Raw genomic sequence first — 57,437 nt, 5'->3', positions numbered from 1 at the left:
CCGCGGCGATCGCGGGTGCTGAGGGCGCCGTGTCGTACACGACCGTCCAGGTCGAGGAGGGCCAGAGCCTCTGGGGCATTGTCTCGGCTCACGCGCCCGCCGGCACCGATGTCCGCGACTACCTCATGCTTGTCCAGGACGTCAACGGTCTCGATGGCACCGTGATTCACCCGGGTCAGGAGCTCGCGCTGCCCACGCTCTAGCAGGTAGGGCCTCGAAGCGTGAATGGGGCGCCCTGATAGAATTGCGGGGTGCATTGCCCATTTTGTAGGAATGAAGATTCGCGCGTCGTGGACTCGCGTACAGCCGACGACGGCATGACAATCCGCCGCCGTCGGCAGTGCCCCGCGTGCAATAAGCGATTCTCGACTACGGAATCAGCGTCGCTCGCGGTCCATAAGCGCTCTGGCGTGAGTGAACCGTTCTCGCGATCCAAGGTGATTTCCGGCGTGCGCAAAGCATGCCAGGGGAGACCAGTGACAGACGACCAACTCGCCGTCCTCGCGCAGCGCGTGGAGGAGGCGATTCGTCTCAAGGGCGTGTCGGAGATCGACGCCCACGATGTCGGCCTCGCGATTCTGCAACCGCTCAAGGAACTGGACCTCGTCGCCTACCTTCGTTTCGCGAGCGTCTATCGCGGATTCGACTGCCTCGAGGATTTTGAGTCAGCCATCGAGGAGCTACGAACCGAGGGTGAGAAGTAGGGCGCAGTACCCCTGTCGGGCGAGTTGAGCGAGCCGAAGGTTGGTCGGCGATACGCGTCATTTGCCCCGTTCCCGCCAGCCCTGGACTCCGCCGCTTTCCCCCGGAGCGGACGAAAAATCTCGCCGCATAATTCTTTGCTTGAGAGATTTTCAGAAAAGTGGTCGGAGACCCTCCAAAAACCCTGTATGATTTTCTTGGCCGATGGTCGCGGAGGGGAAGCCGCGGCCATCGGTTCTTTTATGCCCCCGCCGAAGCGGTCGCCTCGGCCCGAGTGGACAAGCCGCCGGGCCTTACGCGCGTAACCCGGCGGGAAGATCTCCCGAATAAACCACGCTGAGCGCCTGAGTTGGTCGCGTGAGCGCGACGTACACATCGTTAGCGCCGCGAGCATGGCTCGTGAGAATCTCGGCGGGGCGCACGATGACGACCGCGTCGAATTCGAGTCCCTTGGCATCCGTCGGCGTCATCACGGAAACTTCCCGGTCCACACCGACCGAGCCGCGGCCCACTGCCGAGGCACCGAAAACTGCCGAAGCTCCCGCCAGGAGGGCACCAAGATCATCGGTGAGGCAAAGGATCGCCACGCGGCCCTGCGTGAGGTCGGCAAGCGTGCGCGCCTCGTTAACTGCCTCCTCGATGACCCTGTCGGCACGTGTGTGCCGGAAACGTACGTCGTGTTCACCTTCGCGCACGCTCCTGACCTCCGTCACTCGCAAGCCGTGTGCGGCAGCGAGTGCGGAGGCGTGACGCATGATCCGCGACGGCGTGCGGTAATTGACGGTGAGCTCCTCAATGCTCGCCCGATCCTCGAGAAATGGCGAAAGCGCGTGATCCCACGAGTCGGCGCCGGAGACCGAGGAGGTCTGCGCCACGTCGCCCACGATTGTGAACGATTTCGTGGGGTTTCGACGCATGAGTGCACGCCACATCATCGGCGAGAGCTCTTGTGCCTCGTCGACCACGATGTGGCCGTAGGTCCAGGTGCGATCCGCTGCGGCTTTCTCGGCGAGGGAGCGACTGTCGCGCCGTGCGCCAACCTGAGCGGCGAGTTCAGCTGCGCTGACGATCCCCTCGGAATCAATCATGGACAGCACCTTTTCGGCATACTCGAGGTTTGAGCGTTCGGTGGTGCGAGCCTTGTCCTTCTCGCGCTGCGTGGCGGTGTCGTCTTCACCGAGGAGCTCCGCGATTTCGTCGAGGAGGGCGACGTCTTCGATCGTCCACTCGGCGTCCTTCGAGCGGTGAAGAAGCTTGATCTCCCGCGCGCTCATGTGGTCGCCCGCCGCGTGAACCAGCCGCTCGATGCTCGCGAAGAATGAACGGGCGAAGGATTGCGGGCTGTATGGCAGCCAGCACCGGTTGAGGGCGACTTTGACGTCGTGGTTCGTTCGCAGATCGTGGAGGAGATCCGCGCGGTCCTCCTCTGCCCACGGGCGTTCGAGGCGCGTGAGCTCGGCGACATAGGCCTCAACGAGGCGGTCGAGTGCGGCGCGTACGAAGGTTGTGCGTGCATGGTTGTGCGGCCTGCCCGTCGCGCGGGCCTCCGCGCGCGCTGTACGGACATCGCCCGGAGTGAGAGTGATGTGGACCCCGTCGATATTGAGGTCGATGGGGCCTTTGGGAACTTGCTGGCGCGCCTTGACGGCACGGCGCAGAACCTTTGCCATCGCGAGGGACCCTTTGACGCGGGCGACGTCTTCGCGATCGTGTGTGTCTGCCCGCACGCCCGGAACGAGTTCGCCCGGCGTGAGGGTGACGACGCCTGTTTCGCCGAGGCTGGGCAACACGCGCTCGATGTAGCGCAGGAAGCCGCGCGTGGGGGCAACGATGAGAACGCCCGAATGCTCGAGCCTCTTACGGTGCGTATAGAGCTGGTAAGCCGCGCGGTGGAGGGCGACGGCAGTCTTGCCGGTGCCGGGGCCTCCCTGCACAACGAGCGCGCCGCGTGTTTCGTGGCGGATAATGCGATCTTGTTCGGCCTGGATTGTCGCGACGATATCGCCCATGCGGCCCGTGCGTTTCGCGGAGACCGCCGCAAGGAGTGCCCCTTCTCCCTGGAGGCTCGAATGGTGCTCATCTGAGTCGAGGAGCGTGCCGTCGAGAACGTCGTCTTCGATATCGGTCACGGTGCGTCCCGAAGTGACGAGGTGCCGACGCAAGCGAACGCCCTGCGGGTGCCTCGGCGTTGCCTGGTAAAACGCGGCGGCTGCGGGGGCGCGCCAGTCGACCAGGAGTTGGGTGCCTTCAGCGGTGAACACGCCGATGCGCCCAATGTAGTGCCGGGTGGCGTCGGACCTGTCGAGCCGGCCAAAAATAGCGTTCTCTGAGACGGACCTCAGCAGCCCGATCCGATCCTCGTAGAAAGTCGCGAAGGAGTCTCGCTCGCTGCGGTTTTGGTGCGTGCTCGCCGTCTGGGCGCTGATGACGTCAGTGAGTTGCGTTTCGAGGCGTGCGATTTGTTCGTCGATGCGTGCGTAGACTCGGTCGGCGTAGCGCTGCTCGAGGGCGATTTGCTCGTCAGAGGAAGCCACGTTGGGTCCTTCCAGGATGGGTCACGATTCGCTTGCGTCCCTTCGCGGGAGGCAGAAGCGACATTCCATTATGGTCGCTTTTCATGTGCGTTCCAACCCGGGTGTGCGCTCGCGCGGTTAGCGGGAATCTGCTCGACACGCTGAAGGGAAACTGGGCGCGTGAATGCCGAGCGTGGAATGATGGTACCTGCGCGTGTTTTCGCGCAGTTTGGTACGAGAAGTAAGGGGAGTCCACGCATGGCACAGGGCTCAGTTAAATGGTTCAACGCCGAAAAGGGTTTCGGCTTCATCGAGGTTGATGGTGGCGGCGCTGACGTGTTCGTTCACCACACGAGCATTGACATGGACGGTTTCCGCACCCTCGATGAGGGCCAGCGTGTCGAGTTCGAGGTTGTCGACGGCGACAAGGGCCCGCAGGCCGCGCACGTTCGTTCGCTCGCGTAGGTTCGCCTCGCTAGGCTTTCGTTCCGCACCCGTGCAGGGTGCGGAACTTTTTTAATGTCCGACGGTGGCTGCGCTCGCATCGCCTCCGAGCTCAACAACGCTGCCGCCACTGGCGAGCTTGTCGACGGTCCTTTTGTCGAGAGTGCGCACTGTCACCGCGTCGGTTCGAATCGCTCGGCGGGCATCGTCGCTGAGCCCGCCGGGCGCGTAGACGGCGATGCAGTTAGAGCGGCGGCGCTTCTTGATGGCGCTCGGTTCCGCGATGAGCTCGATCTCGCCGAAGACTTCGCGCAGCGTGACGATCTCATCGGCGAGTTCGTGCTGGTCTCGGTCCATGGCGATGTTGGCGAGAAACATGCCGTCGTCGTTGAGTATTCGGCGCTGTTCGCGTGCTGCTTCGAGGCTACGCATGGCGAGGGGCGTGCGGGAGTTGGAGAAGACGTCGCGTATCACCACGTCGAAGCGTGCGGTGCGCAGTGTGGGAAGGACGGCGAAGGCATCGCCCTCGCGAATGGCGACGCGAGGCGAAGGGGGAAGGTCGACCCATTCGCGAACGAGGTTGATCAGCTTCGCGTCGAGTTCGATGACGGAGTTTCGAGAGGCGGGGAAATGATGGGCGAGGGCTCGGGGGAGTGAGGCGGCTCCGCCGCCGAGGTGGGCGATGTTCAGTGTCGTCTCACGGGGGTACGTCGTCGTCATGATCAGGGCGATCCACCGCATGTATTCGAAGACGAGGTGTTCGGGATCAGGATGGATGTGGGAGCTCTCCATGCCATCGATGATCACGGTGTAGGAACCGTCTGTTTCGGGTTCCAACCGCACGACTGAGTGGCTAGTGGGGATGTCCTCGAAGAAGGGGAGGTGGAGGGGGAGCCGGTTCGATCGACGGTTGCGTGCCATGACTCGAGTTTAAATGTCTCACCCCCTTCCTATCGTCGTGAGTGTCGAGAAAGGGGAAGAATCATGCCATCGACCATGACAGTGGCAGCGCCGGCGGCGCTGCGCGAAATTCGGGACCTTAACGCGGATCTGGATCGCCTGGAGACATTCGAAGCCGAGATCCACGCGAGCCTTGATGAGGCAGGCATGAGCGCCGCTGAACGATTTGAGCGCGTCCACCGCGCGGCGCTCAAGAGTGCGGGGCTCGCGATTCGCCGGGCAAACGCTCACAGGAAACGCAAGCTCCCGCTGAACGTGTGGGTAGCGCTTGAGCGCATGGGGGGAATGCACAGGGCGCGCGCACGGGAGGCGGCGCGTTTTGTCGAGCTTCGCCGTAGCGCGGAGCACTACTGGGAGCACACGAGTCGAATCTCCCAGCAGGACGTGCAGGAGCACGCCGAACAGACCCTCGCCTATGTTCACTCGGTGAAGGAGGAGCTCCTCGGGCTTGAGGCTCTTGCCGCTGCCTGACCGCGTAGGCTTAAGTATCAAGCGTTGGGAGGTGCGGCATGGACGGTGAGCCGTGGCAGCGCGCCATCGCGCATGTCGACATGGATGCCTTTTTCGCCTCCGTCGAAGTTCGCGACGACCCGCGTTTGCGGGGCCGCCCCCTTGCGGTTGGTGGCGATGGGCCCAGGGGAGTCGTCGCGACCGCTAGCTACGAGGCACGCCGATACGGTGTCCACTCGGCGATGCCCATGAGCCGCGCGCGTGCACTGTGCCCCGATCTGATTGTTTTGCCCGGTCGACACGCCCACTATCGGGACGTGTCCGCGCAGATCATGGGTGTTCTCGACCGGTTTACGCCCCTTCGGGAAGCGGTAAGCGTAGACGAGGCGTATCTCGATATCTCCGGGGTACAGCGCCTGCTAGGGGAGCCGGCAACGATCGCGAGAGACATCCGCCAGGCTGTATGGGACGAAGTCCACCTGACCTGCTCCGTGGGCGTTGGTATCTCAAAATCCGTTGCGAAGATCGCGTCCTCGCGCGCCAAGCCCCACGGCATTGACGTCGTTGAGCCTGAACGTACGGCTGAGTTCCTTGCGCCGCTTCCGCTTTCCGCCATCGGCGGCGTGGGCCCCGTCGCGCAGAAGAAGTTCACGAACCTCGGTGTCGTCACCGTCGGAGATCTCGCGGCCCTCCCTCCGAGCGTTGTGCACAGAGCCGTGGGCTCCGCCGCCCCCGCGCTGCTTGCGCTCGCGCGCGGCGAGGATTCGCGTCCCGTCGGCGCGAGCGCGAAAGATAAGAGCATCGGAAAGGAGCGTACGTTCTCGACCGATATCGCTGATCCCGTGCGGCTGCGCTCGATCGCAACGAGTATGGCTGACGAAGTCTCGTACCGATTGCGCAGGCGGGGCCTGGCCGCGAAGAGCGTCTCCATCAAGGTTCGTCGCCCCGATTGGTCGAGCCTCACGCGAACGGGTAGCTTCCCCATTCCTGTTCAGGAGAGCGAGGAGTTTCGTGAGCGCGCCCTCGTCGTGTGCGAGCGTGCCCTCGAAGGGGTGGGTGCCGTGCGCCTTCTCGGGGTGCGGGCTGAGCACCTCGTGCCTGCCTCGAGTGTGCATGCGCAGGGTGATCTCGAAGGGCGATCGGCGACGTGGAGCGATGTGGATCGGGCGATGGACCGTGCTCGTGAACGCTTCGGCGTCAGGTCGCTCGCCAGAGCGTCCGGGCTCGACAAACGTGACCTTGAGGCGAAGGACGGCACGGATGCGGGCACTGGCGAGACGCGAGGAGGGGGCTCTCGGTAGCGGTGCGTTTTCCGAATCTCAGGTTTGCTGCCTACACTGAAGGCACGACGATCCGCCGAGCAGCACCCCTCACTCTCGTGCGTGGATAGGGCCCGCTTTGTCTCGGTGTAAGGAGGCACCAATGCCACTTTCCGAAAAAGAGCAGAGGATCCTCGACGAGCTCGAAAAGCAGCTGTCGAGCGATGACCCCACGCTTGCGCACCAGTTCGGTGGGGCTGAAAAGTCGTCGTCGTTTAACCCTCGCCGCATCGCACTCGGTGGCGGCGTCATCGTCGGTGGTCTCGCGCTTCTGATTTTTGCGGTGTCGCTGCCGGCAGTGTGGCTCGGTGTTCTTGCCTTTATCGTCATGGTCGTCGGGGCATTCGTGTGTCTTTCAGCGGAAAAGCCAAAGACCATTCCCCTCGATGACCCGCGACGGATGCACCCGTCCTTCACGCAGGGAGTTGCGGGGAAGAATTCCAAGGGGGCTCAGCAGTCGAGCTTCATGAAGAAACTCGAAGATCGCTGGGACGAACGCGGTCGCGAGCGCTAGCGTTTCCCGGGCGCCGTTGCCCGGATCGTCCTGTAGGAACCGGCTTCACGAAAGGGAAGCCGGTTTATTGTGTAGGCAAGCGCCAGCGATAAAGGAAACCGGCATCGTCCTTCGATCCCGGCTCTCTACTGCATTCCTTAGGTTCTAAGTCCTAGAGCGTGCTTCCCTCGCCCTTGACTTTCCACTGCCTCCTCCACTTCCCTCCACTCTCCCCACTTTCCTCCACCCGCGTTGCCCTCCAGGATCTTGCGACCTTGGTGCGACGGTGCACTCTTTGCGCCAATTAGCTGTTCTGAACAGGCATTTTGTGTGTAGATGCGTCTCGGTCGGTGTCGCGCAATTTCCGTGCGGGCAGCGCGGTGAGTCTGGGAAAACCCTCCGATTTTGGGTGATTGAAGAGCTGTGCGGGGAATCTCCTCCACTTGCCCCCACTGCCGTGAACTGCAGTTTTATATCGATTTCGTGACAAAGTGGGGGAGGGGGTGTTGTTTGTGGTGGGAAGTGGGGTAAAGTGGGGGCGTAAGGAGAGGTCCACCCGAATCGAGCGGGGAAACGGAGGTGCCCATGTTTCTTGGCACCTTCACGCCCAAGCTCGATGACAAGGGGCGGCTCATCTTTCCGGCAAAGTTTCGTGACCAGCTCGCGGCTGGACTCGTCATGACCCGCGGCCAGGAACACTGCGTGACGGTGTACCCCATGCGTGAGTTTGAGAGTCTCCACGAGCAGTTGCGGCAGGCGCCGGTCACGAGCAAGGACGCGCGCGATTACCTCCGCGTGCTCCTCTCGGGAGCGGAAGACGTCGTGCCGGATAAGCAGGGACGCGTGACCATTCCTTCGCACCTTCGCTCGTATGCGGGGCTCGATCGCGAATGCACGGTTATTGGTGCCGGTAATCGCATCGAGATCTGGTCGAGCGAGGCGTGGGAGACATATCTGGGACAGACCGAGGAGGCCTTCGCTCAAACGGCAACCGAAATCGTTCCAGGTTTGTTCTAGACGACGTGCCGCGAGGCATCTCTTCGCTTGCGCCCCGACGCATCTTCCCCGGTGGCGGGACGCAAGCGAGGAGATGTCTGACGGTATGACGTCACCCGCGAAACGACCACGACATCGGCGCCGCAACGGCGAAAGTAAGCGAAGCGCGAAGGGAGGCACGGCATGGACGCATCCCAGCTTCACGCACCCGTCATGCGCGAGGAGTGCCTCGAACTCCTTCGACCGGCGCTTGAGCGGGAAGAATCCACTTACGTGGATTGCACACTTGGAATGGCTGGCCACGCCTGTGCGGTGCTCGACGCTTTCCCGCATGCGCATCTCGTCGGTATCGACCGTGACCGCGCCGCGCTTGGTCTCGCGCGTGAGCGGCTCACGAGCGAAGGCTTCGAGGGGCGTTTCACTCTCGTGCACACCACCTACGATCGCGTTGCCGACGCGCTCGCACACGCGGGGCGCGATAGGGCCGACGGCATCCTCATGGACCTCGGGCTCTCGAGTTTTCAGATTGATACGCGCGAACGCGGGTTTGCGTACAGCGCAGATGCCCCGCTGGATATGCGTATGAACCCCGATGGAGATGCGCTCACCGCGGCGGACATCCTCAACACGTGGTCGGAGCAGGACATTGCGAACGTCCTGTATCGCTACGGCGAAGAAAAGTTCTCCAGGCGAATCGCGCGCACGATCGTGAAGGAGCGGGCGTCGGACCCCTTCGAGCGCTCCCCTCAGCTCGTCAGTGCGATCGAAAAGTCCATTCCCGCGAAGTCCCGCCACTCAGGCGGCCACCCGGCCAAGCGCACCTTCCAGGCGTTGCGTATCGCCGTGAATGAGGAACTCGACATCCTGCACGACGCGCTCGACAACGCTCTCGCGGCCCTAGCGCCGGGAGGGAGGCTCGTGATCGAGTCGTACCACTCTCTCGAGGATCGAATGGTCAAGGAAGCCTTCACCGCGGCGAGTTCGTCGAAGGCCCCCGAAGGCTTGCCCGTCGACCTCGCTCAGTTTGCCCCCGATTTTTCGCTCGTGAAGCGTGGCGCCATGAAGGCGCCAGCGAGCGAGCAAGAAACCAACCCCCGTTCTGCAAGCGTGCGTTTGCGCGCGATTGAACGCATAACACCACCGGAGATTTCATAGCTATGGCACAGCTCGCTGCATCCCCCGCCTCACGCAGGCGTGCTGGCTTCGTCCCTGCTCATGCGCGCAAGGCGAACCTCGCGCTTGTCTCGCGCCCGCACATCCAACGCAGCTCCATTCCGTTCACGGTGCTGTGCACGCTCGTGCTGCTCGGCGCCGTGGTCGCGACCCTATTGCTCAACATTTCGATGACGAACATGAGCTACGAGGTCGCGAAGCTCCAGCGCGAATCGCGTGAACTGAGCGAGCAGACGCAGATGCTCGAGGAGAAGTCGGATCTTCTCGGAACACCACAGGAGCTTGAGCGCCAGGCACGTGAGCTCGGGATGGTGCCTGCAGGGAAGGTCGCCTACATCGATCTCGCGAACGGCAGCATTATCGGTGAGCCTGCGGCCGCGACGCAGGGAGCGGCCGCGCTCGTTCCGCACGTCGCAAAAGCGCCGAAGAATCTTTACGATTACGGCATGGGTAACGAGAGGGCGCGCTAGACGTGCCGAATTCCCGTCCGCCGCGAGATTCTCGCAGCCGCCCGCCGCGCACCGTGCGTGACGGGCGTTCTCACGCTTCCCGTCAATCGGCCGGCGCCGCGCGTGCCCGCAACGGGTATGAGCCGTATCGCCGCCACCGCGTGATCGTGGCGCTCATGTTGATTGCGGCCCTCGCGATCAGCGTGCGCCTGGTGTGGATTCAGGGCATCAACTCGGCGGAGCTCGCGGCTGAGGCCCGGGCGAAGCGCTTGCACACCGAGCCAGTTCCGGCTCTACGCGGCGATATTCTCGACGCGAACGGGCAGGTGCTCGCGACGAGCACCGAGCGCTACACGATCATTGTGGACCAGCGTCAGATGCCCGAGTACCGAGCAAAGTCGCAGACGGCGACGGTCAAGGGCGTCAAGGCCGTCGCGATGGAGCTTTCACCTCTTTTGCAGATGAGCGTGGAGGAGCTCGAAGAGAAGCTCACGGGTAAATCGGGCTACACCGTCCTTGCGAAAGACGTGAGCCCTGAGGTTGAGGCTGCCGTCAAGCAACTCAAGATCGGTGGTGTCACCTCGGAACGAGTCGCCGAGCGCCTGTACCCGGCAGGCCAGGTCGCCGGTAATATCGTGGGCTTCACGGGCTCCGACGGCACGGCCCTTGCGGGCGCTGAGCTGTCATTCGACAAGATTCTGCGAGGGACCGACGGTGAACGCCAGTACGAGCGTGGTGCGGGCGGCCAACTCATTCCCTCGGCTAAGGTCCATGAAAAAGAAGCGATCGACGGTGAAAGCATCGAGCTCACGATCGATCGAGACCTTCAGTACCGCGCCCAGGAAATCCTTGCGCAGCGTGTCAAGGATTTTGGGGGCAGCGGCGGTTCGGCCGTGGTCATCGATCCTAAGACCGGCCACATTCTCGCGCTCGCGGACTACCCCACGTACGATCCGAACAACCCGGGCGCGTCCGACGCAAAGTACCGCGGAAACCAGTCCGTTTCCAACGTCTTCGAGCCCGGCTCCACAGGCAAACTTTTCACCGTGGCTACGGTGATAAACGAGGGCAAGGCAAAGGTCGACGACCACTTCACGATCCCGTACCGCAAAGAATTTGGCGGAGAGAGCATCAAGGACTCGCATGAGCACCCCGTAGCGCACTACACGCTCGCCGGAGTCCTGAAGCACAGCTCCAACGTCGGCACGGTCGAAATCGCTGAGCGGGTCCCGAATGAAAAGCGGGAAGAGTACTTGCGGGGGTTTGGGTTCGGCGCGAAAACCGCAGTGAACCTCCCCGGTGAATCCGCAGGCATCCTCCACGCGGCGAAGGACTGGCGCGGGCGTACGCAGTACGCGACGGCCTTTGGCCAGGGATACGCCGTCACCGCGCTCCAGATCACCTCGGCGGTGGGGACGTTTGGGAACGACGGTGTGCACATTCAGCCGCGCATCGTCAAGGGACGCGTCGCCAAAGACGGATCCTTCACCCCGGAACCCGAGGGACAGCACACTCGCGTGGTCTCGAGTGAGACCGCTGCGACCATGAGGGCTCTTATGGATAACGATGTCGATGACGATGGCAAGGCTGCCGGTAGCGTCGCGGGCTACGCGGTCGGTGGAAAATCCGGAACGGCGCAAGTGCCCGGGGGAACGTACACCTCGTCGTTTATCTCAATGGCCCCGATGGACGACCCGCAACTCGTCGTTGGCGTGTTCGTCTACGGGATTAAGGGGTTCAAGTCGGGCTCGGTCGTGGCGGGCCCAGCGGTTTCCGAACTCCTTGGCTACGCTCTTCAACGCCGCGGCATCGCCCCCTCCGGCGAGCCTGGAACTCAACTTCAGAACGAATGGAAGTGAAACTCGTGAGTGATCGCACCGATCTCATGCTGGGAGATCTCGCCCGGCAGCTCGAAGGGGCGCCTGGAGCGGGCGTACTCGAGCTGCGCGGTAGGAGTGTGCCGATCTCATCCGTGACGATCGATTCCCGCAAGGCGGGAACCGGCGCTCTCTTCGTCGCCGTTCAGGGTGAAAACGCGCACGGAGCGAGCTACGCCGAGGCGGCGCTCGGCCAGGGCTGCGCCGCAATTCTTACGGACGACGCGGGCGCTGCGATCGTGAACGACGCGCATCCGGGGGGCGACTACTCGGTGCTCGTGTGCGAGGATCCCCGCGCGCTCGCGGGCTTCGCCGCAAATCTCGTGTATGGCGAGCCCTCGCATGCCATCCCCTTGATCGGTGTGACCGGAACGAACGGCAAGACTTCGGTCACGACGATGTGTGCGCGCACGCTCCAAGAGCTTGGTGAAAGTGCCGGAATCGTCGGCACGAACGGGACGTTTCTCGCGTGGGCAGGCGGGCGCGAGGAGCAAATTCCGACGGAGCGCACGACCCCCGAGGCGACTGACGTCCACGCGCTTATGCGCCACATGGTCGATGAGGGTATGACGTGTGCCGCGCTCGAAGTATCGAGCCACGCGATGGTGCTCCACAGGGTCGCCGCCGTCCTGTTCGAGGTTGCGGTGTTTACGAACCTCAGTCAGGACCACCTCGACTTTCACAAGGACATGGAGGAGTACTTCGAGGCGAAGGCGTCACTGTTTACGCCCGCGCATGCGAAGCGGGGGATCGTGTGTGTCGACGACGAGTGGGGCCGTCGTCTCGCGGCCCATGCGAGCGTTCCGGTGACGACGTACTCCGCGAAAGGGCACGAAGCCGACTTCACGGTGGGGGAGATCCGCCGCGGAGAGTACGGAACGGTGTTCACCGTGCAGCCGTCGGAAGGCGAACCTTTTACGCTCGAAAGCGCGCTTCCGGGCACCCACTACGTGGCCAATACCCTCGCGGTCGCGCTCGTTCTTCGGGCGCTCGGCTTCGAGGGGGAGGCGGTGCGCCGGGCGCTTGCGGTGGCGGGCACGGTCCCGGGGCGCATGGAGAGGGTCGCCGAGTCCGACGCTTGTCCGCGCGTCGTCGTGGACTATTCGCACACTCCGGACGCGCTTGAGCAGGCTCTCGAGACGCTCCATACCCTCGAGGGCGTCGGAAAAATCGTGACGGTTTTCGGTGCGGGCGGGCACAGGGATTCACTCAAACGGCCGATCATGGGAGAGATCGCTGCGCGACTTTCTGATCGCGTGTTCGTTACGGACGACAATCCGCGCGATGAGGATCCGGCGTCGATTAGGCGCGATGTGCTCGCGGGCATTCCGTCGACGTGCCGTGCCGAAGTCGAGAACGTGGGAGATCGTGCCGAAGCGATCGCGCGAGCGATCGGCGAAGCGGACGCGCGTGACGTCGTGCTTATCGCGGGCAAAGGCGCGGAAAGCGGACAGGTACTCGCCGATCGCACGATTGAGTTTGACGACCGGATCCACGCACGCACGGCGCTTGCGGCGTGGCAGCGTGCACATAAGACGGACCTGACGACGGAGGTGCGCGATGCGTAAGACGACGGTTGGCGCAATCGCGCGCCTCGTGGGCGGCCGACTCGTTGGTGGCGCTCACGGCAGCGAATGCGTCCACGGAAAGGCGAGCGTTGACTCGCGTGCCATCGGTGAAGGAGACCTGTTTGTCGCCTTCGAGGGTGAGCACGTCGATGGTCACGACTATGTGGGCGCGGCCGCGAGGGCCGGTGCTGCTGCGGCTCTCGTGACGAAGCCTGTCCCCGGTCTCGAACTTCCCGCTATTCAGGTCGCGGATCCTCTCGAGGCGCTCGAAACCCTCGCACGACACGAATTGGCCGAAGCACGTGCGAGTGCGAGGCCGCCGATCGTGATCGCGCTGACAGGCTCGAACGGTAAAACGAGTACGAAAGATCTGCTTCACGCAATCCTCGCGCCAATAGGGGACACAATCGCACCCATTGGAAGCCGCAATAACGAGCTTGGCCTTCCTCTCACCGTCCTCGAGCTCAGCGAAACGTCGCGCTTCCTCGTGCTCGAGATGGGGGCGCGCGGCATCGGCCACATCGCCCATCTCACGCGCATCGCGCGCCCCGATATTTCCCTTGTCCTCAACGTCGGTTCGGCCCACGTGGGCGAGTTCGGAGGCCTCGATAACATCGCCCTCGCGAAGGGGGAGCTGGTCGAGGTTCTCGAGGAAACCGGAACCGCCGTGCTCAATGCCGATGATGCGCGAGTAAAGGCAATGCAGTCGCGCACGCGCGCTAGGGTCGTGCACTTTTCCCTTACTGACGACTCCGCGGAGGCCTACGCGAGCGAGGTTGGCCTTGATGGCGCCGCTAGGGCGAGCTTCATACTCCATATGGGCAGTAAGGAGGCGCCCGTCTCTCTCACGCTCACGGGCGAGCATCACGTGAAAAATGCGCTTGCGGCCGCGGCCGCAGCCGCGGCCGCTGGAGTGAGCTTTGAGGACATCGTTGCAGGGCTTCGCTCCGCCGAGCAGCGCTCCCCGGGGCGCATGCAGGTGAGCGAGTTGCCGGGCGACGTGACACTCATCAATGACGCCTACAACGCGAACCCCGATTCGATGCGCGCTGGCCTGAGCGCTCTTGCGGTTCTTGGTCGTGAACGCCACACCGTTGCGGTCCTTGGCGAAATGCTCGAACTCGGTCCCGAGAGCGAGAAGGCACACCGGGATATGGGTGTTTTCGCAGTAGAGCAGGGGATCGACGTCATTGTCACGATTGGATGCGGGGCGCATGCGATCCACGAAGGTGTGACCGAAACCAGTGGTGAGAACGAGCGCGCGGTGTATGTCGAACGCCTCGAGGATGCGCCCGCTGTGCTAGAAACGGTGAAGAGGCCCGGAAGTACCCTCTTGCTCAAATCATCGAATGGTGCGGGTCTCGCGAAACTTGGTGAGTCCCTCGTGCGCACGTGGGCAGCTGAGCCCACGAAAGCGGAAGACGCAGGAGAAAAGGCATGATCGGAATCTTGATCGCGGGGGCCGTAGCCGCGGTCCTGTCGTTCTCCCTGACCCCGCTTTATATTCGCTTCCTCGTGAAGAAGCAATACGGGCAGTTTGTGCGCGATGACGGCCCCACGACCCACGCGACCAAGCGTGGAACGCCCACGATGGGCGGCGTCATGATCATCCTCGCGACCCTCATCGGCTACGGGATGGGGCACCTGAGCATTCTCCGCGTGCCGTCAGTGTCGGGCCTGCTTGCACTCTTGCTCATGGTCGGGCTAGGCGTGCTCGGCTTCATGGATGATTACGCCAAGATCGCCAAGAAGCAGTCGCTCGGTCTTTCCCCACGCGCAAAACTTGTGGGACAGGGACTGATCGGTACTGCCTTCGCCGTTCTTGCTCTCCAGTTCCCCGATCGTTGGGGGTACACGCCCGCCTCGACGCACATCTCATTCGTGCGCGACATCCCGTGGCTGAATCTCGCCTTTGCCGGCACAGCCGTCGGCATCGTCCTGTTCGCGATCTGGTCCAACTTCCTTGTTGCCGCGTGGTCGAACGGGGTCAACCTCACGGATGGCCTCGACGGTCTAGCCTCTGGGGCCACGATTATCTTTGCGGGTGCCTACGTGCTTATTTCATTTTGGCAGTGGCGCCAGCAGTGCGGCATCGAAGAAGTTCGCTCGTGCTATGCCGCGAGGGATCCGCTCGACCTTGCGATTGTCGCTGCCGCGGTGCTCGGGGCGTGCGTAGGCTTCCTGTGGTGGAACACCTCGCCCGCACGCATTTTTATGGGCGACACGGGTTCGTTGGCGCTCGGCGGCGTGCTTGCGGCCCTCACAATCCTGTCGCGCACGCAGCTCGTCGGTGGAATCATCGGCGGCCTCTTCGTCATCATCTCGCTGTCCGTGATCATTCAGGTCACGAGCTTCAAGCTGACGCGCAAGCGCGTTTTCCGAATGGCGCCTCTCCAGCACCACTTCGAGCTCAAAGGCTGGAATGAGGTGACGATCGTCGTGCGCTTCTGGATCATCGCGGGGGTGTTCGCGGCGTTCGGCCTCGGCCTTTTCTACCTTGACGCTTTGCGCTTTATCTAACCCCCGTCCGTTCTCGACCAATTGCCAGGTGGCATCGCGTGACTGCATCTGAAACATCTAAGCGACTTCCCGAGCGCCCCTTCCCGGGTCTCGACGTGTCGGGCGCCCGCATTCTTGTGACGGGTTTTGGAGTCTCGGGCTACGCGATCGTGGACCAGACCCTTCAGCGAGGAGCGCACGTCACTGCCGTGGACGCGTCGCGATCAGAATCGAACCTCGAGCGTGCCAAGGTGCTCGAGACCCTCGGAGCCCGGATCTTGCTCGGCGAGGAGCACACTCGCGCGCTTCCCACGAACGCCGACGGTTCCCCCTTCGACGTCGTTGTCACGTCTCCCGGGTGGCGGCCCGATCACCCGCTTCTCGTTGCCGCGCAGAACGAAGGCATCGAAATCTGGTCGGAGATTGAGCTCGCGCGCCGCATGCAAAAGGCCGATGGCCCGGCGTGGCTCGCGGTCACGGGGACGAACGGGAAAACCACGGTCGTCACGATGCTTGAGTCGATTCTGCAGCATGCCGGTGTTCGGGCGGTCGCAGCGGGCAATGTTGGGCTCCCGCTGATCGAAGCGGCCCTCGATCCCGTGGGTTTCGAGGCGATTGCGTTGGAGCTGTCGAGTTTCCAGCTTCACTGGACGGACAACCTCGGCGCTCATTCGAGCGCAATCCTGAACATCGGTGCCGATCATCTTGATTGGCACGGAGGGATGGACGCCTACGCGCAGGCAAAAGCGAAGGTTTATGCCGGGACGCAGCACGCGTGCCTGTACAACAAAGCCGACGAACGCACGCTCCGTGCACTCGAGGATGCCGATGTGGTCGAAGGCTGCCGCGCGATTGGCGTTGGGCTTTCCTCGCCGGGGCCGAGCGAACTTGGCCTTGTTGAGGATCTCCTCGTGGATCGCGCTTTTTGCGAGAACCGGCACTCTCAGGCAGCGGAGATCGCGAACCTCGATACCGTTGCGCACCTCGGTCCCCACGGCGCCCCGCCGCACGTTGCACTCAACGCCCTTTTTGCCGCCGGCCTCGCGCGCTCGTTCGGCGTCGAACCGATCCACGTGCGCGAAGGTCTCGCGGCGTATCGCGCCGGGGAACATCGAAGCGAAATCGTCCACGTTGAGGGCGGCGTCGCCTTCATCGACGATTCGAAGGCGACGAACCCCGATTCTGCAGCGGCGGCGCTCAGCGCCGCGCAGTCAGTGGTGTGGATCGCCGGCGGCGATGCCAAGGGGGCGGACCTCCACAGCCTCGTCGCTGCGCAGGCCGAACGGCTCAAGTCGGTTGTGCTCATTGGCCGCGATCCGGCGCCCTTCACCGCGGCGCTTGATGACAACGCCCCGGATGTCCCTCGCGTCTGGATCGACCCCGAAAAGTACGGGGACACGCGTGCGCTTATGCAGGCGGCCGTGACCGAAGCAGCGTCGCACGCGAGCGACGGTGACGTTGTGCTTTTGGCGCCGGCTGCTGCGAGTATCGATCAGTTCACGAATTACGCCGAGCGGGGGAACCTGTTCGCGGAAGCTGCTCGGGGGCTCGGGGGCACGCCGTGAGCGAGCGCGCACGGCAGCGGGGCGCACGCACGCCGCAACGCCCGAGCGAGCAAAACCCGCTCGGTGACGTTGGCGGCGAAGTGAAATCAACGCTCGGCCGCTGGCTCCAGTCGCCCGCGCTTGACTTCTACGCGATCGCCGTGATCGGTGGCATTCTCATCACGGTTGGTCTCGTGATGGTGCTTTCCAGTTCTTCGGTGACCAACATCGCGAAAGGACACTCCCCGTACGCGTCGTTCATGACCCAGGGAGCCTTTGCTGTCATCGGCCTCGTATTACTGATTGCCGCGACGCTCACACCGGTGAGGTGGTACAAGAACATCGGCGTTGCGACGCTGCTGCTCGCTCTCGGCCTGTTCCTCCAGGCGCTCGTGTTCACGCCTCTCGGGCTCGGCAAGGGCGGCAATAGGAACTGGATCCACATCGGCCCGATCCGTGGCCAGCCCTCGGAATTTCTCAAGCTTGCACTCGCGGTGTGGCTCGGAGCGTTCTTGTCGAAGAACCGCGACCGGCTGCGCGAACTTCCCGTGCTCGCAACGGCAATCGCGGGAACGAGCGCGGCGCTCGGGCTCATTATTCTCGGCCGAGACCTCGGCACGATGATGATGGTGGGCATTCTCGCCGCGGGAGCCTTCTGGGTTGCCGGTGTGCCAAAACGCTGGTTTCTCATCGCTGGTGGCGGCGCCGCCGCGCTCGTCATAGGACTCGTCCTCGCGAGCCCTAACCGCATGGCGCGCGCTCTCAACTGGTTGCACGGAGAGTGCGCTGGCGATTCGTGCTACCAGGCCGACAACGGCCTCATGGCGCTCGCGACAGGCGGTTGGTGGGGCGTCGGTATCGGGCAGTCCCGCCAAAAATGGGGGCGTGTGCCCGAGGCCGACAATGACTTCATTTTTTCGATCATCGGCGAGGAGCTCGGGCTCTTCGGCACGCTCTTGATCGTGGTGCTCTTTACGCTGCTCGCTCTCGTGCTGTACCACATGATGGTCCGCCTGCGCGATCCCTTCGTACAGATCACGATCGCGGGCATCACGTCGTGGATTCTCGCGCAGGCGTTCGTGAACATGGCCGTTGTGACGGGCCTACTGCCGGTTCTTGGCGTGCCGCTACCTTTTGTGTCGGCTGGCGGATCGGCGCTCATTGCCTCGATGCTCGCGCTCGGCGTGCTACTCGCCTTTGCGAAATCGGAACCCGGTGCGGCCGAGGCACTTCGGGCGCACGCGAACTACTCGAAGAAATCGGCGACGGTGGTCGCGAAGCCGGCGTCGGAAACACGTGCCACGAAGGGATCGCGCTCATGACACCTCAACCCAGCACCCAGGCAGATGCCGAGGCAACCGTTCTCGTCGCGGGCGCCGGAAGCGCGGGACACGTCTCGCCCATGCTCGCGGTTGCTAGAGCGCTCACGGAGCGCTATGAGGGAGTGCGAGTGGTCGCCCTCGGCACGAAGGTCGGCCTCGAAGCAGATCTCGTTCCGGCGGCGGGCTTCGAGCTTCTCACGATTGAGAAGGTGCCATTCCCTCGCCGTCCAAACGCCGCAGCCTTGCGATTTCCGCGCGAGTTCGGTCGCGGACTGGGCGATGTTCGGCGGTTCATTCGCACCGAGCACGTTGATGCGATCGCGGGGTTTGGTGGCTACGTGTGCCCGCCCGCCTACCTTGCGGGAAGGCACGCCAAGCTTCCGCTAGTGGTCCATGAAGCCAATAAGCGGCCCGGAATGGCCAACAGGCTTGGGGTACGACTCGGGGCGCGCGCCATGACCGCTTTCGATATGAGCGGGTCGTCGGGGCCGTTCTCACAGGCAGAGTGGGTAGGAATGCCCATGCGACCGGAGATTGCGCATCTCGATCGCGAGGCAAAGCGGGCCGAGGCGCGTGAGTCGTTCGGCCTTGACCCCGACAAGCCGACCCTTCTCGTGACGGGCGGCTCGCTCGGCGCGCAGCGCCTCAACGAAACCTTGATCGCGGCTATGGGCCCGCTCGAGGGCCTCGGCGTGCAGATTCTCCACGTCACCGGCAAGGGCAAGCGGATCCCGGCTCGGGGAAAACACTACGTGCAGGTCGAGTACGTGGACGGCATGGAAGGCGCCTACGCAGCCGCCGATTTCGCGCTCACACGCTCAGGAGCAGGAACCGTGTGTGAACTCGCCGCCGTGGGGCTACCTGCGCTGTTCGTGCCGCTCCCCATCGGCAATGGCGAACAGGCCCTCAACGGGGCCGACATGGTCGCGGCCGGCGGCGCGCGCATGATCAAGGATGCGCTCCTCACGCCCGAGCTTCTCGTCGAGACCGTCGGTGAATGCCTGCTCGATACCGAAGTGCGCGGGCGGATGGAGAAAGCAGCTCTCTCCCTCGGCAAGCGGGACGCTGCTGAAAAAGTCGCCGACCGCATCGCTGCGACGATTCCGGCGCTCGCGACTCAGCGCCCCAAAGGAGGTGCCCGATGACCACGTCGAGCGATTTTCTCTCTCACCTTCGCCCGTTCTCCCCGGGGGAGGTGCGCACTATGCTGAGGCCCGGCGCAGTCGTGACTGCTGCCGCGTGGCCCGAAGAGAACGTCAGGAAGATCCACGTGATCCGCATCGGCGGGGCGGGTATGAGCGCCGTCGCACGCCTCGCGCTCGAAGCGGGCCTCGAAGTCACGGGCTCCGAATCCCAAGAGGGTCGGTTCCTGCCGCCCCTGCGCGAACTCGGTGCACGTATCACCGTCGGTTTCGACGCTGACTCCGTAGAAGAGGACACCGATCTCGTGATCGTGTCGACTGCCGTACGTGCCGATAACCCCGAAGTGCGCCGCGCGCACGAGCTGTCTATCCCCGTGATTCACAGGGCGGCAGGGCTCGCGGGTCTCCTCGGCACGCATGCGATCATCGCTGTCGCGGGCACTCACGGCAAGACTACGACGAGTGCGATGGCGACACTGGCCCTGCGCGCGGCGGGTGCCGAGCCCGCCTGGGCGGTTGGTGCGGCGGTCGCGCAGCTTGGTGCGAACGCGAGCCAGGGCGCGGGTGAATATGCGGTCGTGGAGGCGGATGAGTCCGACGGCTCCTTTGTCGCCTTCGCTCCCTCGGTTCTCGTGCTCACGAACTTCGAGGCCGACCATCTCGACTTCCACGGCACCGAACAGAACCTCCGCGCGGTGCTCTCGGCATTCGCCGCGAGGCTCTCAGAGACGAACGGCACGCTCGTTGCGTGCGCGGACGACCCCGGCGCGCACGCCTTTGCCCTGGACGCGCGCGACGCAGGCCTTCGCGTCGTGCTGTATGGCGAACACCCCGAAGCGACGTGGCGGATTGTCGCCGATCACTCGAATGCTTCCGGCGCTCACGTCCAGGTCGTCGCACCGAATGGGCAGAACGTCGACCTCGCCTTGCGCGTTCCAGGCCGACATAACGTCCTCAACGCCCTCGGCGTGCTCGCCGCTCTCGACGTCCTGGGCATTGAGCGCGAGAGCGCCCTTGGCGGACTCGCCGAATTCGAGGGGGCGGATCGACGCTTCCAGGTTGCGGGCCAAGTGAATGATGTCGCCGTGATCGATGATTATGCGCACCACCCGCGCGAGGTCGCGGCTGCGCTTGCGGCGGGCCGCGAGCGTGCAGAGGGCGGGCGGCTCGTTGCCGTCTTTCAGCCGCATCTGTTCTCGCGCACGAAAGCGTTTACGCGCGAGTTTGCCGAGGCGCTGAGCCTCGCGGATGAGGCCGTTCTCCTGCCGATCTACCCGGCACGCGAGGATTTCGACCCGAGTATTCGAAGCGAGGACATCGCCGCTCTCGTGGACGGCGGTGCCCGCGTTTTGGAGGCGGGCGATGTGCCCAACTACCTCGCTGAGCACGCGCATGACGCGCGCGTGGTCCTCATGATGGGGGCCGGAGACATCGTGGATGTGAGCCCGCGCGTGCTCGAGGCGCTCAAGGCGAGGGGCGCATGAGCCCAGCAAAACGCCCGCCACGCCCCGTGCGCCCCACGCGCACGACGGAACACTCAGCCCGTCAAGGCGCGAAGGCCGCGCCGAACGCGAGCGCCGAAGCTGCCCGCGAATCCGCCCAATCTCGAGTCGTGGCAAAGCCTCGCTCGGGTGCACACCCTCGTCCGCCCGTGAATCCCGAACGCGTGGGGGATAAGAAGGCAAAGACCAGCCAAATCCCAAAGCCCTGGCGTGCGCTCGGCAACCGTCGGAAGAAAAAAAAGACTCCCGTTGGTGCCCACGCGCCTTCCCGAACGAGACCCTCGGAAGGGCCGATCGTTGATGCGAGGGAGAGGTTCACGAGTCGCGTGCGGAGGAAGCCGTGGCAGCAGGGCCGGCACTGGCTTACTCTCACCGTCGGCACGATTGCGGCGCTTGTCGTCCTCGCGTTGCTCGCCCTGGCCTTTCTCCCGCAGCTCAAGGTGTCCGAGGTGCGCGTGGCTGGCGCAACGTACGTCGATGCGAGCGCCCTGGAACAGATTGGGAGCGCCCGTGAGGGGCAGGCTCTCGCCTTTGCCGACCTTGACTCTCTTGAAAAGGACCTCGCGGCTGTTCCAGGGGTCAAGGAGGCGAAGGCATCGCGTCACTGGCCGAGCACGATCCGCGTCGTCGTCACGGAACGGACCGCGATCGCCAACCTCGATTCGGGCGGCCACAGCGTGCTCGTAGACGGCTCGGGCACCGCGCTTCCCTCGAGCGCGGCGAACCCGGCGGATCTGCCGCACCTTGTTGTCGATCCGGCATCGGCGAATACGAAGGCGACGGAAGCTGCCCTCCTCGAGATCGTGCGGGTACTCCCGCCGAATTTGCGTGCCGCCCTCACGAAGGCCACGGCGAGCGCGCCGTCTAACGTGACACTCGAAGTTTCCACGAAAGCGGGCCCTCGCACGGTCGTGTGGGGAGGCCCCGAGGATTCCGAGCTCAAAGCGAAAGTGCTCGAGGCGCTTCTCAGCCAGCCTGGCGCGGTGATTGACGTCTCTTCGCCGGAAGCTCCGACGATTCGCTAAAAGATGCGCGTACACCCAAATACGCGCGCGTCGTTCCCACGTTCCGTGGAGGCTGTGACGAGAAAATGACATTCGTGTAAGACACGCGCCCGACAATGTTGCCCTAGACGCCTGTCAGGCAATAGCGTCGAGTACGAGACAAATGTGCCACTCCCCATGTCTCTTCTGTCCTGTCCGCGCCGGGCGCGGGAGGCGCACTAGGCAGTGTGATGGGGTGGAGCTGGAGCAACGAAAGCAAGGACATCCACGTGGACGGATCGCAGAACTACCTCGCAGTCATTAAGGTCGTCGGTGTCGGCGGCGGCGGCGTCAACGCCGTGAACCGGATGATCGAGTCCGGCCTCAAGGGCGTCGAGTTCATTGCCATTAACACCGATGCCCAGGCGCTGCTCATGTCGGATGCCGACGTCAAGCTCGATGTCGGCAAGGAACTGACCCGCGGCCTCGGCGCCGGTGCTGACCCGGAGGTCGGGCGCAAGGCTGCCGAAGATCACAACGACGAAATCGCCGAGGCGCTCGAAGGAGCCGACATGGTGTTCGTGACCGCTGGTGAAGGTGGCGGCACCGGAACGGGCGGCGCGCCCGTCGTCGCGAAGATTGCCCGCTCGCTCGGTGCTCTCACGATCGGCGTGGTGACGCGTCCGTTTACGTTCGAGGGCCGCCGCCGCTCGACCCAGGCCGATTCGGGCATCGATGCTCTCCAGGCCGAGGTCGACACGCTCATCACCATCCCGAACGACAAGCTGCTCCAACTTGCCGATGTCAAGGTGTCGATGATCGACGCGTTCAAGCTCGCCGATCAGGTTCTCCTTCAGGGCGTGCAGGGCATCACCGACCTCATTACCACCCCGGGCCTCATCAACCTCGACTTCGCTGACGTCAAGAGCGTGATGAAGGACGCCGGCACTGCGCTCATGGGCATCGGCACCGCGAGCGGTGACGACCGCGCCCTCCAGGCCGCTGAACTCGCGGTCTCGAGCCCCCTGCTCGAGGCGTCGATCGACGGCGCCTACGGCGTGCTCCTGTCGGTTCAGGGTGGCAGCGATCTCGGCCTCGTCGAAGTGTCGGATGCCGCGCGCCTCATCCAGGAAGCTGCTCACCCGAGCGCGAACATCATCTTCGGTACCGCCATCGATGATGCCCTCGGCGACGAAGTGCGCGTGACCGTGATCGCCGCGGGCTTCGACCCGAAGCCCGAGCGCGCAGAGGATGCCGCGCAGCAGAAGCAGCAGGGTGTGCCGAATAGCGCCCCGCAGGCTGCCCCCGCCCAGCCCGAGCAGCAAAGCTCGAGCCGCGACTGGGTTTCGGCTCCCGCGCAGGGCCAGGGCTACATCCCGGCTCGCTCGCCGCAGGTCAACACCGAACAGGCTCAGGGGGCGCAGCAGGATCCAGCTGAGGCGGAAGGCGCAGTCCAGGTTGAGCGGCCGCAGGTGCCCAACGTTCCCTCGATCCAGCAGGATTCGAACCCGGACGACGATCTCGATATTCCCCAGTTCCTTCGCTGAACCATGAGCAGCGAATCATGTGCGCGGGCCTTCGACTTGTCGGGGGCCCGCGCCCTTTTCACGGGCGTTGCTGAAGGCAACCTTGCGCTGCACGTAGGCGACGACCCGAATCGGGTGCGTGCGCGTCGGGAGGTTCTCGAGCGCGAACTCGGGGTACCTCTCGTTTTCGTCGAACAAGTACATTCCGCGGACGTCGCTATCGTGCGCAGCGAGCGGGACGTCCGTGCCATGCGGGAGCACGCGCACGTCGCGGATGCTCTTGTGACTGACCGTCCCGACGTCGCCCTTGCGATCATGGTCGCCGATTGCGTTCCGGTGCTGCTCGCCGATGAACAGCGTGGCGTGATCGCGGCAGCGCATGCGGGGCGCCGCGGCCTTCTCGGCGGAGTCCTCGGTGCGAGTGTTGAGGCGATGATGGGCCTCGATGCATGCCCCGCGAATATCCGCGCACTTATCGGCCCGTCGGTGTGCGGGCGATGCTACGAAGTTCCCGAGCCGATGTTCCGGGAATCGGTCGAGATTCAGCCTGCGCTAGCCTCGCGCACGTCGTGGAATACCCCGGCGCTCGACCTGCCAGCCGGTGCTGTCGCCGCGCTGCGAGACGCGGGTCTTGCACCCGAGGGGATCGAGGTTCTCGAGCGGTGCACGCTCGAAAGCGAAGAACTCTTTTCCTACCGCCGTGATCCACGAACCGGGCGCTTTGCGGGCGTCATTACGCGGAGCCCCCGGGCCGTGTGAGAATCGCGCCTAAGCGCAACGTGCGACACGCGTGTAAATTCCGCGGCACCAGGGTTTCCTGCGGTAGTTTCAAGAAAGACCCCGCACTCCCGTGCTTCCCCAGGGGCGAACAACCGGCTTCTTTATAGGGAGAACTTCGATGGGCGCATTGCGCAACTTGATGGTGAGCGTTGGGCTCGCCGAAGAACAGGACACCTACTACGACGACACCCAGAGCTACGCGGCCGAGGACACGCACGCTGCGCGCGTCCCGGAGCGCACCGCGGAGCCCAAGGTCCAGGAGGCAAACGTGACCCCGCTTCGTCCGCACCAGACCGGCGTCTCGCTTGCGCCGGCCGCACCGGAGACCATGCAGCGCATCACCACGATTCACCCCCGCTCCTACAACGACGCCAAGAGCATCGGTGAATCGTTCCGCGATGGCGTTCCCGTTATCCTCAATCTCTCTGACATGAGTGAAGCTGACGCGAAGCGCATGGTTGACTTCTCGGCGGGCCTTGTGTTTGGTCTTCGCGGCACGATTGAGCGCGTGACCACCAAGGTGTTCCTGCTGTCGCCGGAGTTCATCGAAGTTGAGGGTGAGTCCCGCACCGACGAGGGCACGTTCTACAACCAGAGCTGAACATGGCGATCCTCGCCTCTGTCGTCTACCTCGCGGCGTATCTATTCTCGATCCTTCTGCTCGTGCGGATTGGTCTCGAGATGATCCAGTCGTACGCGCGATCGTTTAAGCCGCGCGGCTTTGTGCTCGTGGTATGCGAGTTGATCTATACGGTGACGGACCCTCCGGTGAAGGCCCTGAGGTCCGTGATTCCGCCACTGAGGCTCGGCGATGTAGCGCTCGATGTGAGCGTCCTCGTGATCTTCTTTGCGTGCTCGATCATCTCGATGCTCGTCGCTCCCTTCGTGTTGTGAGCGTAGCTGCGGGAAACGATCCGTGTTTTCAGGGTGCGCCCGCACTCTCGGGTAGAGTTAAATAGTCATCATCTGTTCAAACGACAAGAGGTGGAACCCATGGCTCTTATGCCAAAGGATCTCGAAGACAAGCGCTTTACTCCCGTGCGCTTTACCGAGGGCTACGACATGGACGAGGTCGACAAGTACCTCGACGACGACGTCATTCCCCGCCTTCGTGAACTCATCGAGGAAAACGACCGCCTGAAGCGCGAGCTCGAGGAAGCACAGAGCCGCGTTGCCGAACTCGAGGCCCGCGTCAACCAGGAAGGCGACGGTGCCGTCGCGCCGGCAGCCGTCGGAACCGAAAGCGCCGATGAGCCGACCGAGGCTCCCGCGACCGAGCCGGAGACCGAAACCGCTGTCGCTGCCGTTGCTCCCGCTGCGGCCGCAGGCGCGACTCGCGTTGGCGAAACCGATTCCGCCTCCGAGCTCATCTCGCTCGCGCAGCGCCTCCACGACGAGCACGTTGCGAACGGTCAGGCCGAGCGCGATCGCCTCATCAGCGAGGGTACCGCCGAGCACGAGCGCATCATCAACGAGGCCAACGAGACCTCGCGCACCACGCTCGAGCGCCTCGAGGGCACCAAGAGCGAACTCGAGAAGGAAATCGAATCGCTGCGCACCTTCGAGCGTGACTACCGCACTCGCCTGCGTAACTACCTCGAGAACCAGCTTCGCGATCTCGACACTGGCGAAAGCCAGGAGAAGGCCGCCAACTACGGCCTATGAGCGGCAACACGATGAAGGGAAGCGCCGGAACCGCACGTGCGGCCGGCGCTTCCGCCCGTTCCACCCTGATCGTGGCGTTCGCGATCGCCGCGATCGTCTTTGTGCTCGACCAGCTGTCGAAGCTATGGGCCGAAAACACCCTCGAGCACAACCTCGCGCAGCCCCTCGTCGGGGACATCCTCAAACTCCGCCTCATCTATAACTCGGGCGCTGCTTTCGGGTTCGGTGGTTCGATCACCCCGATCATCACCGGTGTTCAGATTGGGATCGCGCTCGCCGTTGTCATCGTTCTCGTCCGCACCGTGCGCTCGCGCGCGTGGGCGATATCGCTCTCGCTTCTTCTCGGGGGCGCTCTCGGAAACATCGTCGATCGCCTTTTTCGGGACCCGGGGCCGCTCACCGGTCACGTTGTCGATTTCCTCGAGCTCCCGCACTGGCCGATCTTTAACGTCGCGGACATCGCCGTCACGAGTGGAGCCGTTCTGCTCGTGCTCCTCACCCTTGTCAACGTCCCGTTGGATGCGGGGGAGAAGATCGAGGCGAGCGAGTGAGTGGCGAGCGACTCTTCTTCGTCCCCGGTGGGCTCGAAGGGGAGCGCGTCGACGTCGCACTCTCCCGCCTCCTGGGGCTCTCGCGCACGAAGGTCGCGGACCTCGTGCAGTCGGGCAACGTCCTCATCGACGGTGAGGTCCCCGCTCGCTCGGAACGCGTGAGCGAGGGCCAGGAGCTCGCGGTGACGCTTCCCGAGGTGCGCGACATCGCGGATGTTGCCCCCGAAAAAGTGGACGGTATGGACATCGTCTTCGAGGATGCCGACATCGTTGTAGTCAATAAGCCCGTGGGCGTTGCCGCGCATCCGAGCGTCGGGTGGGAAGGCCCGACCGTTCTCGGCGGCCTGCTTGGCGCGGGCGTGGCTATCACGACCAGCGGCGCGCAGGAGCGTCGCGGTATCGTCTCCCGCCTCGACGTAGGCACGAGCGGCCTCATGGTTGTCGCGAAGAGCGAAGTCGCCTACTCGGTCTTGAAGAACGCGTTTCGCAACCGGCTCGTCGACAAGCGTTACCACGCTCTCGCCCAGGGACACTTCGACAATATGAAGGGCACAATCGACGCGCCTATCGGGCGCAGCCAGAAGCACGACTACAAGTTCGCCGTTATGGCAAGCGGAAAACCGTCGGTCACGCACTACGACGTGATTGAGATGTTTCCGGGCGCCTCCCTCCTCGACATCAAACTCGAAACTGGCAGGACCCACCAAATCCGCGTGCATATGAGTGCTGCCGGGCATCCCCTTGCGGGGGACCCGCAGTATGGTTCCGATCCGAAACTGGCCGAGAAGCTTGGTCTCGTGCGGCAGTGGCTGCACGCGCGAGCGCTCGCGTTTGAGCACCCCACGAGGCATGCGCGCGTGGCGTTCGAGGCCCCGTACCCGGCGGATCTTGAGCACGCGCTCGAGGTGTTGCGCTCGAGCTAGGAGCAGGATCGCACGCGCGGGTTTCTGAGGCCGCCTATTCGCGTTCGGCCGACTACCATCGTGGGCATGGCTTCAGAGGATTTCGTTCACCTTCACGTCCACACCGATTACTCGATGCTCGATGGGGCCTCGAAGATCAGCAAGCTCGTGAACGCCGCCGCTGAAGCCGGCCAGAACGCAATCGCGATCACCGACCACGGATACGTGTTTGGGGCCTACGAGTTTTACAAGAACGCTGTAGCCGCGGGCGTGAAGCCCATCATCGGCGTTGAGGCGTACGTGACGCCCGGCACGAGCCGTCACGATCGATCGCGCGTGCAGTGGGGAACGAAAGCGCAGCAGGATGCTGGCGATGACGTTTCGGCGCGCGGTGCCTACACCCACCTCACACTCCTGAGCCGCACGACCGCGGGCATGCACAATCTGTTCCGGCTCGCGAGCTTCGCTTCGCTCGATGGTCAGATGGGCAAGTGGCCCCGCATGGACCGCGAGATTCTCTCGAAGTATTCCGATGGTCTGATCGCCTCGACGGGCTGCCCTTCCGGTGAGATTCAGACTCGCATTCGCCTCGGGCAGTGGGACGAAGCCGTCAAGGCCGCTGGCGAATACCAGGACATGTTCGGTAAGGAGAACTACTTCGTCGAACTCATGGACCACGGTCTTGAGCTTGAGCGGCGCGTCACAAAAGACCTCATCGAGCTGTCGAAGAAGATTGGCGCGCCCCTCCTTGCCACCAACGACCTGCATTACGTGTACGAAGATGACGCGAAAATCCAAGACGCCCTTTTGTGCATTAACTCTGGCTCGACGTTCGATACGCCGGGGCGCTTCAAGTTTGATGGCTCGGGCTATTACCTCAAGAGCGCCCGTGAGATGCGCGAGCTTTTCCGGGAGCTGCCCGAGGCATGCGATAACACTCTCCGGGTCGCCGAAATGTGCGACGTGGAGTTCACGACGACCGCGGAGGGCGCGAACTACATGCCGCGTTTCCCGGTTCCCGAGGGAGAGGACGAACACTCCTGGTTCGTGAAGGAAGTCCAAAAGGGCTTGCACGAGCGTTACCCGAGCGGGATCCCCGACGAAGTGCAGGAACGCGCCGACTACGAGGTTGGCATCATCACGCGCATGGGCTTTCCGGGGTACTTCCTCGTCGTCTCCGACTTCATCCGCTGGGCGAAGGAACGCGGTATCCGCGTGGGGCCGGGCCGTGGTTCCGGTGCGGGCTCGATGGTGGCGTACGCGATGCGAATTACCGATCTCGACCCCCTTCCTCACGGGCTTCTCTTCGAGCGCTTCCTCAACCCGGATCGCGTGTCCATGCCCGACTTCGACGTGGACTTCGACGATCGCCGTCGCGGCGAGGTGCTCGAGTATGTGACCGAACGCTACGGCGATGACAAGGTCGCGCAGGTCATCACGTACGGCGTGATGAAAACGAAGAACTCGATCAAGGACTCGGCGCGTGTGCTCGGCGAGCCGTATGCGCTCGGCGACCAGATGACGAAGGCGCTTCCGCCCGCGGTGATGGGCAAGGACATCACGCTCAAGGGGATTTTCGACGAAAACGATAAGCGCTACGCGGAGGCTGAGGATTTCCGCCGTCAGTATCGGGAAAATCCGTCGTGGCAGCGCGTTATGGATATCGCGCAGGGCGTCGAGGGCCTCACGCGCGGCTGGGGTGTGCACGCGTGCGCGGTGATCATGTCGAGCGAGACCCTCACCGACATCATCCCGATGATGCGTCGCCCTTCCGATGGGCAGATCATCACGCAGTTCGACTATCCGACGTGTGAAACCCTCGGCCTGCTCAAGATGGACTTCCTTGGGCTGCGTAACCTCACGGTGATTTCCGACGCGATTGAGAACATCGAGTCGAACGGCAAAGAGGTCCCCGACCTCGACCACCTTGGCTTCGAAGATCCGGCGACGTTCGATCTGCTTCAACGCGGCGATACTCTCGGCGTGTTCCAGCTCGATGGTGCGGGCATGCGCTCCCTGCTTCGCCAGATGAAACCCGATAAGTTCGGCGACATTAGCGCCGTGTCGGCCCTGTATCGTCCGGGCCCGATGGGCATGAACTCGCACACGAACTACGCGCTCAGGAAGAACGGGCTCCAGGAGATCACGCCGATCCACCCGGAGCTCGAGGAGCCGCTTCACGACATTCTCGCCGAGACCTACGGCGTGATCGTGTACCAGGAGCAGGTCATGCAGACCGCGCAGCAAGTCGCGGGCTTCACGCTTGGTCAAGCTGACATTCTTCGTCGAGCCATGGGCAAGAAGAAGAAGGCAGAACTCGATAAGCAGTACGTGGGCTTTCGCCAGGGCATGCTCGACCATGGCTATAGCGATTCCGCCGTACAGGCCCTGTGGGATGTGCTGCTTCCCTTCGCGGACTACGCGTTCAACAAGTCGCACTCGGCGGCGTACGGCGTCGTGTCGTACTGGACCGCCTACCTCAAGGCGAACTATCCCACCGAATACATGGCCGCGCTTCTCACGTCGACCCAGAACAACCGCGACCGGCTCGGCCTCTACCTCGGCGATTGCCGCCACCGGCACATCACCGTGCTTCCACCGGACGTGAACTCCTCGCTCATGAACTTCGCGGCCGTCGGTTCTGATATCCGCTTCGGGCTGTCGGCGATTCAGAATGTCGGCGCGCACGTCGTCGAAGAGATCATCAAGACGCGTGAAGAAAAGGGCGAGTTCACGTCATTCACGGACTTCCTCGACAAGGTTCCGCTTTCGGTATGCAACAAGCGCACGATCGATTCGCTCATCAAGGGCGGCGCGTTTGACTCGCTCGGTCACAACCGCCGTTCGCTCGTCCTCGTGCACGAGGACGCGGTTGACGGGATCGTGGACGTCAAACGCAAGGAAGCTCAGGGGCAGGATGACCTTTTCGGCGGCGGCATGTTCGGCGACGACTATGCGTCGGGTAGCGCCGCGACGATTCAGATTCCGGAGCTTCCCGAGTGGGATCGCAAGCAGAAGCTCGCGTTCGAGCGCGAGATGCTTGGCCTATACGTGAGTGACCATCCCCTTCAGGGCCTTGAGCACGTCATTGCGCAGGCGAGCTCGCATTCGATCACAGCCCTCGCGGAAGCCGAGGATACGGACTCGCTTGGGATGGTCACGATCGCGGGTCTCATCACGAATATTCAGCGCAAGATCACGAAGAAGGGCGATACGTGGGCGATCGTCACCGTCGAGGATCTCGAGGGTGCAATCGACTGTCTCATGTTTCCGCAGTCGTATCAGCAGGTTGCGACGGAGCTCGCGGGCGATCTCGTCGTCTCGATGAAGGGGCGCGTCGACAACTCGAAGGGGTCACCCGAGATGCGCGTGCAGGAGATGCGGGTGCTTGACACGTCCGGGGCGATGTCCGATGGTCCCCTGATGATCACCGTCCCCGATTCGCGCATGACGAGCGAGGTCGCCCAGCAGCTGCGCGGGATTCTCGAGGACAACCCGGGCGGGAGCGAGGTGCGCCTGCGCCTTACCGAGCCCGGCCGATCGACGCTTATGCGCGTGGATCGGCGACTGTCGGTGGCGCCTTCGCCTGCCCTTTTTGCCTCCCTCAAGACCTTGCTGGGCGCGCAGTGCCTGAACTAGGGGCGCTCGGGGTGCGGCCGCGGTTTTAGTGCGTGGAGCTGTGTCCGACGTCTGCCTGCTTCCGTCGCGTCACAAGCCCCGCGATCACCCGCCAGCCCAGGAGGAACAGCGCATTGACGGCGAAGGAGACGAGAACGAACGGCAGCGCGGTGCCCGCGCCCGTGAGGGTGCGCAGAAGCATCGCGGTCACGACCGTGATGGCAACGATGAACACGCCGTGGGGCCACAGCCGCCACGGTTCGACACGCCACGCGCGCAGCACGAGGTGGGCGAGCACGAGTCCCGCGAGGAACGGCCACGCGACACGCGCAAGGTTCACGAGTGTGAGCGCGCCGTTGTGGCTCAGCGTTCCGAGTACGGAAAAGAGGACAACGAGGAAAGCGTCGGCCGCGAGGGCCCTGTAGTAATTTCTCACCCCGCCACCCTAGCCCCTTCCCGGGGCGTAAAATTACGTGAGGGTCCGTGAAGGTGACGGACCCGCCCACCGACGTCGACGAAAGGCCCGCACGATGACCGCGACCCCCAGCAACGGCGAGAACGGCGAGAGCGATCGCGATAAGGCGAAAATCGATGCCGAGTTCGAGGCGATGATGCGGGGGATCGACATCGACGATTCCATCCTAGGCTCAGGGGACGAACCGCCAACCGGATACGCGGTTCCCGGCAGTCTGCGCAAGCCAACGGGACCCAACACGCCGGGAAGCGCTGGCTCGCTCACGGGCCCCACTCCAGCGACGCCCGGCGGAAGCGGCGATGACGTGGAGGTCCCCGACGATCTCTCGACCCTCCATGATTCCGCGCCGGCCGAAGACCCGGCAGCCCCCACCCCGATCGCCATTGTCGCAACCCCACTCGCGTCGGCGAAGGCGCTCGCGGGCGTGGTGCGTCTTGCGCTCGCCGCTGAAGACGATCGCACACCGTTTCCCGAGGGAGCCGTCACTGCGCAGGCGGAAACGGGCGCGATCCTCACGGGCCATGTGGATGAGGAAGAGGCACACACGCTTGCCCGCCTCGTGTCCCTCGGGCTTCAGCGCCAGGGCGTCGTGATGTTTTGGCGCCGCGGTGATCGAATGATGGCGTTCCGCTACCGCGCGGGTCGCAACGAAGGGGAGACCTCACCGGCACTCGTGCTCGGCGCGCTTGCGGGGGAGGTCGAGGATCTTCTCCTCGGCGTCGATGCGCTCGAGGATCTCGAGGAGACGTACGATCCCTCGAGCATCAGCCGCCTCGAAGCGGTGAAGTGGATCGCGGGCGGTCGACGCAAGTGATTCTCGCCTACGTCATGCTTGCCTTCGGAGGGATTCTCCTCGGCGGCGCCTACTCGTTCACGAAGCAAAAGAAGCCGATCCTCGCTGTCATCGCGCTCGCAGTTACGGGCCTCGCGTGCGTTCTCGTCGCCTTTTGGCGTATCCGGATGGGCTAGGACTGGAGCATGTCTCAGCTCGCCCTTCTGCCCGCTATTGACATCGCGGGTGGGGCCCTCGCACGCGCACCACGCGGACACGACGCTCTGCACCCAGCCGAGGCTGCCCGACTCTTCGCGCGCAGCGGCGCCGCGTGGATCCACCTTGCTGACCTCGACCGGGCTTTTGGGAGAGGGAACAATGAGGCGCTGCTCGCCGAGATCGTGCGCGGCGCACGAGACCTCGGGGTTCGCACCCAGTGTTCGGGCGGTATCGACTCTCGCGATGCCCTCACCACGGCGCTCGCAACCGGGTGTGCGCGCGTCAATCTCTCCGCTTCCGCGCTCGCGGACCGTGGCTTTGTGCGAGAGGCGATTCATGCGCGCGCAGAGCGTATCGCCGTGTGCGTCGACGTGCGCGGAACCCTCGTTCACCCTCGCGGAAGCGAGGACCCCATCGGGGAGCTCACGGACATCCTCGCGTTTCTCAACGACGCGGGCTGCGCTCGCCTCATCGTCACGGAGATCGATCGCGACGGCGCTCTCTCAGGCCCGCCCCTTGCCCTCCTCGAGAGCGTCTCGAGGGCGACCGACGCCGAACTCATCGCATCGGGAGGAATCGCGGACCTGAAAGACATCGAGGACCTTGCGCGGCTTGCCGGCCACACCCGAGTGGCAGGGACCATCGTGGGCCGCGCCCTCCTCGAAGGGCGTTTCGGTCTCGCGTGCGTGCAGAGAGTCGAAAACGAGGGTGCCGAGCAACCGTCGGAAAGGAAAAAATGAGCCTTCGGAGACAAGATCCCAAGGTCGCGCGCACGCTACCCCCGCATTTCGCAACGAAGGATCAGCGCGCGGACACCGCGGGAACACCGTGGCACGGGCGCGACCTCACGCCTTCACACTTCCCTGGTGATATGGGGGAGCGAAACGAGGGCGTCGCCAAGGCGCTCGACGCGTGCGATGCGGGGGAGGACCCCACACGCGAAAAACTCGTTGAAGCCCTAGCCGGCACGCGTGTGCTTATTCCAATCCAAGCGATTGCAACCGAGACCGCGACAACGGCGAGCGGGCTGCACGCCGATAACGCCTCCGACATGGCCATGCTCAAGCTTCAACTGAGCGATGGGCAGATGGCGCTTCCCGTGTTCACAAGCGCCGCGGCTCTCTCCGCGTGGAGCCCCGAGGCTCGCCCCGTGCCGATGGTGCTCGAACAGGCAGCTCAGTCGGCCGTCGCGGAAGGGTGCACGTGCCTCGCCCTCGACCTCGGACGCGACGGCGCACCGCTCGTTCTTCGCCGATCGGCGCTCTGGGCAATCGCGCAGGGCAGGCGTTGGTGCGCGCCGTACAAAGACTCGACGGTGCTCGACGAAGTTGAGGCGCTCGTGGCTGCTATCGACGGAGTTGAGGGTGCCGAAGTGCTGGCAGGGCAGGAGCGCGAAGTCGAGTTGAAGCTCGGCCTCACTCCCGGCCTCGAGCAAGCAGAACTCGATGCACTCATGGCGCGGGTCCACACCTACCTCGCCCACTCCCAGGTCATCGCGGAGCGAGTCAGTTCCCTGAAAATCACCGTGATCCCCGCGCGGCGATAGGATCGTCTGGTGGCTCTTTCGACGTACCGCGAGGTTCTCCAGGTTCCCAAGGCACCCTCCATTTATCTCCTTGGGTTCCTCGCACGCTTCCCGTTTTCTGCAACGGGTCTCGTGCTGACGCTCCACACCGTCATGAGCCTCGGCCAGAATTACATGATGGCCGGCCTCGTCGTGACCTCTTCGACCCTTGGTGCAGCGATCTCGGCGCCGTGGCGAGGGCGGCTCATGGATACGAAGGGGCTTGCGCGCACCCTCATCCCGCCGATCATCGTCAACCTCGCCTTTTGGGCGATCGCGCCGTTTTTGCCGTTCGGACTTCTCCTCCCAGCGGTCTTTGTTGCGGGGCTGTTTTCGATCCCGGTCTTTTCGATCGTGCGTACCTCCCTTTCGGTCGTCATCCCCGCAAAAATCCGTAAATCCGCGTTCGCTCTGGACTCCGTTATCACCGAGTTCGTGTTCATGCTCGGCCCGGCTGCGGGAACCGTCCTTGTCTTCACGTGGGGCTCGTACGTGGCGATGTGGGTGATTGGCGGCGCGGTTGTCATCGCCGGCATCGGGCTCATGATCGTTGACCCGCCCCTCTCGAGCGAGCAGATCGTGCTGCCCACACGTATGCCCGAGCCGCTCGAAGTTGCTGAGAGCGGCCTCGAGCGCTCGCCCGCAGCGGTCGCTGAGCGCATCGCCTTCGAGAACACACAAACCGGTCAAATCACCGCTCTGTCCCAGGCCGACCTCGACGAGACCTCTCCCGAAACGTCGCGAGCGCTCGACGAAGCCCGCTCCCTCGCGCGCAGGCAACTCCTCTCGCTCGGCGGCATCGCGATCCTCATCGCGACGGCGGTGGGCAGCGTCATCCTCGTCACCGGGGACCTGGGCATCGTTGCCCTCATGGAAGAGCTCGATCACAAAGACTTCATCGGCCCCGTCGTCGCGATCTGGTGCCTCGGCAGCGCGATCGGTGGCCTCGCCTACGGCGCCATGAAAAACGACCTTCACCCGCTGTGGGTGCTCTTCTGGCTGTCGATCGTGACCATGCCCATCGCGCTTGTATCGAACCTTCCCACGGCCTTCATCCTGTGCTTCATATCCGGCCTCGGGATCGCGCCGAGCATCGCCGCAACGGGCGAAGCGATCTCGCGGCGCGTCCCCGAGATTGCGCGCGGCGAGGCCATGGGCTGGCACGGCAGTGCCATGACGATCGGCTCGAGCCTTGGCAGCCCGATCGTGGGCGTCGTCATCGACGCGGGTGGCGCCGGCGCAGCGTTCTTTTCCGCGGGTGCTTTCGGTCTCGTCGTCGCCGTGTGCGGGCTCGTGGCCATGCGCGTGCATCGCTCGCGCGTGAGGGCGCGCGCCGCGAAAGAACTCGGCATCGAGGCAGCCTAGGCGATCGTCGGCCCCAAAACGGTCCAGGTAGCCGCCTGACGTGCCCTGATTTCCAGCCCGCCCGACCGATGTTTGCACCCGCAGATGGCGTGCGCGGCAGGTTTAGAAATAGACGGCGAGCGGCCCGCGCGGCCCGTCGACGACGTCGACGTCGGTCTTGAACACGCGCGAGAGGGTCTCGCCACACACGATTTCAGTGGGTGAGCCCTGGACGGTGACCTTACCGTCATTCATCGCGATGATGTGGTCCGCGTAGTGCGCCGCGAAGTTAATGTCGTGCACGACGATCACGACCGTGCGCCCCAGCTCGTCGCTCGCGCGACGAAGCTGTTTCATCATTTGCACGCTGTGCTGCATGTCGAGGTTGTTGAGTGGTTCATCGAGCAGCAGATATTCGGTGTCTTGCGCGAGCACCATCGCGACGTATGCGCGCTGGCGCTGGCCTCCCGAAAGCTCGTCGAGAAAGCGATTCTCGAGCGGCGTAAGGTTCACGAAATCGATCGCTTCGGACACGATCCTCTCGTCTTTGACGGTGAGCCGGCCACGCGAATACGGGAAGCGGCCAAAAGCGACGAGCTGACGCACCGTGAGGCGAGTGACGAAGTGATTGTCTTGGCGGAGGATCGCGAGCATCGTCGAGACCTCGCGCGAGGGCATCGAGGCGATATCGCGCCCATCGATCGTGACCGTGCCCGAATCCGCCTCGAGAAGGCGGCCAATCATGGTCAGGAGAGTAGATTTGCCCGCGCCGTTTGGGCCCACGAGAGCGGTGAGGCCGCTCGAAATCTCGACGTTGACGGGACCGATCTGTACGCCCTGCCCATAGTTTTTCGTGAGGTTCTCTACGCGAATCACAGGCGCCCCTTTCGGAGAATGAACAGCAAAAACGCGAGCCCGCCAATGAGCTCGATGATGACGGTGACCGCGCCCTGCGCGTTAAAGACGTGCCGGAGGATGAAGTAGGCGAGCGTCATGACGTCGTAGCCGATGAGGATCGCCGCGGGAAACAGGAGTCGGTGGTCGTAGGTGTCGGTGAGCTGGTAGGTGAGGGCGGCGATGAGGAAGCCGAGGAAGGTCATCGGGCCGACGAGCGAGGTCGTCATCGCCATGAGAATAGAGACGAGCAGTAGCACGAGGATCGTTGCGCGCTTGTGGTGAACGCCGAGGTTGGTCGCCGTTTCGCGCCCGAGTGCGAGGACGTTGAGGCGAGGCGAGTAAGCGAACAGCAGTGCTGCGGCGAGCACGACGATCGGGATCACGAACGGGAGGTGGGTGAGTTCGGCGTTTGAGATATTGCCGAACATGCGGGTGGTGAGAATGTCGAAATCGCTCGGATCAAGCAGCCGCTGCATAAACGTTGAGAGCGAGCCCAGGCCGCCGCCGAGGACGATTCCCACGAGGAGCATGACGTGAATGCTGCCCGTCTTAGAGTTGAGCAGCCAGCCGTACAAAAGCCCGGAGAAGCCCACCATGAGGGCCGCCATAAGGAAGAACTGCCCGGTACCCGTGAGCTGCGTAATCCCCGCCGCGCCAAGGAAAAATACCGCGGAGGTGTGCAAAAGGACGTACAGCGACTCGAAGCCCATGATCGAGGGCGTGATGATGCGGTTCGCCGTCGCCGTTTGGAAGGCGATGGTGGCGAATGCCTGGCACGTGGCGACCACCGCCATGACGACGATCGCACTCGCGCGCATCGTCGCGATCCGCCAGAAACCCTCGGTTCCGAAGGGCAGCGGGTTGTTCCACGCCAAGATTCCGGTGGTCGTCAGCACCGCAATCGTGGCGAGACTCGCGAGCAGGAGCGCGTATCGGGTGCGCGAGGAACGGGTGATGAAGGGACCGGAGTGTCGTTCGGGAGCGCACGCGCTTACGCGCGCTGGTCCGACGGTTGCCAGCAGATTGGGAATGCCCTTGCGTGTGCGCTGCTCCTGTGCTTTCTCGACGTCGCGAATGTCGGTGACAGTCGCGAGCGAGGGATCCTTGAGAGTTGCCGCGCTCGGATGGAGGGTGGGCTCGCGAGTGCTATCGGCCACGACGGTTCCTCCTCACGATGAGGACGAGAAAAACTGCTGCGCCGATGATGCCGAGCACGACGCTCACGGGCATCTCGAATGGGGCGATGATCGTGCGTGCGATGAGGTCGCAGACCGTCACGACCCACACCCCGAGCAGCATGACCCAGGGGAGGTTCGAGCGCAGATCGTCTCCGCGGATCATCGAGACCATGTTCGGGACGATGAGGCCGAGGAAGGGCAGGCGCCCCACGATCACGGTGACAATTCCGGTGGCTACTGCGACGAGGAAGACACCGAGAAAAACGACGGCGCGATAGTTGAGGCCCACGTTGGTGGCGACGTCCTTGCCGAGACCCGCGACCGTGAAGCGATCCGCGACGATGAATGCCGCGACGAGAACGAGGAGCACGAGGAAGAGGAGCTCGTAGCGGCCGCGCACGAGGCCCGTGAAACTTCCCGTGAACCAAATGCCGAGGCTTTGCAGCGTGTCGGTTTCGAGGGCAATAAAGGTTGTCAGTGACCCGACGACAGCGCCGAGCATGATGCCGACGATGGGCACGATGAGAGAGCTCTTGAGGCTTACGCGCTCGAGGAACCCAAAAAATACGAGGGTGCCGATAAGCGCGAAGATGATCGCACCGACCATGCGGGGAACGAGCCCTGCCGTAGGGAAGAGGATCATCACGGCTATGAGGCCGAGACTCGCCCACTCGGTCGTGCCCGTCGTGGAGGGCTCAACGAACTTGTTTTGCGTGAGCAGCTGCATGATGAGGCCGCACATCGCCATCGCGCTGCCCGACAGCACGAGCGCAAGCGTTCGTGGGACGCGCGTGATGAGGAAGATGTCCCATCCACGATCGCCACCCGTGATGTCGTAGACGCCCACGAAAAGTGAGAGCACGAGAAGGGCGAGGGTCGCGAAGAGAGCGACGATCAGGGCGATGCGATTGCGTCGAGGGCCCGCGAGCGAGGTTCCGCTCGCGGGCCTTCTCCGCTCCGCCGGTGGGGCGGCTTCTGTCACACTCATGCAGTCCTTTGTGCGTCAGCTCTTTTTCGACTCGAGAGCGTCCGCGAAGGTCTCGAGGAATTCCGTGTAGGCCTGGATGTCCTCGGTGATGTAGAAGTTCGAGGGCATGTACACGACGTGACCTTCGGTGATGGCCGTGACGTGCGCGAGGGCTTCAGCGTTCTCGATGAGTTCGGCGGCGGGCTTGTAACCTTCCTCGTCGGCGGCGACGGCCGCGTCGCGGTCCATGACGATGATCCAGTCGGGGTTCGCGGAGGCGATGGCTTCGAGCGATACATCGTCGCCTTTGTGGTCGCCGGTGCCTTCAACCTCGAGCGCGGGAGTGAGGCCCAGGACGGGGAACAGGGGGCCTATGGCCCTGCCCGTTTTGGGAGCCGCATAATTGATCGTTCCGCCCGAGGTAATGAGCCCCATGACCGTGTTGTCGGTGGAATATGCCGTCTTGACGCGCTCGATGGCGGCCTCGAAAGCCTCGATGAGCTTCTGCGCTTCGGTTTCGTGTCCGAGGGTGGCGCCGAGGAGTGTGATCTGGCGCTTGAGCTCGTCGTCGAGCGGTTTCTTCTCAGTGTCGATGTCGGTGTCGACGATCGCCGCGTTTGGCACGAGAGCCTTGATGTCCTCGTAGTACTGCGCGTAGCGCTGGCCATTGAGAACGAGATCGGGATCGGCAGCGACGAACTGTTCGAGGTCGGGTTCGCGGTGTGATCCCGAATCGAGAATGTTCTCGTCATCCTTGTAGGAAATGCCCTTCGGCATGAGCTGGCGCGGCGCGACGACCAGGTCGACTCCCCATGCCTCGAGGCTGCGGAAGATCCGGTTGTCGGTTGCACCAATGCGTTTCGGTGATACGGGAACGTCCACTTTGCCGCGAGCGTCGGTGACGGTGCGGGTGCCGCTCGCGTCGCTTGACGACCGGGCGTCCTGCTTTGTCGAGTCGCCACTGCACGAGGCGAGGGCGCCCGTGGAGCACGCGGCAAGGGTGAAGAGGCCGAGCTGTCGGCGCGTCATGGACGTCATAGAGTCTCTTTTCTGTGTCGTCCTCGGTCGCTCATCGACTGAGGTAAGGCTGCCCTATCCTTACAGAGGCCGCGCCGATTATGCAAAATCAGGATTTCTTAATTGGTGATGTGTGAGAAGTGAGGCGAACGGGAAAGTCGTAGGGGATGGGTGGCGTCGGGCTTGTAAGGCCTGCCACACGGGCGCGGCCACCCCTTCCGCACAATCGCGCCGCCTGCTAACGTTGTTGTTCGGAACATTCGCGTTCCCTTACAAGTGGAGCCCACTCCCACCCGAGCGGCCGAGGCTGCCGGGTCAGTACGAGACTCGCGCACCCTCGCGCGAGTTGGGCCTCCGCATGCACGGGGGCCTTTTTGATGTTCCAGGCATTTCTATTGTGTGAGGAGCAGTCATCAGCGAACAGCGAATCAACGGGCAGATCCGCTCGCCCAAGGTCCTTCTTGTGGGGCCCAACGGTGAACAGGTCGGGGAAGTCCGTATCGAAGACGCGTTGCGGCTCGCGAACGAAGCCGATCTCGACCTCGTCGAGGTTGCTCCGGGTGCGAACCCACCGGTCGCACGCCTCATGGACTACGGAAAGTTCAAATACGAAGCGAAGCTCAAAGCTCGCGAGGCGCGCAAGAACCAGGTCAATGCCCAGCAGAAGGAAATTCGCATGGGCCTCAAGATTGACACGCACGACTACGAGACCAAGAAGCGCAACGTCGAGAAGTTCCTCAACGGTGGCGACAAGGTCAAGGTCATGATTCGATTCCGCGGCCGTGAGCAGTCGCGCCCCGAAATGGGCATGAAGCTCATGCAGCGAATGGCTGAAGACGTCGCTGAAGCAGGCTTCGTCGAATCCCACCCGCGCGTCGATGGCCGCACGATGGTCATGGTGCTCGGGCCGCACAAGAAGAAGTCCCAGGCTCGCGCCGAAGCCCGCAAGCGCAAGAGCGATGCGGAAAAGGCCGCAGCGAAGGAAGCCAGCGCCGAATAGGGCGCTTAATCAGAAGGAGAACAGGCACTATGCCGAAGAACAAGACGCACTCCGGTGCGAAGAAGCGCATCCGCATCACCGGCTCCGGCAAGCTGCAGCGCCAACGCGCAAACGCGTACCACAAGGCCGAGGCCAAGACCTCGCGCCACAAGCGCCGCCTCGCCGGCGTGACCGACGTTGCCAAGAGCGACGTCAAGAACCTCAAGCGCATGCTTGGCCGCTGAGTTTTCAGCACCCCATAAGACTTTTCATTTCGACCAAAGGAGAATCACGTGGCACGCGTGAAAAGGGCGGTCAACGCCAAGAAAAAGCGCAGGGAGATCCTCGAACAGGCCTCCGGTTACAGCGGTCAGCGCTCGCGCCTGTACCGCAAGGCGAAGGAGCAGGTGCTCCACTCGGGTACCTACAGCTACCGCGACCGCAAGGTTCGCAAGAGCGACTTCCGTCGCCTCTGGATCCAGCGCATCAATGCTGCGGCACGCGCCAACGGCATGACCTACAACCGCTTCATCCAGGGTCTCGGCCTCGCGGGTGTCGAGGTTGATCGCCGTATGCTCGCCGAACTCGCCGTGAACGACTCGGCTGCGTTCGCCCAGCTCGTGACCATCGCGAAGAACGCCCTCCCGAAGGACGTCAACGCACCGGTAGCCTGATCTACCCAATGACACACTCTGAGCGCCCGGAGGGTGCGATGCTGACGCCGCGAAGTGCGCGGGTCGGAAAAATCGCCGCCCTTTCCGGGCGCTCAGTGCGTCAGCGCGAAGGTCGATTCCGGGTGGAGGGCCCCCAAGCGGTACGCGCGCTCCTCGAACGCGAAGCTCGCGACCGAGCCGAGGGGCGGGGCGGCATCCTCGACGAGCTCTACCTGACGACAAAAGCGCGCGACGCACATCCGGAGCTCGAGCAGCTTGCTGAAACGGTCGGCGCGCGCCCGCGCCTCGTCACCCCCGACGTCATTGAGGCCATGGTGCGCGAGCAGGGCCATCAGAGCGTCACAAATCCTCAGGGTGCCATCGCCGTTGCGCGAAGTGTGGAGCGTGACTGGCGTGATCTGCTCGATGCCCAGGGGACGGGGCCCGTGACGATCGTCGTGTGCGAGCGCCTTCAGGACCCCGGTAACGCCGGGCTCGTCATGCGCACGGCCGACGCCTCCGGTGCCCACGCCGTGTTCTTTTCCGAGGGCTCCGTCGACCCGCTCGCGCCCAAGGTTGTACGCGCAAGTGCCGGAAGCCTCTTTCACGTTCCTTTTGCCCGCAAGGTCCCCATGGGTGAACTCCTCGATGCGCTGCGCTCTCGCAACATCGCAACGGCGGCGACCAGCCCGCGAGGCGCGCAGAATCTATTTGACTGGACTCCACCCGAGCGCCTCGCGTGGCTCATGGGCAACGAGGCCCACGGTCTTGACGAGGCAACACTCGAGGCGGCCGATACTCGCGTGGCCATCCCGATTTACGGGAGCGCCGAATCCCTCAACCTTGCAACCGCCACAACCCTGTGCCTGTTCGAGTCGGCGCGCGCACGAGCAGGTGCGTGGTGAAAGGACTCTCGCGCACTCTCTTGCCCCTGAGCGTTCTCGTCATTGTTGCCGGTGGCCTCGCGGCGGTCCTTGGTCTCACCCTCACCGGTGAAGCAAACGGACCGCTTGCGAGCACGTTTGGCACCCTTACCAACGACCTTGTCGTTGCCGTCAAATGCGCCGAATACCTCGCGCTTGCCCTCGCCTTTGGCTATGCACTCACGCTGAGCCTCTTTCAGCCGGGCAGCGGCCGCACGCGCGGCCATAAGAGCCCTCGTCTGAGCGGTGTGCAGGATCGGCAGCGCCGGCTCGCCGTACTCTTCACCCTCGGCTACGCGCTGCTCCTCGCGCTCGGCACCTATCTCACGTACGCCAACGCGCGGGGCTCGATGTCCCCTCAGCAGCTCGGCTACTTCATATGGAGGACCGACCTGGGGCGCGCCACCGTGTGGGCCCTCGTCTTCGCCCTCCTATCCGCGGGGATCGGCGCCCTCACGAGGCACCTGCGCGGAGCAGGGTGGCTGACCGCCCTGCTTGCCCTGAGTGTCATCGCCCTCGGGTTCCTCGGGCACGCCGGCAACTCGACCGACCACCTCAACGCCGTCAACGCCATGATCGCGCACCTCCTTGGCGTTCTCACGTGGCTCGGTCCGCTCCTCGTGTTTCTTGCCGAAGCACACCGAACCGATACCGCGACTCTCGCAACGTGGCTCAAGCGCTATAGCCCGTGGGCTCTCTTTGCCATCCTCGCGCTCGTCTATTCCGGGATCATCAACGCCGCGATCCGGCTGGAAAACCCCGCGCAATTCGTCACCACTCGCTACGGATGGCTCGTGCTTCTCAAGGCCCTGCTTACGGTTGCCATCGCCGCGATTGGGTACGCGCAACGGCGCCGCGCGCTCACCCCGCTTGTGAATACCTACACCTCCGTCGCGCGCGGCGACAGGATGAAGGGAACCGTCGGACCGGCCCACGCGCATGCCGAGCGCGCAGCCCGCCGCGCCTTCGCCCGCCTCGCGCGCGTGGAGGTGCTTATTGCTGCCGTCATTCTCGGCGCCTCGAGTGCCCTCGGCCGTTCCCAGCCGCCGGTACCTCAGTACGTGCCGCCCGAGACCTATCGCGTACTTTCTCTCGTGGGATACGAGCCTCCGAGCGGCGAGTTCTCCCTCCTGAGCCTCATCACCGTATGGCAGATGGACTGGATGTTCACGGGCGTTGCTGCTCTCTTTGCCGTGCTCTACATCATGGGGCTGGCCCGTCTGCGTACACGCGGAGACCACTGGCCGCTCTCGCGCACGATCTTCTGGCTTGCGGGGTGTCTCGCACTTTTCTGGGTGATGAGCGGTGGTGCGGCCGCGTTCGGGCGCGTGCGTTTCGATGCCCACATGACCCAGCACATGGCGCTCATGGTTATTGTCCCGCCGCTTCTCGTACTCGGCGCGCCGGTCACGATGCTCAGCCGGGCCGCGACGCCCAGGAGCGACGGCTCGCGCGGCATGCGCGAGTGGATCCTCGCGATCCTTCACACGCGCTACGCGGCCGTCGTCTCAAGCCCGCCGATTGCCGGTTTCCTCTTCGCGGGCTCGCTCGTGCTGTTTTATTTCACCCCGTTTTTCACGTGGGCGATGTTCGAACACGTCGGTCACCTCCTCATGACCGTCCACTTCCTCCTTGCGGGCTACCTGTTTGCGTGGGTGATTATCGGCATCGACCCCGCCCAAAAGCCCATAAGCCCCGTGCTCAAGCTCGTCACGCTGCTTGTTACGCTCACGTTCCACGCCTTCTTTGGCATCGCTGTCGTGAGCGCGACCTGGCTCATCGGCGGAGATTGGTACACGCTTCTCAATATGTTCCCGCGCGCTGAACTTGAGCGTCAGCAATTTGCGGGCGGCTCGATCATGTGGGGTATCAGCGAGGTCCCCACGGCGTTCTATGCCCTCATCGCGGGAATCCAGTGGTCGCGCAGCGAAGAGAGGGCGGCCCGTAACTATGACCGCAAGGCGGAGCGCGACGGAGGAGCTGAGCTCGAAAACTACAACGCCTACTTGCGTGCCCTACAGGATGGCGAGGGCACGCACGTAGGCGATGAGTCTGATTCCGCTCAGCGGAGGTAGGCGAGGTCCTCGGCGAAGCTCTCTTTGGCCTTCTCGAGCAGCTCGCGCGCGACACCGACGCCGTCGACGAGCGGGTGGGAGAAGAACGCCTCGACGGCCAGATCGGCGCTTCCCTCGCGGGAAGCAGCGATCACGGTGCGCTCGGCGTTCTTGACCTGGGTGACGAGGGCGAGCTGGTGGCCTGTGAGCGGGGTGACCTCCAGTGGCGTCGCGCCATTAGAGTCGATGCGGCACGGAGCCTCGACGACGGCATCGTCCGGGAGCGACGGAATGCGGCCCCTATTGGGCGTGTTGACGATCAGCTCGGTCGCCTGATCGAAGGCGAGGGCCTTCATCACGGCGAGCGCAACGCGGTCGTAACCGCCCGATTCGATGTCCGCGGCCTCGCGCTCGATTCCACCCGCGGCTTCGCGGTTCGTCGCCATATACGTTTCTTCGCGCTCTTCACGCGTGCGGTTCCATGCCTCGAATGCCGCGTGCCCGTCGAGGTGCGCGGCTTCGCGATAGAAATTGGCCTGCTGGGAGGCAAGGAAGATCCCGCGCGTTGCTTCCGCGCGATCGTCGGCAAGGCGCGCTTCGCGCGCGTAGTAGTAGTAGTGCAGGTACTCGTTCGGCAGCGCGCCAATGTGCTGAACCCACTTGGCACCGAAAAGCTTGCCCTCCTCGAACGATTCAATGAGGTCGGGGCGCTCGAGAACCGTGGGGAGAACATCGCGGCCGTTCACGAGGATGCGGTGCACCCAACCGAGGTGGTTGAGGCCCAGGTAGTCGATGTGCACCGGACCGCCGGTTTCGAAGATGCGGCTGCTCGTGCCGGGGTCGACCTCGCCGGCATCTTCGAGTGCTGTGAGGGCGTGGCGAGCGAGGCCCACGGGGGAGTCGCAAATGCCGATCACGCGGTCACCGAGAATCTCGCTCGAGACCTCGGTAATGATTCCCGCGGGGTTCGTGAAGTTGATGAGGTAGGCGTTTGGGGCTTCGTCGCGGATTGCCTCCGCGATGGCCCTCGCCACGGGAATACCGCGAAGTGCGTAGCTCAGGCCGCCGAAGCCCGTCGTTTCCTGGCCGAGCACGCCGCACGAATGCGCGATGCGCTCGTCCTGCGCGCGGCCATCGGTGCCACCGACGCGAATCGCACTGAAAACGAAATCGGCTCCGCGCACCGCATCGCGCATGTCAGTAGCGATGCGTACGCTCGGCGCGTGGGGGACCGAGGCGGTCATAGCTTCGACGATCCGCGCCATCGTGCGCAGGCGCTCCTCGTTCGCGTCCCACAGGGTGAGGGCGCGAACCCGCTGTTCGGAGCTGTCCTTGAGGAGCGTGCGAACCATGAGCGGGACGCGGAAGCCTCCTCCACCGAGCAGCGTGAGTTTCATGTGAGGGCCTCCTCATGGGTGTGGTGTGAACGAGTGCGACAGGTGCACTCGCGTCTTTGACGGGCGCCCGTGCGCGCCATAGCCTTTTTACGTGACGAACCTGAATCAAAATCTAGCCTGCAACGATGCGGCACCAACGACCCTATCGCTTCGTGATCTCGCATGCGTGGGACCTGTGTTCCTCGATGTCCTTTTCACGCCTTTCACCCAGCTCCCGGAGCTTGGCGAGGAGTGCCATACGCAGTCTGTTGCCCTCGCTGTTGGAGGCGCGGCAAACGTTGCGCGTGCCGCGGCGGCGCTCGATATGGACGTCACGCTCGGAACCGAGCTTGGTGAAGGGCCCATTTCCCGACTCGTCGAGCCGATGCTCGAGGCCGACGGTGTGGGACTCGGAGCGAGCGTGAGGCGCGCGGGCTGGGATGTTCCGTGTACAGCGGCGATCCCGTACGAAGGCGATCGCATGTTCTACACGGGGGGCCTGCCGAGCGCTCCGCTTGCGACGACCGAGCATGTTCTTGCCGAGCAAGCGCAGCACCTCACGGTCTCGCTCGAGCGCGACACCATGCCTCTGCTTGCGGGGGAGCGGGAGCGCGGCACGCGAATCTGGGCCGACGTTGGCCACGACGACTCGGGCGCGTGGGATCCGGCGATCTTGCGCCACCTCGAGCATTGCTACGCGTTTTGCCCAAATGACGAGGAAGCCAAACGCTACACACGTACCGATTCCGCGCTCGAGGCCGCGCGCGCACTTGCCGATCGGGTGGAGCTCGTCGTGGTGTCTCGTGGCCGAAAGGGGCTTGTCGCGATCGATGCGGGTCGCGGTCAGGTGCTCGAGAGGCCGGGGTTTGTCGTCGAGCGCGCGAATGCGACGGGGGCGGGAGACACGCTCGTGGCGGCGCTCGTGACCGCGGTGGTCGCGGGGCGCGAGCTCGGGGACGCTCTCGATTTTGCGCAGCTCGTCGCCGCTGCGCGCGTTGCGGGTGCTGCCGCGCACGGTATGCCGCCGGGCAGAGAGGCGCTCAGCGCTTTCGCTGGCACGTATGGAGCGCGAGAAAAAGAGCTGGTCGAGGAGACCCTCGACCAGCTCGCTTCGCGGTAATTGCGGCGTGAGGCGCGTTTAGAGCCAGTCGCCCTTCGCGCGCTCACGCTCGGCGCCGATCGTTGTATCCGGGCCGTGGCCCGTGTGAACGATGGTCGCGTCGTCGAGGCTAAAGAGCTTTTCGCGGATGCTGTCCTCAATTTGCCCTCGGTCGCTGTAGGAGCGTCCGGTCGCGCCGGGGCCCCCTTCGAAGAGTGTGTCGCCGGAGAACACCTGATCGGGCTCGCCTTCGGTGGTGCTGCGCAGGAGGTAGCACACCGACCCGGGGGAGTGCCCGGGCGTGTGGATGACGTTGAGCTCGTGGTCGGCGATGCTGAAAGCGTCGCCGTCCTCAAGGTCGGCATCCCATTCGAGATCCCCGTGGGTGAGTGCCCACAGCTTCTTATCGCCCGGGTGCAGGAGCATCGGTGCGTCAAAGCGCTCGGCGAGCTCAGGGGCAAAACGCGCGTGGTCGTCGTGGGCATGCGTCAAGAGGATCGCGAGGAGCGTACGCTCGCCCACGAGCTTTTCAATGGTGTCGATGTCGTGTGGAGCGTCGATCACGACGCAGTCCTCGTCGTTGCCGACGACCCACACGTTGTTGGCGACGTCGAATGTCTCGCCGTCGAGGGTGAATGTGCCCTCGGTGACGGCATGGTCGATTCGGAGGTTCATGGTGAAGTCCTTTTTCGGTGATGTGCGTGAGGGTTGGATTTAGGCGCGTGGCATTTCCACGACGCTGCGGAGGATGGTGCCGCCCTTCATGCGTTCGAAAGCGCCCTCGACATCCGTGAGCGCGATGCGTTCGCTCACAAATTCGTCGAGGGGTAGGCGGCCTTGTGCGAAGAGGTCAGCGAGGTACGGAAAGTCGCGCTCGGGCAGGCAGTCCCCGTACCACGAGCTCTTGAGGGAGCCGCCCCGGCTGAACACGTCGATCAGGGGCAGCGTGATCTCGGCGGTGGGGTTTGGGACGCCGACGAGGACAACACGCCCCGCGAGGTCGCGCCCGTAGAAGGCCGCGGTGTACGTGGCGGGGATACCGACGGCATCGACGACGACGTCGGCACCAAAGCCGCCCGTGAGCTCCCGGATTCTTTCGGCAACCTCCTCGGGTTCGAGCCCTTTCGTGGCAACCGTGTGGGTGGCTCCGAGGGCGCGTGCTTTGTCAAACTTCTTGTCGTCGAGGTCGAGAGCGATGATCGTGGTGGCGCCCCCGAGTTTTGCGCCGGCAACGGCGGCGAGGCCGACGCCACCCGCGCCGATCACTGCAACCGACTCACCACGCTGGACCTCGCCCGTGTTGAGCGCCGCGCCGATTCCGGCCATGACGCCGCATCCGAGGAGGCCGACGGCTGCCGCATCGGCATTGGGATCGACCTTCGTGCACTGGAGTTCGTGAACGAGGGTTTTTTCGGCGAAGGAGCCGATGCCGAGGGCAGCCGTGAGTTCGGTGCCGTCGGTGAGGGTCATCGGTTTCGAGGCATTGAAGGTGTCGAAGCAGTATTTCGGCTCACCTTTCTTGCATGCGCGGCACTGCCCGCACACGGCGCGCCAGTTAAGGATGACGGTGTCTCCAACCTCGACGTGGGTGACATCCTCGCCGATCTCACTCACGACTGCGGTTGCCTCGTGACCGAGCAGAAACGGGTAGTCGTCGGTGATGTCTCCGTTGCGGTAGGCGAGATCGGTGTGGCACACCCCGCACGTGTTTACGTCGACGATCACGTCGCGCGGGCCGGGCTCGGGAATCATAATGTCGACGAGTTTCGCGGGTTCATGTGCGGCGAAGGAGACGAGTCCTTGGACTGTCGTGGGCATATGAGGAGCCTTTCTGTTGTCGCGCGGTCAAGGCGTGGGTGAACGCCCGGATGGGTGCGCGTGCGCCGCCAGGTGCGGAGCTTTGCGCTGAGAGGGCGTGCAAGCCCCACCGTATCGCCCACGTATCATTGCTAATGCAAAGAACGTGCACCCCGCGTATGTATCCGATGCCAGCGGCGATCGAGTGCGGGCATGCGCGCGTGCTGTGTCAACGTGAGGATGTGGAGAATTCGTGTCAGATGTGACGAACAGTGTGGACATGAGCGAGGAGGCGATCGCGCGCGCGGTCGATTCTGCGCTCGCCGCGATTGCGGAGGCCACGACGTCGGCCGAGATCAAGCAGGTGCGCATCGCCCATGTCGGGGACGATTCCCCGCTTTCACGCGCGAACCGCGGTATTAAGGATCTGCCCAACGAGAAGAAGGCCGCTGCTGGCAAACTCATCGGCGGTTCCAAGGGGCGCGTGCAGCAGGCACTCGCGGCGCGCTCGAAGGAGATCGCCGAAAAGGAAGAAGCTGAGGCGCTCGCGAAGGATCGCGTGGATGTCACGACAGCAGTTGACCGGCTTCCGCGCGGTGCACGCCACCCGCTCGGCATCCTCCAGGATCGCATCGCGGACGTCTTCGTTGGTCTCGGTTGGGAAATCGCCGAAGGCCCAGAGATCGAAGCCGAGTGGTTCAACTTCGACGCGCTCAACTTCGACGAGGACCATCCTGCGCGCCAGATGCAAGACACGTTCTACGTTGCGCCCGAGGGAAGCGGCCAGGTGCTGCGAACGCACACCTCTCCCGTTCAAGCGCGCACGTTGCTTGAGCGCGGCGTTCCCCTCTACATCGCCTGCCCCGGCAAAGTTTTCCGTACCGATGAACTCGATGCCACCCACGCCCCCGTGTTCAACCAGGTCGAGGGGCTCGCGATTGACCGGGATCTGACGATGGCGGATCTCGTGGGTACGCTCGACAAAGTCGCCGAGGCCCTGTTTGGCGGCAAGCCGATCACGCGTCTGCGTCCTTCATACTTCCCGTTCACCGAACCGAGCGCCGAGATGGACTTCCGATGCTTCAAATGCGAGGCGAAGAACGGTCTCGATGCCGATGCGGATCCCGCGTGCCGCGTGTGCAGCGGAACGGGCTGGATTGAAATGGGCGGCTGCGGCATGGTCAACCCCGCTGTGCTTCGCGCGTGCGGGATCGATCCGAGTGAATACCGCGGCTTCGCGTTCGGCCTCGGAATTGAACGCATCCTCATGCTGCGAAACTCGGTAACGGACATGCACGACATCGTGGAGGGCGACGTGCGCTTCTCCCAGCACTACGGAACGGAGATCTGAGCAATGCCCCGCATTCCCCTTTCATGGCTCGGCGAACACGTTGAGCTTGCCGATGGCGCTAATGCCGAGGCTGTCGCAGCCTCGCTCGTCTCCGTCGGCCTCGAGGAAGAAGGTATCTTTGGCGCTCAGGTCACGGGGCCCCTCGTCGTGGGCCGCGTCTTGAACCTCGTCAAGGAAACCCACAAAAACGGTAAGACCGTCAATTGGTGCCGCGTCGACGTTGGCGACGCGCACAATGAAGCACTCGACAATCCGAAAGATCCGCAGCCCGGCGAAGAAGTGCCGAGCCGCGGCATCATTTGCGGTGCGCACAACTTCGTCGAGGGTGACCTCGTCGTGGTGTCGCTTCCCGGAACAGTTCTTCCCGGGAACTTCGAGATTGCGGCACGCAAGACCTATGGTCACCTTTCCGACGGCATGATCTGCTCGACCAGCGAGCTGGGCCTCGGCGAGGATCCCGAGGACGGCATCATCGTTCTCGGCCGTGGGATCGCCGACGGTATCGAAGCGAAGCCAGGCGATGACGCGATCGCCCTTTTTGGCCTCGATGAGGAAGTCGTCGAAATCAACGTGACGCCCGATCGCGGCTACTGCTTCTCGATGCGAGGCGTTGCGCGCGAGTACTCCCACGCGACCGGGGCGCGTTTCACCGACCCCGCCCTTGAGGTCGAGGTGCCCGAGGCAAGCGGTGAGGGCATTCAGGTCCTCCTCGAAGATGACGCCCCGATCCGCGGCAACGTCGGCGCGACCTCCTATGTCGCCCAGCGCGTGAACGGCGTGGACACCTCGGCGCCTAGCCCTCGCTGGATGCAGCAGCGCCTTTCGCTCGCTGGCATGCGTCCGATCTCGCTCATCGTCGACGTCGGCAACTACGTCATGCTCGATCTCGGCCAGCCGCTGCACATGTTCGATGCCGCGAAGCTTACGGAACCGATCGTGGTGCGCCGCGCTAAGCAAGGCGAGGTGCTCACGACTCTCGACGACAAGGCCCGCACGCTTCACCCCGAGGACCTCGTGGTGGCGGACTCGACCGGTGGTCATGGCGCACGTCCCGTCGCGCTCGCGGGCGTCATGGGCGGAAGCGAAACCGAGGTCGACTCCTCGACCGTCGATGTCGTGATCGAGGCTGCGCACTTCGACCCGACGACTCAGGCGCGCACCGCGCGCCGCCACAAGCTCGTGTCCGAGGCCGGCAAGCGTGGCGAGCGCGGGGTCGATCCTGTGCTGGTGGAGGTTGCAGCCCGGCGTGCCGCCCAGCTCCTCGTCGAGTACGGCGGTGGAACGCTTGACTCGAACCGAACGCACGCGCGCGCCGGACAGGAGGTCGCGACCGAAATTTCGCTGCCTCTTGACTACGCGGAGCGCGTCGTGGGCGTTGCATACACGCGTGAGCAGGTCGTCGGATCGCTCGAGAAGATCGGCTGCACCGTATCTTCCGCCGCAGGGGGAGACAACGGAGAGGAAACTCTCGTGGTTGTTCCGCCCACGTGGCGCGGCGATCTTCGCATCCCCGAGGATCTCGTCGAGGAGATTGCGCGGCTCGAGGGCTATGACGCGATTGCGTCGAGGCTGCCATCGGCCCCCGGCGGGCGCGGCCTCACTCGCGCCCAGCGGGCGAGGCGTGCCGTCGCAAATGCCCTCGCCGAGGCGGGCGCGACCGAAGTCGTGAGCTTCCCGTTCACGAACGACAAGACTTTCGCGAAGCTTCGTTTGCCGGAGGATTCTCCGCTGCGCAATGCGGTGCGACTGCTCAATCCGCTCGCTGACGATGAACCGCTCATGCGAACGGCGATTCTCGAAACTCTTCTTCCCGTTGCTCAGCGCAATCTCGCGCGCGGCGAGGATTCGGTTGCGGTCTTCGAGTCCGGTCTCGTTTTCGAAAAGCGAGGCGAACGCGTTCCGGTGCCGAGTGCTTCCTCGCGCCCCAGCGATGCCGAGTTGGAGGAGATCGCTTCCTCGCTCGCGAAGCAAGATGGCCACGTTGCGCTCGTGGCGGGCGGCCCCATCACTGCTGCGGGGCCGTTGACCAAGCCGCGTGCGTGGGACTGGGCCGATGCGATTGCCTTCGCGCGTCGCGTCGCTGCCGCTGCCGGTACTGAACTCGTGATCGAACAGGGAACAGCGAGTGCTTTCCACCCGGGTCGCACGGCGATCCTGTCGACCGTTGAGGGGGAGCGTGTGGGCGTTGCCGGCGAACTTCACCCGACGGTCATCAAGGCGTTCAGTCTTCCGAAGAACGCGGCTGCGTTCGAGCTTGATCTCGAAGCCGTGATTGAGTCCGCGCCCGCCCTGGTGCCGGCGGAGCCGATCTCGACGTTCCCGATCGCCAAGGAAGATTTTGCTTTCGTCGTGAATGACGACACGCCCGCCGAGGCCGTGCGTGCGGCCCTCATCGTGGGGATTGGCGATGTTGCGGAAGAGGTTCGCCTCTTTGACGAATATCGCGGTGACCAGGTCCCTGAGGGCAAGAAGTCGCTCGCATTCGCCGTACGTCTTAGGCCTCATGAGAAAACGCTCAAGGGCGCCGAGATCGACGAGATCCGTGCCCGAGCCATCGCCGCGGTTGAATCGGCCGTGGGTGGTGAGCTGCGCGCCTAAGGACTTCGCCCCTCGCGGGTAAGGAGTCGGCCTGAGCCCCGTCGCTTGCATTGAGCGGCGGGGCTCAGGCTCTTTATGTATAGTCATGCATGTGACTGCAATAAAATGCTTTGGTGGTGCGCGGTGTGCCGCCCGCGCGAGGATCCCCGCGGCATGAAAGGACATCGATGAGCGATCAACCGCAGCAACCGCAGACCAAGATCTCGCGCCAACGCAAGATCGTCGACATCCTGAACCGCACCGAGGTCACATCGCAAACCGCTCTTCTCGCGCTTTTGGAGAAAGACGGCGTGAGCGTTACCCAGGCGACGCTGTCGCGCGACCTCGTGGAGCTGCGTGCCGAAAAGGTGCGCTCGAGCTCCGGTTCTCTCGTGTACATGCTCCCTCCCGAAGGCGGCGAGCGGGTTCACAGTTTGCGACGCCCACCCTCGCAAGAACACTACGCGGCGAGGCTTCAACGCCTCGCGGAAGAGCTGCTCGTGAGCGCGGAGGCAAGCGACAACCTGGTGGTCGTGCGCACGCCGCCCGGGGCCGCACAGTATCTCGCGAGCGCACTGGATCACTCCGTGCTGCCCTCGATCCTCGGCACGGTTGCGGGAGACGACACGATCCTCATTGTCGCTCGAGGCGCAGCGCAGGGGCGCGAACTCGCGTCTACGCTGCGCGAGCTCGCCGACGGTCGCCGGATAACAGCCGACGACCACACGTAGAACACGGATGCGAGCCACCCCGATCCACTCGACCTAGGAGGAAAAACCCATGACAGAACGCATCGTTCTTGCCTACTCAGGCGGTCTCGATACATCCGTGGCTATCGGCTGGATCCACGACGCCACGGGCGCTGACGTCATCGCGTGCGCGGTGGATGTTGGCCAGGGAGGTGAAGACCTCGAAGTAATCCGCAAGCGTGCGCTGGACTGCGGTGCCGTCGAAGCATACGTCGCCGATGCACGTGAGGAGTTCGCGAGCGAATACTGCATGCCCGCTCTCAAAGCGAACGCCTTGTACATGGACGCGTACCCGGTCGTTTCCGCGCTTTCGCGCCCCGTGATCGCAAAACATCTCGTGAAGGCCGCAAAGAAATACGGTGCGAGCACCGTCGCGCATGGCTGCACCGGCAAGGGTAACGACCAGGTGCGATTCGAGGTCTCAATTACCTCGCTCGCCCCGGAACTTCAGTGCATCGCACCCGTGCGAGACCTCGCACTCACTCGCGACAAGGCAATCGACTACGCGGAGAAAAACAACCTTCCGATCACCACGACGAAGCACAACCCGTTCTCCATTGACCAGAACGTTTGGGGACGCGCGATCGAAACCGGGTTCCTCGAGGATATTTGGAACGAGCCGACGAAAGACGTGTACAACTATACGGATGACCCGGCATTTCCACCGGTCGCCGATGAGCTCGTCGTGACGTTCGAGCGCGGCATCCCGGTCGCTATCGACTCTCGTGCAGTGAGTCCGCTCGAAGCGATCCAAGAGATGAACCGCCGTGCTGGAGCTCAGGGAATTGGCCGCATCGACATCGTCGAGGACCGACTCGTAGGCATCAAGTCGCGCGAGATTTATGAGGCCCCGGGAGCGATGGCGCTCATCGAGGCGCACCGCGAACTCGAGCGTGTGACCCTCGAGCGCGAGCAGGGGCGCTTCAAGCGTGAGGTGCAGGACCGCTGGACTGATCTCGTCTACGACGGCCAGTGGTTTAGCCCCCTCAAGCGCTCACTCGAGGCCTTCATCGACGACACCCAGCGTTACGTGAGTGGCGAGGTTCGCATGCGCCTGCACGGCGGCCGCGCGACGGTTACCGGTCGCCGCAGCGACAGCAGTCTCTACGACTTCAATCTCGCGACCTACGACGAAGGCGACGCCTTCGACCAATCGCATGCGAAAGGCTTCATTGAGATCTACGGTCTCGGCTCGAAGCAGGCAACGGCTCGCGATGAAAAGTTCGGCAACGCCCCCTCCCTCGAGGCTAACGTCGGCGCTAGCGAGGAGTGAGACACATGAACGATACACACGAGGCACACACGCGCACAGATGCGCCGGAGGAATCTGTCGAACGCGTCGCCCTGTGGGGCGGGCGCTTCGCTGCCGGTCCGGCCGACGTCATGGCTGCCCTTTCCAAGTCCACTGACTTCGACTGGCGCCTCGCGCCGTACGATGTGCGCGGCTCGAAGGCGCACGCGCGCGTCCTCGCACGCGCGGGGCTCTTGAGTGAGAGCGAGCTTCGCGACATGCTCGCGGCGCTCGACGAGCTCGGGCGGCGCGTTGAAACCGGGGAGTTTACGCCACACGTGAGCGATGAGGACGTGCACTCCGCCCTCGAGCGAGGCCTCCTTGAAATCGCTGGCCCGGCCCTCGGAGGGAAGCTTCGCGCGGGCCGTTCACGCAACGACCAAGTCGCGACCCTTGGGCGCATGTATATTCGCGACCACGCCCGCGTGATTGCGGCACTCACGCTCGATGTCGTAGACGCGCTCATTCAGCAAGCGTCGGAATACCCCGAGGCTCCCATGCCGGGCCGCACCCACCTTCAACACGCCCAGCCCGTGTTACTCGCGCACCACCTTCTCGCCCACGCGTGGCCGCTCATGCGCGACGTCGAGAGGCTACGTGACCTGGACGCGCGCGCAGCGATCTCGCCCTACGGTTCGGGCGCCCTCGCGGGATCGTCACTCGGGCTTGACCCCGAGGCAGTCGCGGTCGAACTCGGTTTTGATGCGGCGAGCGAAAACTCGATTGACGGCACGTCCGCGCGCGATGTGTACGCCGAGTACTCGTGGTGTCTCACGATGCTCGGAGTCGACCTTTCGCGACTGTCTGACGAGATCATCGTGTGGAACACGAAGGAATTCGAATTCGTGACCCTGGACGACGCCTATTCGACCGGATCATCGATCATGCCGCAAAAGAAGAACCCCGACGTCGCCGAGCTTACGCGCGGCAAGGCCGGTCGCTTCATCGGCGATCTCGCCGGGCTGCTCGCAACGCTCAAAGCGATGCCCCTTGCCTACAACCGCGACCTGCAGGAAGACAAGGAGCCGATGTTCGATCAGACCGACCAGCTCGAATTGCTCCTGCCAGCATTCGCGGGCATGGTGCGTACCCTCTCCTTCAACACCGAACGAATGGCGTATCTCGCGCCGCGCGGTTTTGCCCTGGCAACGGATATCGCCGAATGGCTCGTGCGCCAGGGAGTTCCCTTCCGCGAGGCTCACGAGATTTCCGGCGGATGCGTCCAACTCGCAGAATCGCGAGGCGAAGAGCTGTGGGACTTGAGCGACGAGGATCTCGCGTCGGTCTCGCCCTCTCTCAAGCCCGAGGTGCGCGGCGTTCTCACAACCCTCGGATCGATCGACTCGCGTTCCTCGAAAGGGGGAACGGGGCGAAAAAGCGTCGCGACCCAGCTTCGACAAGCAAAAGTGACCTCGAGCGAACTGCGGGAGTTCGCGAAGCCTCTCTAAGAGGGCGTGCGCTACTGTGGAGAAGATGCGCGGCGTGTGAGAGCCGCCCTGACGAAAGGAATGGAGAGGCACGATGGTCAACATCGTTGACGAGCTTGAATGGCGTGGCCTGCTGGTGAATTCGACCGGGATCGAGGCGATCCGCACCGCAGCAAACGAGGGCCCGATCAAGCTCTATTGCGGTTTTGACCCGACCGCGTCCTCCCTCCACGTTGGGCACCTCACACAGATTCTCACCATGCGTCGCTTTCAGCTCGCGGGCAACAAGCCGTTCGCCCTCGTCGGCGGCGCTACGGGCCTCGTGGGTGATCCCCGTATGTCGGGCGAGCGCAAGATGAATTCGGCCGACATCGTGGCGACCTGGGTTGAGTCGCTCCGCGGCCAGATTGAGCGCTTCCTCGATCCCGAAGGCGAATTCAGGGTCACGATGGTCAATAACTACGACTGGACCAAGGATCTCAACGTCTTGAGTTTCCTTCGCGATTACGGCTCGCAGTTCCGCATGGGCACGATGCTGTCGAAGGAAATCGTCGCGAAACGCCTGAACTCCGAAGAAGGCCTCAGCTACCTCGAGTTCTCGTACCAGATTCTCCAAGCGATGGACTTCCTTGAGCTGTACCGACGCTACGGTGTGACGCTTCAGTATGGCGGAAACGACCAGTGGGGCAACATCGTTGGCGGTGCAGAGCTGATCCGCAAAGTCGAGGGCGTGCAAACGCATGCCCTCACGACCCCGCTCGTGACGAAGGCCGATGGAACGAAGTTCGGTAAGAGCGAGGGCGGCGCCGTGTGGCTCGATCCCGAGCTCACGAGTCCGTATGCCTTCCACCAGTTCTGGCTCGGAGCTGACGACCGCGATGTCCTCAAGTACCTGAGGTTCTTCACATTCCGCCCGGCGGAAGAACTCGCGGAGATCGAGGCTGCCACGGCTGAGCGTCCACATGAGCGTGCCGCGCAGAAACTTCTCGCGGACGACATGACGACTCTCGTCCACGGCGAGCAAGCGACCGCGCAAGCGAAGGCGGCGGCTTCTGTGCTGTTCGGGCGCGGAGATGTGCGTGAGCTCGATGGTCCGACGGTTGCCGTGATCGCAGGGGAGCTTCCGTGTGTGGAGCTTCCCGCGACGGCGAACATCGTCGAGGCCTTTACAGCTACCGAGCTTTTGAACTCGAACGGCGCAGTGCGGAGGGCGCTCAAGGAAGGGGGCCTCTCGGTTAACGGCGAAAAGATTGCGGGCGACGTCGACGTTCTTGAGACCGAGCTAGGCGCGTACACCCTGCTTGCCGGTGGCTACCTGCTGCTGCGGCGCGGCAAGAAGAATGCCGCCATGGTGAAAGTTGCAAGTTGAGCACGCGGTGAACTGCTGCTGAACACGCCTACTTAGCGCCTGCTGCCCCCTCGATAAGGGCCGCAGGCGCTTTGCATTGTGGCGGTGAGCACGCGGGTGCCTAAGTGGCTTGACCAGGGGTGCGGGGTCGCGTAGTGTTTTTGTTCGTTGGTTCGCGAAGCCGAAGAAATTCGACTTCTAGCCGCGGCCGAAAGTGGCCGCCGTGAAGATCGTGCACGAACCCCGGGTGAGCATCCGGTAAAGAGTGGCACGGAACACGGTGAGTCAACTTGACCGGGTCGGAAAGGGTTGCTAAGCTAGTGACTCGCGCCGAGAGGTCGAGTGAACTTCCGGCGAACATCAGCTCCTCGCGGGCCCCACGAAAATGGGGTGAGTGGGGTG

General features: G+C 63.8%; 53 protein-coding genes (1 of these 53 running past the window's edge). 43 read left to right on the top strand and 10 right to left on the bottom strand.

The features are described from left to right. Positions 1-203 carry the 3' portion of a LysM peptidoglycan-binding domain-containing protein gene (locus DEHOM01_RS07820; protein WP_061212252.1) on the top strand. Its footprint begins 145 nt before the window's first position, so only the last 203 of its 348 coding nucleotides appear in the window; its start codon lies off the left edge, out of view; it ends in the stop codon at positions 201-203. A 48-nt stretch (positions 204-251) separates the two neighbouring features. Further along, complete coding sequence (gene nrdR, locus DEHOM01_RS07815; RefSeq protein ID WP_034370179.1) at positions 252-704, top strand: transcriptional regulator NrdR; 453 nt, start codon at positions 252-254, stop codon at positions 702-704. A 291-nt stretch (positions 705-995) separates the two neighbouring features. Here nrdR and DEHOM01_RS07810 read toward each other — a convergent pair whose 3' ends face one another. Next, positions 996-3,236: a HelD family protein gene (locus DEHOM01_RS07810; protein WP_061212251.1), complete on the bottom strand. Its 2,241-nt coding sequence runs from the start codon at positions 3,234-3,236 to the stop codon at positions 996-998. Between the two features lie 237 nt (positions 3,237-3,473). Between DEHOM01_RS07810 and DEHOM01_RS07805 the strand changes: the two genes are divergently transcribed. Continuing rightward, positions 3,474-3,680: a cold-shock protein gene (locus DEHOM01_RS07805; protein ID WP_016663000.1), complete on the top strand. Its 207-nt coding sequence runs from the start codon at positions 3,474-3,476 to the stop codon at positions 3,678-3,680. A gap of 51 nt (positions 3,681-3,731) precedes the next feature. Here DEHOM01_RS07805 and DEHOM01_RS07800 read toward each other — a convergent pair whose 3' ends face one another. After that, positions 3,732-4,580, bottom strand: coding sequence for a spermidine synthase (locus tag DEHOM01_RS07800; protein WP_061212250.1), 849 nt, complete (start codon positions 4,578-4,580; stop codon positions 3,732-3,734). Positions 4,581-4,643: 63 nt separating this feature from the next. Between DEHOM01_RS07800 and DEHOM01_RS07795 the strand changes: the two genes are divergently transcribed. The 23 genes from DEHOM01_RS07795 (at position 4,644) to dnaE (ending at position 30,999) form a co-directional block, all read left to right on the top strand. After that, on the top strand, positions 4,644-5,090 hold the full coding sequence (locus DEHOM01_RS07795) for a hypothetical protein (protein WP_061212249.1): 447 nt from the start codon (positions 4,644-4,646) through the stop codon (positions 5,088-5,090). A 38-nt stretch (positions 5,091-5,128) separates the two neighbouring features. Then, positions 5,129-6,370 (top strand): DNA polymerase IV, encoded by a 1,242-nt coding sequence (gene dinB / locus DEHOM01_RS07790; RefSeq protein ID WP_061212248.1) that lies wholly within the window; start codon positions 5,129-5,131, stop codon positions 6,368-6,370. 121 nt (positions 6,371-6,491) lie between these two features. Then, positions 6,492-6,902, top strand: coding sequence for an SCO2097 family morphological protein (locus tag DEHOM01_RS07785; RefSeq protein ID WP_061212247.1), 411 nt, complete (start codon positions 6,492-6,494; stop codon positions 6,900-6,902). A 564-nt stretch (positions 6,903-7,466) separates the two neighbouring features. Beyond that, on the top strand, positions 7,467-7,898 hold the full coding sequence (mraZ, locus tag DEHOM01_RS07780; protein ID WP_016662995.1) for a division/cell wall cluster transcriptional repressor MraZ: 432 nt from the start codon (positions 7,467-7,469) through the stop codon (positions 7,896-7,898). A 162-nt stretch (positions 7,899-8,060) separates the two neighbouring features. Further along, positions 8,061-9,032, top strand: a complete 972-nt coding sequence (gene rsmH, locus DEHOM01_RS07775; RefSeq protein WP_061212246.1) for a 16S rRNA (cytosine(1402)-N(4))-methyltransferase RsmH — start codon at positions 8,061-8,063, stop codon at positions 9,030-9,032. 2 nt (positions 9,033-9,034) lie between these two features. Beyond that, positions 9,035-9,520 (top strand): cell division protein FtsL, encoded by a 486-nt coding sequence (gene ftsL / locus DEHOM01_RS07770; protein WP_061212245.1) that lies wholly within the window; start codon positions 9,035-9,037, stop codon positions 9,518-9,520. A gap of 2 nt (positions 9,521-9,522) precedes the next feature. Next, on the top strand, positions 9,523-11,358 hold the full coding sequence (locus DEHOM01_RS07765; RefSeq protein WP_245630688.1) for a peptidoglycan D,D-transpeptidase FtsI family protein: 1,836 nt from the start codon (positions 9,523-9,525) through the stop codon (positions 11,356-11,358). A gap of 5 nt (positions 11,359-11,363) precedes the next feature. Further along, complete coding sequence (locus tag DEHOM01_RS07760; RefSeq protein ID WP_167346664.1) at positions 11,364-12,944, top strand: UDP-N-acetylmuramoyl-L-alanyl-D-glutamate--2,6-diaminopimelate ligase; 1,581 nt, start codon at positions 11,364-11,366, stop codon at positions 12,942-12,944. Then, positions 12,937-14,385, top strand: coding sequence for a UDP-N-acetylmuramoyl-tripeptide--D-alanyl-D-alanine ligase (locus tag DEHOM01_RS07755; RefSeq protein ID WP_061212243.1), 1,449 nt, complete (start codon positions 12,937-12,939; stop codon positions 14,383-14,385). The genes DEHOM01_RS07760 and DEHOM01_RS07755 overlap by 8 nt, the downstream gene beginning before the upstream one ends. After that, a complete protein-coding gene (mraY, locus tag DEHOM01_RS07750) occupies positions 14,382-15,464 on the top strand; it encodes a phospho-N-acetylmuramoyl-pentapeptide-transferase (RefSeq protein WP_061212242.1) in 1,083 nt (360 codons plus the stop codon). The genes DEHOM01_RS07755 and mraY overlap by 4 nt, the downstream gene beginning before the upstream one ends. Positions 15,465-15,502: 38 nt before the next feature. Next, positions 15,503-17,008, top strand: a complete 1,506-nt coding sequence (gene murD, locus DEHOM01_RS07745; RefSeq protein WP_061212241.1) for a UDP-N-acetylmuramoyl-L-alanine--D-glutamate ligase — start codon at positions 15,503-15,505, stop codon at positions 17,006-17,008. Beyond that, a complete protein-coding gene (locus DEHOM01_RS07740) occupies positions 17,005-18,309 on the top strand; it encodes an FtsW/RodA/SpoVE family cell cycle protein (protein ID WP_061212240.1) in 1,305 nt (434 codons plus the stop codon). The genes murD and DEHOM01_RS07740 overlap by 4 nt, the downstream gene beginning before the upstream one ends. After that, the gene (locus DEHOM01_RS07735) at positions 18,306-19,454 is read left to right on the top strand and encodes a UDP-N-acetylglucosamine--N-acetylmuramyl-(pentapeptide) pyrophosphoryl-undecaprenol N-acetylglucosamine transferase (protein ID WP_061212239.1); all 1,149 of its coding nucleotides are present in this window, start codon (positions 18,306-18,308) and stop codon (positions 19,452-19,454) included. Before DEHOM01_RS07740 ends, DEHOM01_RS07735 begins: the two co-directional genes overlap by 4 nt. Next, the gene (murC, locus tag DEHOM01_RS07730; protein WP_061212238.1) at positions 19,451-20,935 is read left to right on the top strand and encodes a UDP-N-acetylmuramate--L-alanine ligase; all 1,485 of its coding nucleotides are present in this window, start codon (positions 19,451-19,453) and stop codon (positions 20,933-20,935) included. Before DEHOM01_RS07735 ends, murC begins: the two co-directional genes overlap by 4 nt. After that, the gene (locus DEHOM01_RS07725; RefSeq protein WP_061212237.1) at positions 20,932-21,978 is read left to right on the top strand and encodes a cell division protein FtsQ/DivIB; all 1,047 of its coding nucleotides are present in this window, start codon (positions 20,932-20,934) and stop codon (positions 21,976-21,978) included. The genes murC and DEHOM01_RS07725 overlap by 4 nt, the downstream gene beginning before the upstream one ends. Before the next feature lie 209 nt (positions 21,979-22,187). Next, on the top strand, positions 22,188-23,483 hold the full coding sequence (gene ftsZ / locus DEHOM01_RS07720; RefSeq protein WP_016662983.1) for a cell division protein FtsZ: 1,296 nt from the start codon (positions 22,188-22,190) through the stop codon (positions 23,481-23,483). Between the two features lie 3 nt (positions 23,484-23,486). Next, a complete protein-coding gene (gene pgeF / locus DEHOM01_RS07715; protein WP_061212236.1) occupies positions 23,487-24,221 on the top strand; it encodes a peptidoglycan editing factor PgeF in 735 nt (244 codons plus the stop codon). Between the two features lie 139 nt (positions 24,222-24,360). After that, positions 24,361-24,843, top strand: coding sequence for a cell division protein SepF (locus DEHOM01_RS07710; RefSeq protein ID WP_061212235.1), 483 nt, complete (start codon positions 24,361-24,363; stop codon positions 24,841-24,843). Between the two features lie 2 nt (positions 24,844-24,845). Further along, positions 24,846-25,136 (top strand): YggT family protein, encoded by a 291-nt coding sequence (locus DEHOM01_RS07705; RefSeq protein WP_034370136.1) that lies wholly within the window; start codon positions 24,846-24,848, stop codon positions 25,134-25,136. A gap of 99 nt (positions 25,137-25,235) precedes the next feature. Next, positions 25,236-25,907 carry a DivIVA domain-containing protein gene (locus tag DEHOM01_RS07700; RefSeq protein WP_061212234.1) on the top strand — a complete coding sequence of 224 codons (672 nt, stop codon included), beginning with the start codon at positions 25,236-25,238 and terminating at the stop codon, positions 25,905-25,907. Further along, positions 25,904-26,458, top strand: a complete 555-nt coding sequence (lspA, locus tag DEHOM01_RS07695; protein WP_245630687.1) for a signal peptidase II — start codon at positions 25,904-25,906, stop codon at positions 26,456-26,458. The genes DEHOM01_RS07700 and lspA overlap by 4 nt, the downstream gene beginning before the upstream one ends. Then, complete coding sequence (locus DEHOM01_RS07690; RefSeq protein WP_061212233.1) at positions 26,455-27,381, top strand: RluA family pseudouridine synthase; 927 nt, start codon at positions 26,455-26,457, stop codon at positions 27,379-27,381. The genes lspA and DEHOM01_RS07690 overlap by 4 nt, the downstream gene beginning before the upstream one ends. Positions 27,382-27,447: 66 nt before the next feature. Further along, on the top strand, positions 27,448-30,999 hold the full coding sequence (dnaE, locus tag DEHOM01_RS07685; RefSeq protein ID WP_061212232.1) for a DNA polymerase III subunit alpha: 3,552 nt from the start codon (positions 27,448-27,450) through the stop codon (positions 30,997-30,999). A gap of 25 nt (positions 31,000-31,024) precedes the next feature. Here dnaE and DEHOM01_RS07680 read toward each other — a convergent pair whose 3' ends face one another. Next, positions 31,025-31,414 (bottom strand): DUF3054 domain-containing protein, encoded by a 390-nt coding sequence (locus DEHOM01_RS07680; protein ID WP_016662975.1) that lies wholly within the window; start codon positions 31,412-31,414, stop codon positions 31,025-31,027. Positions 31,415-31,508: 94 nt separating this feature from the next. Here DEHOM01_RS07680 and DEHOM01_RS07675 point away from each other — a divergent pair, with 94 nt between their 5' ends. Genes DEHOM01_RS07675 through DEHOM01_RS07660 form a run of 5 tightly spaced genes read left to right on the top strand, consistent with a single transcriptional unit; the run spans position 31,509 to position 35,373 of the window. After that, the gene (locus DEHOM01_RS07675; protein WP_061212231.1) at positions 31,509-32,267 is read left to right on the top strand and encodes a hypothetical protein; all 759 of its coding nucleotides are present in this window, start codon (positions 31,509-31,511) and stop codon (positions 32,265-32,267) included. After that, complete coding sequence (locus DEHOM01_RS09990) at positions 32,264-32,422, top strand: CG2302 family histidine operon protein (protein WP_167346663.1); 159 nt, start codon at positions 32,264-32,266, stop codon at positions 32,420-32,422. Before DEHOM01_RS07675 ends, DEHOM01_RS09990 begins: the two co-directional genes overlap by 4 nt. 9 nt (positions 32,423-32,431) lie before the next feature. Further along, positions 32,432-33,184, top strand: coding sequence for a HisA/HisF-related TIM barrel protein (locus DEHOM01_RS07670; protein ID WP_061212230.1), 753 nt, complete (start codon positions 32,432-32,434; stop codon positions 33,182-33,184). Next, on the top strand, positions 33,181-33,990 hold the full coding sequence (locus tag DEHOM01_RS07665) for an SseB family protein (protein ID WP_061212229.1): 810 nt from the start codon (positions 33,181-33,183) through the stop codon (positions 33,988-33,990). Before DEHOM01_RS07670 ends, DEHOM01_RS07665 begins: the two co-directional genes overlap by 4 nt. Positions 33,991-33,999: 9 nt before the next feature. Then, positions 34,000-35,373, top strand: a complete 1,374-nt coding sequence (locus DEHOM01_RS07660) for an MFS transporter (RefSeq protein WP_061212228.1) — start codon at positions 34,000-34,002, stop codon at positions 35,371-35,373. 102 nt (positions 35,374-35,475) lie between these two features. Here the strand turns inward: DEHOM01_RS07660 and DEHOM01_RS07655 are convergent, their stop codons facing one another. The 4 genes from DEHOM01_RS07655 to DEHOM01_RS07640 are packed head-to-tail and all read right to left on the bottom strand — an operon-like array spanning position 35,476 to position 39,432. Then, positions 35,476-36,228 carry an iron ABC transporter ATP-binding protein gene (locus DEHOM01_RS07655; protein ID WP_061212227.1) on the bottom strand — a complete coding sequence of 251 codons (753 nt, stop codon included), beginning with the start codon at positions 36,226-36,228 and terminating at the stop codon, positions 35,476-35,478. After that, the gene (locus tag DEHOM01_RS07650; protein WP_082738791.1) at positions 36,225-37,406 is read right to left on the bottom strand and encodes an iron chelate uptake ABC transporter family permease subunit; all 1,182 of its coding nucleotides are present in this window, start codon (positions 37,404-37,406) and stop codon (positions 36,225-36,227) included. The genes DEHOM01_RS07655 and DEHOM01_RS07650 overlap by 4 nt, the downstream gene beginning before the upstream one ends. Further along, the gene (locus DEHOM01_RS07645; RefSeq protein ID WP_061212226.1) at positions 37,396-38,415 is read right to left on the bottom strand and encodes an ABC transporter permease; all 1,020 of its coding nucleotides are present in this window, start codon (positions 38,413-38,415) and stop codon (positions 37,396-37,398) included. Before DEHOM01_RS07645 ends, DEHOM01_RS07650 begins: the two co-directional genes overlap by 11 nt. A 15-nt stretch (positions 38,416-38,430) precedes the next feature. Next, on the bottom strand, positions 38,431-39,432 hold the full coding sequence (locus tag DEHOM01_RS07640; RefSeq protein ID WP_061212225.1) for a siderophore ABC transporter substrate-binding protein: 1,002 nt from the start codon (positions 39,430-39,432) through the stop codon (positions 38,431-38,433). A gap of 391 nt (positions 39,433-39,823) precedes the next feature. On the opposite strand from DEHOM01_RS07640, the gene infC reads away from it, so the two are divergent. Genes infC through DEHOM01_RS07615 form a run of 5 tightly spaced genes read left to right on the top strand, consistent with a single transcriptional unit; the run spans position 39,824 to position 44,041 of the window. Then, a complete protein-coding gene (infC, locus tag DEHOM01_RS07635) occupies positions 39,824-40,411 on the top strand; it encodes a translation initiation factor IF-3 (RefSeq protein ID WP_051120580.1) in 588 nt (195 codons plus the stop codon). A 29-nt stretch (positions 40,412-40,440) separates the two neighbouring features. Next, complete coding sequence (rpmI, locus tag DEHOM01_RS07630; protein ID WP_016662964.1) at positions 40,441-40,635, top strand: 50S ribosomal protein L35; 195 nt, start codon at positions 40,441-40,443, stop codon at positions 40,633-40,635. Between the two features lie 48 nt (positions 40,636-40,683). Continuing rightward, entirely contained in the window at positions 40,684-41,064 is a 381-nt protein-coding gene (gene rplT / locus DEHOM01_RS07625; RefSeq protein ID WP_016662963.1) for a 50S ribosomal protein L20, read from the top strand. 8 nt (positions 41,065-41,072) lie between these two features. After that, a complete protein-coding gene (locus DEHOM01_RS07620) occupies positions 41,073-41,948 on the top strand; it encodes a TrmH family RNA methyltransferase (protein ID WP_061212224.1) in 876 nt (291 codons plus the stop codon). After that, complete coding sequence (locus DEHOM01_RS07615; protein WP_061212223.1) at positions 41,942-44,041, top strand: bifunctional copper resistance protein CopD/cytochrome c oxidase assembly protein; 2,100 nt, start codon at positions 41,942-41,944, stop codon at positions 44,039-44,041. Before DEHOM01_RS07620 ends, DEHOM01_RS07615 begins: the two co-directional genes overlap by 7 nt. Here the strand turns inward: DEHOM01_RS07615 and DEHOM01_RS07610 are convergent. After that, positions 44,029-45,417 carry a family 4 glycosyl hydrolase gene (locus DEHOM01_RS07610; protein WP_061212222.1) on the bottom strand — a complete coding sequence of 463 codons (1,389 nt, stop codon included), beginning with the start codon at positions 45,415-45,417 and terminating at the stop codon, positions 44,029-44,031. The two genes, DEHOM01_RS07615 and DEHOM01_RS07610, sit on opposite strands and share 13 nt — an antisense overlap. A gap of 91 nt (positions 45,418-45,508) precedes the next feature. Between DEHOM01_RS07610 and DEHOM01_RS07605 the strand changes: the two genes are divergently transcribed. Then, entirely contained in the window at positions 45,509-46,516 is a 1,008-nt protein-coding gene (locus tag DEHOM01_RS07605; protein WP_082738790.1) for a carbohydrate kinase family protein, read from the top strand. An 18-nt stretch (positions 46,517-46,534) separates the two neighbouring features. On the opposite strand, the gene DEHOM01_RS07600 is transcribed toward DEHOM01_RS07605, so the two are convergent. Further along, entirely contained in the window at positions 46,535-47,170 is a 636-nt protein-coding gene (locus tag DEHOM01_RS07600) for an MBL fold metallo-hydrolase (RefSeq protein WP_061212220.1), read from the bottom strand. Positions 47,171-47,209: 39 nt separating this feature from the next. Next, complete coding sequence (locus DEHOM01_RS07595; protein WP_061212219.1) at positions 47,210-48,313, bottom strand: S-(hydroxymethyl)mycothiol dehydrogenase; 1,104 nt, start codon at positions 48,311-48,313, stop codon at positions 47,210-47,212. 259 nt (positions 48,314-48,572) lie between these two features. Between DEHOM01_RS07595 and pheS the strand changes: the two genes are divergently transcribed. The 6 genes from pheS (at position 48,573) to tyrS (ending at position 57,056) form a co-directional block, all read left to right on the top strand. Further along, positions 48,573-49,643 (top strand): phenylalanine--tRNA ligase subunit alpha, encoded by a 1,071-nt coding sequence (pheS, locus tag DEHOM01_RS07590; RefSeq protein WP_034374040.1) that lies wholly within the window; start codon positions 48,573-48,575, stop codon positions 49,641-49,643. A gap of 3 nt (positions 49,644-49,646) precedes the next feature. Then, the gene (gene pheT / locus DEHOM01_RS07585) at positions 49,647-52,241 is read left to right on the top strand and encodes a phenylalanine--tRNA ligase subunit beta (RefSeq protein ID WP_061212218.1); all 2,595 of its coding nucleotides are present in this window, start codon (positions 49,647-49,649) and stop codon (positions 52,239-52,241) included. Positions 52,242-52,408: 167 nt separating this feature from the next. Beyond that, on the top strand, positions 52,409-52,951 hold the full coding sequence (locus DEHOM01_RS07580) for an arginine repressor (protein ID WP_061212217.1): 543 nt from the start codon (positions 52,409-52,411) through the stop codon (positions 52,949-52,951). Between the two features lie 49 nt (positions 52,952-53,000). Next, complete coding sequence (locus tag DEHOM01_RS07575; RefSeq protein WP_061212216.1) at positions 53,001-54,242, top strand: argininosuccinate synthase; 1,242 nt, start codon at positions 53,001-53,003, stop codon at positions 54,240-54,242. Positions 54,243-54,247: 5 nt separating this feature from the next. Further along, positions 54,248-55,708, top strand: coding sequence for an argininosuccinate lyase (gene argH / locus DEHOM01_RS07570; protein WP_061212215.1), 1,461 nt, complete (start codon positions 54,248-54,250; stop codon positions 55,706-55,708). Positions 55,709-55,781: 73 nt separating this feature from the next. Beyond that, positions 55,782-57,056, top strand: a complete 1,275-nt coding sequence (tyrS, locus tag DEHOM01_RS07565; RefSeq protein ID WP_061212214.1) for a tyrosine--tRNA ligase — start codon at positions 55,782-55,784, stop codon at positions 57,054-57,056. Positions 57,057-57,437: the final 381 nt, after the last annotated feature.

Origin of the sequence: Dermabacter hominis NBRC 106157 (assembly GCF_001570785.1) — a bacterium.
GTDB classification, from domain to species: Bacteria; Actinomycetota; Actinomycetes; order Actinomycetales; family Dermabacteraceae; genus Dermabacter; species Dermabacter hominis.
Note: the sequence above shows the minus strand (reverse complement) of the source record. Positions and strands in the feature narration are given on the sequence as shown.

Bases quoted from the DNA above. Each gene is read 5' to 3' on its own strand.
- DEHOM01_RS07805 (WP_016663000.1), top strand. From the start codon at position 3,474: ATGGCACAGGGCTCAGTTAAATGGTTCAACGCCGAAAAGGGTTTCGGC.
- DEHOM01_RS07800 (WP_061212250.1), bottom strand. From the start codon at position 4,580: ATGGCACGCAACCGTCGATCGAACCGGCTCCCCCTCCACCTCCCCTTC.
- DEHOM01_RS07795 (WP_061212249.1), top strand. From the start codon at position 4,644: ATGCCATCGACCATGACAGTGGCAGCGCCGGCGGCGCTGCGCGAAATT.
- dinB (WP_061212248.1), top strand. From the start codon at position 5,129: ATGGACGGTGAGCCGTGGCAGCGCGCCATCGCGCATGTCGACATGGAT.
- DEHOM01_RS07785 (WP_061212247.1), top strand. From the start codon at position 6,492: ATGCCACTTTCCGAAAAAGAGCAGAGGATCCTCGACGAGCTCGAAAAG.
- mraZ (WP_016662995.1), top strand. From the start codon at position 7,467: ATGTTTCTTGGCACCTTCACGCCCAAGCTCGATGACAAGGGGCGGCTC.
- rsmH (WP_061212246.1), top strand. From the start codon at position 8,061: ATGGACGCATCCCAGCTTCACGCACCCGTCATGCGCGAGGAGTGCCTC.
- ftsL (WP_061212245.1), top strand. From the start codon at position 9,035: ATGGCACAGCTCGCTGCATCCCCCGCCTCACGCAGGCGTGCTGGCTTC.
- DEHOM01_RS07755 (WP_061212243.1), top strand. From the start codon at position 12,937: ATGCGTAAGACGACGGTTGGCGCAATCGCGCGCCTCGTGGGCGGCCGA.
- mraY (WP_061212242.1), top strand. From the start codon at position 14,382: ATGATCGGAATCTTGATCGCGGGGGCCGTAGCCGCGGTCCTGTCGTTC.
- DEHOM01_RS07735 (WP_061212239.1), top strand. From the start codon at position 18,306: ATGACACCTCAACCCAGCACCCAGGCAGATGCCGAGGCAACCGTTCTC.
- murC (WP_061212238.1), top strand. From the start codon at position 19,451: ATGACCACGTCGAGCGATTTTCTCTCTCACCTTCGCCCGTTCTCCCCG.
- DEHOM01_RS07725 (WP_061212237.1), top strand. From the start codon at position 20,932: ATGAGCCCAGCAAAACGCCCGCCACGCCCCGTGCGCCCCACGCGCACG.
- ftsZ (WP_016662983.1), top strand. From the start codon at position 22,188: ATGGGGTGGAGCTGGAGCAACGAAAGCAAGGACATCCACGTGGACGGA.
- pgeF (WP_061212236.1), top strand. From the start codon at position 23,487: ATGAGCAGCGAATCATGTGCGCGGGCCTTCGACTTGTCGGGGGCCCGC.
- DEHOM01_RS07710 (WP_061212235.1), top strand. From the start codon at position 24,361: ATGGGCGCATTGCGCAACTTGATGGTGAGCGTTGGGCTCGCCGAAGAA.
- DEHOM01_RS07705 (WP_034370136.1), top strand. From the start codon at position 24,846: ATGGCGATCCTCGCCTCTGTCGTCTACCTCGCGGCGTATCTATTCTCG.
- DEHOM01_RS07700 (WP_061212234.1), top strand. From the start codon at position 25,236: ATGGCTCTTATGCCAAAGGATCTCGAAGACAAGCGCTTTACTCCCGTG.
- lspA (WP_245630687.1), top strand. From the start codon at position 25,904: ATGAGCGGCAACACGATGAAGGGAAGCGCCGGAACCGCACGTGCGGCC.
- dnaE (WP_061212232.1), top strand. From the start codon at position 27,448: ATGGCTTCAGAGGATTTCGTTCACCTTCACGTCCACACCGATTACTCG.
- DEHOM01_RS07675 (WP_061212231.1), top strand. From the start codon at position 31,509: ATGACCGCGACCCCCAGCAACGGCGAGAACGGCGAGAGCGATCGCGAT.
- DEHOM01_RS07670 (WP_061212230.1), top strand. From the start codon at position 32,432: ATGTCTCAGCTCGCCCTTCTGCCCGCTATTGACATCGCGGGTGGGGCC.
- DEHOM01_RS07665 (WP_061212229.1), top strand. From the start codon at position 33,181: ATGAGCCTTCGGAGACAAGATCCCAAGGTCGCGCGCACGCTACCCCCG.
- DEHOM01_RS07645 (WP_061212226.1), bottom strand. From the start codon at position 38,415: ATGAGTGTGACAGAAGCCGCCCCACCGGCGGAGCGGAGAAGGCCCGCG.
- DEHOM01_RS07640 (WP_061212225.1), bottom strand. From the start codon at position 39,432: ATGACGTCCATGACGCGCCGACAGCTCGGCCTCTTCACCCTTGCCGCG.
- rpmI (WP_016662964.1), top strand. From the start codon at position 40,441: ATGCCGAAGAACAAGACGCACTCCGGTGCGAAGAAGCGCATCCGCATC.
- DEHOM01_RS07620 (WP_061212224.1), top strand. From the start codon at position 41,073: ATGACACACTCTGAGCGCCCGGAGGGTGCGATGCTGACGCCGCGAAGT.
- DEHOM01_RS07610 (WP_061212222.1), bottom strand. From the start codon at position 45,417: ATGAAACTCACGCTGCTCGGTGGAGGAGGCTTCCGCGTCCCGCTCATG.
- DEHOM01_RS07600 (WP_061212220.1), bottom strand. From the start codon at position 47,170: ATGAACCTCCGAATCGACCATGCCGTCACCGAGGGCACATTCACCCTC.
- DEHOM01_RS07595 (WP_061212219.1), bottom strand. From the start codon at position 48,313: ATGCCCACGACAGTCCAAGGACTCGTCTCCTTCGCCGCACATGAACCC.
- pheS (WP_034374040.1), top strand. From the start codon at position 48,573: ATGAGCGAGGAGGCGATCGCGCGCGCGGTCGATTCTGCGCTCGCCGCG.
- pheT (WP_061212218.1), top strand. From the start codon at position 49,647: ATGCCCCGCATTCCCCTTTCATGGCTCGGCGAACACGTTGAGCTTGCC.
- DEHOM01_RS07580 (WP_061212217.1), top strand. From the start codon at position 52,409: ATGAGCGATCAACCGCAGCAACCGCAGACCAAGATCTCGCGCCAACGC.
- DEHOM01_RS07575 (WP_061212216.1), top strand. From the start codon at position 53,001: ATGACAGAACGCATCGTTCTTGCCTACTCAGGCGGTCTCGATACATCC.
- argH (WP_061212215.1), top strand. From the start codon at position 54,248: ATGAACGATACACACGAGGCACACACGCGCACAGATGCGCCGGAGGAA.
- tyrS (WP_061212214.1), top strand. From the start codon at position 55,782: ATGGTCAACATCGTTGACGAGCTTGAATGGCGTGGCCTGCTGGTGAAT.